Origin of the sequence: Streptomyces sp. URMC 124 (assembly GCF_051386455.1) — a bacterium.
Classification (GTDB): Bacteria; Actinomycetota; Actinomycetes; order Streptomycetales; family Streptomycetaceae; genus Streptomyces.
On sequence record NZ_JBPQTS010000041.1, the window covers coordinates 1 to 46734 of the forward strand.

At 72.4% G+C, this 46734-nt stretch carries 37 protein-coding genes and 1 pseudogene; 25 read left to right on the plus strand and 13 right to left on the minus strand.

Going from position 1 to position 46734, the window contains the following annotated elements; genetic code table 11:
- Nucleotides 1-1110, plus strand: a pseudogene (locus ACSNOG_RS11505) (hypothetical protein); the annotation flags it as partial.
- A gap of 109 nt (nucleotides 1111-1219) precedes the next feature.
- Nucleotides 1220-2497: a geranylgeranyl reductase family protein gene (locus ACSNOG_RS11510; protein WP_436752497.1), complete on the plus strand. Its 1278-nt coding sequence runs from the start codon at nucleotides 1220-1222 to the stop codon at nucleotides 2495-2497.
- Between the two features lie 66 nt (nucleotides 2498-2563).
- Here ACSNOG_RS11510 and ACSNOG_RS11515 read toward each other — a convergent pair whose 3' ends face one another.
- Together ACSNOG_RS11515 and ACSNOG_RS11520 are read right to left on the minus strand one after the other, a co-directional pair.
- Complete coding sequence (locus ACSNOG_RS11515; protein WP_436752498.1) at nucleotides 2564-3586, minus strand: winged helix-turn-helix domain-containing protein; 1023 nt, start codon at nucleotides 3584-3586, stop codon at nucleotides 2564-2566.
- Between the two features lie 376 nt (nucleotides 3587-3962).
- Nucleotides 3963-4814 carry a C40 family peptidase gene (locus ACSNOG_RS11520; RefSeq protein WP_436752499.1) on the minus strand — a complete coding sequence of 284 codons (852 nt, stop codon included), beginning with the start codon at nucleotides 4812-4814 and terminating at the stop codon, nucleotides 3963-3965.
- Between the two features lie 740 nt (nucleotides 4815-5554).
- Between ACSNOG_RS11520 and ACSNOG_RS11525 the strand changes: the two genes are divergently transcribed.
- Genes ACSNOG_RS11525 through nuoN form a run of 14 tightly spaced genes read left to right on the plus strand, consistent with a single transcriptional unit; the run spans nucleotide 5555 to nucleotide 21573 of the window.
- Complete coding sequence (locus tag ACSNOG_RS11525) at nucleotides 5555-5914, plus strand: NADH-quinone oxidoreductase subunit A (RefSeq protein ID WP_058047631.1); 360 nt, start codon at nucleotides 5555-5557, stop codon at nucleotides 5912-5914.
- Between the two features lie 10 nt (nucleotides 5915-5924).
- Nucleotides 5925-6479 carry a NuoB/complex I 20 kDa subunit family protein gene (locus ACSNOG_RS11530; RefSeq protein ID WP_058047632.1) on the plus strand — a complete coding sequence of 185 codons (555 nt, stop codon included), beginning with the start codon at nucleotides 5925-5927 and terminating at the stop codon, nucleotides 6477-6479.
- Nucleotides 6476-7192, plus strand: a complete 717-nt coding sequence (locus ACSNOG_RS11535; RefSeq protein WP_436752500.1) for an NADH-quinone oxidoreductase subunit C — start codon at nucleotides 6476-6478, stop codon at nucleotides 7190-7192. The genes ACSNOG_RS11530 and ACSNOG_RS11535 overlap by 4 nt, the downstream gene beginning before the upstream one ends.
- A complete protein-coding gene (locus ACSNOG_RS11540; RefSeq protein ID WP_436752501.1) occupies nucleotides 7192-8514 on the plus strand; it encodes an NADH-quinone oxidoreductase subunit D in 1323 nt (440 codons plus the stop codon). Before ACSNOG_RS11535 ends, ACSNOG_RS11540 begins: the two co-directional genes overlap by 1 nt.
- Before the next feature lie 20 nt (nucleotides 8515-8534).
- Nucleotides 8535-9353, plus strand: coding sequence for an NADH-quinone oxidoreductase subunit NuoE (nuoE, locus tag ACSNOG_RS11545; protein WP_436752528.1), 819 nt, complete (start codon nucleotides 8535-8537; stop codon nucleotides 9351-9353).
- On the plus strand, nucleotides 9350-10711 hold the full coding sequence (gene nuoF / locus ACSNOG_RS11550; protein ID WP_436752502.1) for an NADH-quinone oxidoreductase subunit NuoF: 1362 nt from the start codon (nucleotides 9350-9352) through the stop codon (nucleotides 10709-10711). Before nuoE ends, nuoF begins: the two co-directional genes overlap by 4 nt.
- Complete coding sequence (locus ACSNOG_RS11555) at nucleotides 10708-13215, plus strand: NADH-quinone oxidoreductase subunit G (RefSeq protein WP_436752503.1); 2508 nt, start codon at nucleotides 10708-10710, stop codon at nucleotides 13213-13215. Before nuoF ends, ACSNOG_RS11555 begins: the two co-directional genes overlap by 4 nt.
- A gap of 8 nt (nucleotides 13216-13223) precedes the next feature.
- Nucleotides 13224-14600, plus strand: a complete 1377-nt coding sequence (gene nuoH / locus ACSNOG_RS11560; RefSeq protein ID WP_436752529.1) for an NADH-quinone oxidoreductase subunit NuoH — start codon at nucleotides 13224-13226, stop codon at nucleotides 14598-14600.
- A 5-nt stretch (nucleotides 14601-14605) separates the two neighbouring features.
- Complete coding sequence (nuoI, locus tag ACSNOG_RS11565) at nucleotides 14606-15217, plus strand: NADH-quinone oxidoreductase subunit NuoI (RefSeq protein WP_436752504.1); 612 nt, start codon at nucleotides 14606-14608, stop codon at nucleotides 15215-15217.
- The gene (locus ACSNOG_RS11570; RefSeq protein ID WP_436752505.1) at nucleotides 15214-16074 is read left to right on the plus strand and encodes an NADH-quinone oxidoreductase subunit J; all 861 of its coding nucleotides are present in this window, start codon (nucleotides 15214-15216) and stop codon (nucleotides 16072-16074) included. Before nuoI ends, ACSNOG_RS11570 begins: the two co-directional genes overlap by 4 nt.
- Entirely contained in the window at nucleotides 16071-16370 is a 300-nt protein-coding gene (gene nuoK, locus ACSNOG_RS11575; RefSeq protein ID WP_058047640.1) for an NADH-quinone oxidoreductase subunit NuoK, read from the plus strand. Before ACSNOG_RS11570 ends, nuoK begins: the two co-directional genes overlap by 4 nt.
- A gap of 12 nt (nucleotides 16371-16382) precedes the next feature.
- Nucleotides 16383-18320 (plus strand): NADH-quinone oxidoreductase subunit L, encoded by a 1938-nt coding sequence (gene nuoL, locus ACSNOG_RS11580; protein ID WP_436752506.1) that lies wholly within the window; start codon nucleotides 16383-16385, stop codon nucleotides 18318-18320.
- Nucleotides 18321-18322: 2 nt separating this feature from the next.
- Nucleotides 18323-19924, plus strand: coding sequence for an NADH-quinone oxidoreductase subunit M (locus ACSNOG_RS11585; protein WP_436752507.1), 1602 nt, complete (start codon nucleotides 18323-18325; stop codon nucleotides 19922-19924).
- Nucleotides 19921-21573 carry an NADH-quinone oxidoreductase subunit NuoN gene (gene nuoN, locus ACSNOG_RS11590; protein WP_436752508.1) on the plus strand — a complete coding sequence of 551 codons (1653 nt, stop codon included), beginning with the start codon at nucleotides 19921-19923 and terminating at the stop codon, nucleotides 21571-21573. The genes ACSNOG_RS11585 and nuoN overlap by 4 nt, the downstream gene beginning before the upstream one ends.
- Nucleotides 21574-21642: 69 nt before the next feature.
- Here nuoN and ACSNOG_RS11595 read toward each other — a convergent pair whose 3' ends face one another.
- From ACSNOG_RS11595 to fahA, 3 genes are all read right to left on the minus strand, one after another.
- A complete protein-coding gene (locus ACSNOG_RS11595; protein ID WP_436752509.1) occupies nucleotides 21643-22155 on the minus strand; it encodes a hypothetical protein in 513 nt (170 codons plus the stop codon).
- Between the two features lie 93 nt (nucleotides 22156-22248).
- Nucleotides 22249-22947: a GOLPH3/VPS74 family protein gene (locus tag ACSNOG_RS11600; protein WP_436752510.1), complete on the minus strand. Its 699-nt coding sequence runs from the start codon at nucleotides 22945-22947 to the stop codon at nucleotides 22249-22251.
- Entirely contained in the window at nucleotides 22944-24140 is a 1197-nt protein-coding gene (gene fahA, locus ACSNOG_RS11605) for a fumarylacetoacetase (protein WP_436752511.1), read from the minus strand. Before fahA ends, ACSNOG_RS11600 begins: the two co-directional genes overlap by 4 nt.
- A 296-nt stretch (nucleotides 24141-24436) precedes the next feature.
- Here fahA and ACSNOG_RS11610 point away from each other — a divergent pair, with 296 nt between their 5' ends.
- The 6 genes from ACSNOG_RS11610 (at nucleotide 24437) to ACSNOG_RS11635 (ending at nucleotide 32875) form a co-directional block, all read left to right on the plus strand.
- Nucleotides 24437-25741, plus strand: coding sequence for an ATP-grasp domain-containing protein (locus tag ACSNOG_RS11610; RefSeq protein ID WP_436752512.1), 1305 nt, complete (start codon nucleotides 24437-24439; stop codon nucleotides 25739-25741).
- Nucleotides 25742-25863: 122 nt separating this feature from the next.
- Complete coding sequence (locus ACSNOG_RS11615; protein WP_436752513.1) at nucleotides 25864-27066, plus strand: FAD-dependent oxidoreductase; 1203 nt, start codon at nucleotides 25864-25866, stop codon at nucleotides 27064-27066.
- Nucleotides 27067-28308: 1242 nt separating this feature from the next.
- Entirely contained in the window at nucleotides 28309-29319 is a 1011-nt protein-coding gene (locus ACSNOG_RS11620; RefSeq protein ID WP_436752514.1) for a polyprenyl synthetase family protein, read from the plus strand.
- A 289-nt stretch (nucleotides 29320-29608) separates the two neighbouring features.
- Entirely contained in the window at nucleotides 29609-30910 is a 1302-nt protein-coding gene (locus tag ACSNOG_RS11625; protein ID WP_436752515.1) for a LolA family protein, read from the plus strand.
- Between the two features lie 113 nt (nucleotides 30911-31023).
- Entirely contained in the window at nucleotides 31024-31983 is a 960-nt protein-coding gene (locus tag ACSNOG_RS11630; RefSeq protein ID WP_436752516.1) for an ATP-binding cassette domain-containing protein, read from the plus strand.
- Nucleotides 31970-32875 carry an ABC transporter permease gene (locus ACSNOG_RS11635; protein WP_436752517.1) on the plus strand — a complete coding sequence of 302 codons (906 nt, stop codon included), beginning with the start codon at nucleotides 31970-31972 and terminating at the stop codon, nucleotides 32873-32875. The genes ACSNOG_RS11630 and ACSNOG_RS11635 overlap by 14 nt, the downstream gene beginning before the upstream one ends.
- Nucleotides 32876-32929: 54 nt before the next feature.
- Here ACSNOG_RS11635 and ACSNOG_RS11640 read toward each other — a convergent pair whose 3' ends face one another.
- The 8 genes from ACSNOG_RS11640 to ACSNOG_RS11675 form a co-directional block, all read right to left on the minus strand.
- Nucleotides 32930-34294: a M28 family metallopeptidase gene (locus ACSNOG_RS11640; RefSeq protein ID WP_436752518.1), complete on the minus strand. Its 1365-nt coding sequence runs from the start codon at nucleotides 34292-34294 to the stop codon at nucleotides 32930-32932.
- Nucleotides 34295-34415: 121 nt separating this feature from the next.
- On the minus strand, nucleotides 34416-35531 hold the full coding sequence (gene rarD, locus ACSNOG_RS11645; RefSeq protein ID WP_436752519.1) for an EamA family transporter RarD: 1116 nt from the start codon (nucleotides 35529-35531) through the stop codon (nucleotides 34416-34418).
- 261 nt (nucleotides 35532-35792) lie between these two features.
- Complete coding sequence (locus ACSNOG_RS11650; protein WP_436752520.1) at nucleotides 35793-37769, minus strand: APC family permease; 1977 nt, start codon at nucleotides 37767-37769, stop codon at nucleotides 35793-35795.
- Between the two features lie 88 nt (nucleotides 37770-37857).
- On the minus strand, nucleotides 37858-38907 hold the full coding sequence (locus tag ACSNOG_RS11655) for a 2-oxoacid:ferredoxin oxidoreductase subunit beta (protein ID WP_436752521.1): 1050 nt from the start codon (nucleotides 38905-38907) through the stop codon (nucleotides 37858-37860).
- On the minus strand, nucleotides 38900-40894 hold the full coding sequence (locus ACSNOG_RS11660; RefSeq protein ID WP_436752522.1) for a 2-oxoacid:acceptor oxidoreductase subunit alpha: 1995 nt from the start codon (nucleotides 40892-40894) through the stop codon (nucleotides 38900-38902). Before ACSNOG_RS11660 ends, ACSNOG_RS11655 begins: the two co-directional genes overlap by 8 nt.
- Before the next feature lie 273 nt (nucleotides 40895-41167).
- The gene (locus ACSNOG_RS11665) at nucleotides 41168-41827 is read right to left on the minus strand and encodes a response regulator transcription factor (RefSeq protein ID WP_281394828.1); all 660 of its coding nucleotides are present in this window, start codon (nucleotides 41825-41827) and stop codon (nucleotides 41168-41170) included.
- A 247-nt stretch (nucleotides 41828-42074) separates the two neighbouring features.
- Nucleotides 42075-43415, minus strand: a complete 1341-nt coding sequence (locus ACSNOG_RS11670; RefSeq protein ID WP_436752523.1) for a sensor histidine kinase — start codon at nucleotides 43413-43415, stop codon at nucleotides 42075-42077.
- A gap of 252 nt (nucleotides 43416-43667) precedes the next feature.
- Nucleotides 43668-44888, minus strand: coding sequence for a sensor histidine kinase (locus ACSNOG_RS11675; protein WP_436752524.1), 1221 nt, complete (start codon nucleotides 44886-44888; stop codon nucleotides 43668-43670).
- Between the two features lie 136 nt (nucleotides 44889-45024).
- Here ACSNOG_RS11675 and ACSNOG_RS11680 point away from each other — a divergent pair, with 136 nt between their 5' ends.
- From ACSNOG_RS11680 to ACSNOG_RS11690, 3 genes are all read left to right on the plus strand, one after another.
- Nucleotides 45025-45450 carry an NADH-quinone oxidoreductase subunit A gene (locus tag ACSNOG_RS11680; protein WP_436752525.1) on the plus strand — a complete coding sequence of 142 codons (426 nt, stop codon included), beginning with the start codon at nucleotides 45025-45027 and terminating at the stop codon, nucleotides 45448-45450.
- Nucleotides 45420-46046 carry an NADH-quinone oxidoreductase subunit B gene (locus ACSNOG_RS11685; RefSeq protein ID WP_436752526.1) on the plus strand — a complete coding sequence of 209 codons (627 nt, stop codon included), beginning with the start codon at nucleotides 45420-45422 and terminating at the stop codon, nucleotides 46044-46046. Before ACSNOG_RS11680 ends, ACSNOG_RS11685 begins: the two co-directional genes overlap by 31 nt.
- A partial coding sequence (locus ACSNOG_RS11690) for an NADH-quinone oxidoreductase subunit C (RefSeq protein WP_436752527.1) occupies nucleotides 46046-46734 on the plus strand: 689 nt, incomplete at its 3' end. The genes ACSNOG_RS11685 and ACSNOG_RS11690, both read left to right, overlap by 1 nt.

The window sequence follows — 46734 nt, forward strand, 5'->3', positions numbered from 1 at the left end:
GTCGCGGCGCTGGCCGCGGCGGGGAGCTTCGTGCCCCCGGCTGCAGCCGTTCCCGCCGCCGCGGCCCCGGATCCCGCACGTGCGGTCCCTGACGCCGCCGCGGGGGCCGCTCCCGTGCTGCCGTCGCCTCCGGCGCCGTGGACCGTGCCCGGTGCCGCCGTTCCGCCCGTACCCGCGCCGGTTCCGGCGCCCGCAGCCGGACCGGCACCGGCACCGGCGTCCGCGCCCGGGTTCGCGTCGAGCGCCGCGCCGCAGGCAGCGGGCGCCCCGCCCTTCCCGCCCGCGCCGGAGGCGGGGCCGGTCACGGTCATCGGGCCCACCCCCGAGTTCTTCGTGCTGCCCAAGGCCCGCCGCAGGCTCAACCCCTCCTGGGTGGCGGCCGCGGTGGCGGTCGTGGTGATCGCCGGGGCCGTGGGCGGCGGGATCCTGCTGACGCAGGGCAAGAGCAGCGGCAAACGGAACGACGCCCGCGTCGAGGACACCCGGTCCGTCGAGCCGGCGCCGCCCACGGCGCCGCCCAGCAACGCCGCCTCCCCCTCGCCGTCCGCTTCGGCCTCGGCCTCCCCGTCCGCCTCCGCGTCGCCGTCCCCGTCCGCCTCCGAGTCGGCCTCGGCCTCGCCGTCGCCCTCCGCGTCCGCCTCGTCGTCGGCGCCCGCGGCGTCCGGCCCCGCGCCCGCGGGCTACGAGAACGTGACCGCCCCGGAGGGCTTCTCCCTCGCGGTGCCGCAGGGCTGGCGCCGGGAGGACCAGGGGAGCGGCCAGATCGACTACGCGGGCCGCACCGGCAGCGAGTACCTGCGCATCGGCATCGTCCACGGCACCAAGCAGTCGGCGTACGACCACTTCCGGGAGCTGGAGAAGGGCGTGGGCCAGCTGAACGGCTACAAGCGGGTCAAGATGACGCGGAACACCTTCCAGGGCCGCCCGGGCGCCCTGTGGGAGTGGACCTGGGTCGAGAAGTCCTCGGGCCGCACCATGCACGGCTACAACCAGGCGTACGTGGACGGTTCGGACACGGAGTACGCCATCATGTTCCGCGGCCGGGACGGCGGCGGTGACGCGGCCCGCAAGCCCTTCGACACCGCGCTCGGCTCCTGGCGGACCGGGTAGCGGGGCGCGCTCCGGCACCCCCTGAACGGCCGGGTGGCCCCCGCCCGGCGCCGGGCGGGCGGCTCATAGACTCGGGTGACCAGTCCTCAGCCGAACGGGAGAGCCGACCGTGACCGATACCGAACACTCCGCGGATGTGATCGTCGTCGGGGCCGGCCCGGCCGGGTCGACCACCGCCTACTACCTCGCCAAGGCCGGACTGGACGTCCTCCTGCTGGAGAAGACGGCGTTCCCGCGCGAGAAGGTGTGCGGCGACGGGCTGACGCCCCGTGCCACCAAGCAGCTCGTGGCGATGGGCATCGACATCTCCGAGGAGGCGGGCTGGCTGCGCAACAAGGGCCTGCGCATCATCGGCGGCGGCGTCCGGCTGCAGCTCGACTGGCCGGATCTCGCCTCCTTCCCGGACTACGGACTGGTCCGCAAGCGCGACGACTTCGACGAGCAGCTGGCCCGTAACGCGGTGAAGGCCGGCGCCCGGATGTACGAGCGCTGCAACGTCGGCGCGCCCGTCATCGACGACCGCACGGGCCGGATCGTGGGCGTCGAGGCGAAGCTCGGCGAGGAGAAGACCCCGGTCACCTTCCGCGCCCCGCTCGTCGTCGCCGCCGACGGCAACTCCTCCCGCCTGTCGCTGGGCATGGGCCTGCACCGCCGTGAGGACCGCCCCATGGGCGTGGCCGTGCGCACGTACTTCACCTCCCCGCGCCACGAGGACGACTACCTGGAGTCCTGGCTGGAGCTGTGGGACCGGCGCGGTCCGAAGGACCGGCTGCTGCCCGGCTACGGCTGGATCTTCGGCATGGGCGACGGCACGAGCAACGTCGGTCTGGGCGTGCTCAACACCTCGGAGTCCTTCAAGGAGCTGGACTGGCGCGAGGTCCTCAAGGCCTGGTGCGCCTCGATGCCCGAGGACTGGGGCTACACCCCGGAGAACATGACGGGCCCGATCCGCGGCGCCGCCCTGCCGATGGCCTTCAACCGCCAGCCGCACTACACGCGCGGCCTGCTGCTGGTCGGTGACGCGGGCGGGCTGGTGAACCCGTTCAACGGCGAGGGCATCGCGTACGCCATGGAGTCCGGGCAGATCGCCGCGGACGTCATCGTCCAGGCCCACGCGCGCGCTTCGTACGCCCAGCGCGAGCTGGCCCTGCAGCGCTACCCGAAGGTCCTCAAGGACACCTACGGCGGCTACTACACGCTCGGCCGGGCCTTCGTGAAGCTCATCGGCAACCCCAAGGTGATGAAGATCGGTGCCCAGCACGGCCTGACGCACCCGCTGCTGATGAAGTTCACGCTGAAGATGCTGGCGAATCTGACGGACCCGCAGGGCGGGGACGCGATGGACCGCATCATCAACGGGCTGAGCCGCATCGCGCCGAAGGCGTGACGCGCGGGCGCCGCACGGGCCTTCCACCCTTCGGGTGGCTTCCGGGCGCCCCGCCCGGCCCGCCGGTCACACCACCCCGTTGAGCAGCGCCTGCCCCAGCGGGGTGAGCGTGTGGTGCACGGAGGGACCCGTGCGGGTGGTGCTCAGCAGGCCCGCCTCCCGCAGCACGGTCGCGTGCTCGCTCGCCGAGGCCGGGGAGATGCCCGTGCGGCGGGCGAGCTGCGCGGTGCTGCCGCCCTCAGCCGCGGCGTCCAGCACGCGGGCGCGGGTGCGCCCGAGCAGTGCGGTCAGCCGGCCGAGCTCGCCCGGGGCGGCGGGCCGGGAGAGGACCGCCTGGTAGGCGGACAGGTCGAGGGCGACGGGGTAGCACAGGTCGATGGGCGCCTCGTCGTCCGCGCTGTGGGCGCGCGCCGTGGGGTGCGGCCAGAAGAACGAGGGCGTGAGCGTCAGGCCGCGCCCGGCCAGGTGCACGTCGTGGAAGTCCCGGTGGAAGCCCTCGTTGTGCATGCAGGGCACGTGCAGCACCGGTGACTCCCAGCGCACGGTGGGGTGCAGGGTGGCGAGCAGGTGCTCGACGCCCTGTTCCGCGGCGGCGCGGATGCGGCGCGTGCGGTCGGCCTGGACGCAGGCGGTGACCTGCGACCAGTAGGGCGCGAGGGCCGTCTCCCAGTACGAGCGGAAGGCCTGGTCGACGGTGCGGGCGGCCGGGCGGTCGGCGGTGTGCAGGTCGCCGAACCACTGCGGCACGGGGCGGTGGTCCAGCGCGCACTCCAGCTCGGCCGTCCAGACCTTCCGCGGCAGGGACCACACGGACTCCAGGCTCTCCGCCAGCGAGCAGGCGCCGTCCTCGGCGTGCAGGAAGGCCTCGGGGAGGTACTCGCCCATGTTGGCCGGGGCCAGCTCCAGCAGGGGCCGCATGACCGGGCTCAGGCCGCGCTGGGTGCGGTGCCGCCAGCCGTCCAGGGCGATCCCGCCCATCCACCGGTTCTGCAGCACGGGCAGGCTCAGTGCCGCCTCCGCCAGCGGATCGGGGCCGGGCGCGAGGCGCACCCTGCCGAGATCTTCGGGGCCGAAGTGGATGCGTAGCACGGTGACCGACGGTAGCGCCCCGGAGCTATCGGCCAGCTGTCCGGATCTGGACAACTTGGCGAGGAGTCCGGATGCGGCGTCCGGATCCGGAGTCCGGATTCGGCGCCCGCCGAAGGGCTTTGTCCCCGGGGCGAGGGTGCTTGCAGACTTCACCTACCGGGGCGGGCGCTTCTCACGCGGCTCGGAGCGCCCGCCCCGGTACGGGGGAGGCACGGACGGCCTGGGGGAGACGGGGGTCGCAGGGTGTCCGTGCGGGCAGGCCGCGCCGCGGGCCGTGCGGGGGACACGGCCGCCGGCGGGCATGCCGAAGGGCCGCCGTCCCGAGCGGTGGGACGGCGGCCCTTCACGAACGTGCGAGCCGCTGGGCGGTCCGGCGTCAGAGGACGCGGACGGCGCCGGTGGGCGGGGAGTAGCTCATGTCGCGCTCGACGATGCCCGTGCTCGGGTTCTGCGCGCCGATGAACTTGCCGCCGCCGATGTAGACGGCCACGTGGTACGCGCTGCCCGCGGAACCCCAGTAGAGGATGTCGCCGACCTGCAGGTTCGAGGTCGACACCTGGGTGCCGGCCGTCGACTGGTCCTGCGAGACGCGCGGCAGGTCGATGCCGATCTGGCTGTAGGCGGCCATGACCAGGCCGGAGCAGTCGTAGGAGGACGGGCCGGTGGAGCCCATCACGTACGCCTTGCCGACCTGGGCCCGGAGGAAGGAGACCAGGCTGGCGGTGCTGCCGGTGGCGGTGCCGCTGCTCTTGGAGGAGGACGAGGCGGCCGTGGCGGCGTCCTCGGAGGTCTGGGCGGCGGACTTGCCGCTCAGGCTCTGACGCTCGGTGGCGCGGGAGGCGCGGGCCTCCTCCTCCTTCTCGCGCTTCTCCTTGGCCGCGGCGGCCTTCCGCTCGGCCTCGGCCTTGCGCTCGGCCTCGTCGGCGGCCTTCTTGGCGGCGGCCTCGACCTTGCTGGTCGCCTCGTCCTGCTGCGCGCGGTCCTGGAAGTCGAAGGACGTCTGCTGGGTGGCCGCCGCGCTCTGCGCGATGGACGTGGCCAGGGCCGCGTTGACCGCGGGCATCTCGACGGTCGCCTCGACGGGCTTCTCGGCGGCGGTGGCGGAACCGGCGCCGGCCACGGCCAGGGTGCTGAGGACGCCACCGGCAACACCAGTGCGGACGACCCACGACTGGGTGGCCGTACGACGGGGCTTCCGGTGGCTGGTTATGTGCGCGTTGGGGGACATGGGACAACGGACTATCAGTCCGCGCAGGGTGAGTTCAATAAAGGTGACGTGCGTCACAATTGACGTGCACGCGCCCAGAATTCGGGCATTTGATCACGGGAACATCACGGCGCTCGGCGCCCCGCCGACCCCTATCGGCCGCCTCAGCATGGGGTTTTGGCCATCACTCATGATCGGCGATGGTCATATCACCATCACGGCTCACGTGTCGAGGCTACCCGGCAAAACCGGCTCCAGTCCCGCCCGGCGCGTGGCGCAGCTCACGTCCCGGTCGCCCCGTACGGGCTCTCGTGAACGGGGGTGCCAGTCGTTGCCCGGCGCGGCCGCCGGGGCGACGGGAAATCAGGGGACGGCGCGCCTATATCAGTTGAAGACCGCAACTGCCAATTTGCTTGCATGTGGCATCGCTTGATAGTGCAACACCTCTCCGACCAGGACCTGAGGGTCCGATTGTCACCTCTGGTGATCACTCGGCCGCTTCGTGTATGAAGATCGCCGCTCATCCGACTTGATGATCGTTCGTCAGGTGGTGGAGATCACAAACGCGGGTGCGCACCCCGTGTCGCAGATCACAGACCGGCGGGCATAGGATGCAATCGACCCGGGCTTGTGAACTGCCTCACATATCGGTGATCTTCGCGGTGATCTCCGGTGGTCCTCGGTGGTCCCCATCGTGGGCGGTGCGCCCGACCGGGTCCGGTAAGCCGGCAGTCAGCGTCGACTGGAAGGAGCGAGGAGCGGTGAACGCCTACGCGCCCATCCTCGTACTGGGAGCCCTCGGGGCAGGCTTCGCGATCTTCTCCGTGGTCATGGCCTCGCTCATCGGGCCCAAGAGGTACAACCGCGCCAAGCTCGAGGCCTACGAGTGCGGTATCGAGCCCACCCCGCAGCCCGCGGGCGGCGGGCGCTTCCCGATCAAGTACTACCTGACGGCGATGCTCTTCATCGTCTTCGACATCGAGATCGTCTTCCTCTACCCCTGGGCCGTCACCTTCGACGCCCTGGGTCTGTTCGGGCTCGTGGAGATGCTGCTCTTCGTGCTCACCGTCTTCGTCGCCTACGCCTACGTCTGGCGCCGCGGCGGCCTGGAATGGGACTAGGGGGCACCACATGGGACTCGAGGAGAAGCTGCCCAGCGGCTTCGCGCTGACCACGGTCGAGCAGGCCGCGGGCTGGGTCCGCAAGTCGTCCGTCTTCCCGGCGACCTTCGGCCTGGCCTGCTGCGCCATCGAGATGATGACCACCGGCGCCGGCCGCTACGACCTGGCCCGCTTCGGCATGGAGGTCTTCCGCGGCTCGCCCCGCCAGGCCGATCTGATGATCGTCGCCGGCCGGGTGAGCCAGAAGATGGCCCCCGTCCTGCGCCAGGTCTACGACCAGATGCCCAACCCCAAGTGGGTGATCTCCATGGGCGTCTGCGCCTCCAGCGGCGGCATGTTCAACAACTACGCGATCGTCCAGGGCGTCGACCACATCGTGCCGGTCGACATCTACCTCCCCGGCTGCCCGCCGCGGCCCGAGATGCTCATGGACGCGATCTTGAAGCTGCACCGGAAGATCCAGGGCGAGAAGCTCGGGGTGCACCGCGAGGAGGCCGCCCGCGAGGCGGAGGAGGCGGCCCTCAAAGCCCTGCCGTTGATCGAGATGAAGGGGCTGCTGCGGTGAGCGAGCAGGAACGGGTCCCCCCCGAGCAGGTCCCCGCCCAGCGGGACGAGGCCGGCGAGACCATCCGCGTCCAGCGCGGCATGTTCGGCGCCCGCAACGGCGGCGACACCACCGGCTACGGCGGCCTGGTGCGCACCGTGCGGCTGCCGGGCGAGGCCACCCGCCCCTACGGCGGGTACTTCGACGAGGTGGCGGACGAGTTCGAGGGCGCCCTGGAGGAGCAGGGCCTCCTCCCGGAGACCGTCATCGAGAAGACCGTCGTCGACCGCGGCGAGCTCACGTTCCACATCGCCCGCGAGCACCTGCCCCGCGCCGCCCGCACCCTGCGCGACGACCCCGCGCTCCGCTTCGAGCTGTGCACGGGCGTGAGCGGAGTGCACTTCCCGGCGGACAAGGGCCGCGAGCTGCACGCCGTCTACCACCTGCGCTCGATCACCCACAACCGGCTGATCCGGCTGGAGGTCGGCGCCCCCGACGCCGACCCGCACATCCCCTCGATCGTCGGCGTCTACCCCACCAACGACTGGCACGAGCGCGAGACGTACGACTTCTTCGGCATCGTCTTCGACGGCCACCCGGCGCTCACGCGGATCATGATGCCGGACGACTGGCAGGGCTTCCCGCAGCGCAAGGACTACCCCCTCGGCGGCGTGCCCGTCGAGTACAAGGGCGCCCGCATCCCGGCTCCGGACGAGCGGAGGTCGTACAGCTGATGAGCGCATCACAAGCAAGCCCGCGCGAGACGACGGAAGGCACCGTCTACACGGTCACCGGCGGCGACTGGGACGAACTCGCGGCCACCGCCAAGCAGGCCGACGACGAGCGCATCATCGTCAACATGGGCCCGCAGCACCCCTCCACCCACGGAGTGCTCCGCCTGATCCTGGAGATCGACGGCGAGACCGTCACCGAGGCCCGCTGCGGCATCGGCTATCTGCACACCGGCATCGAGAAGAACCTCGAATACCGGACCTGGACGCAGGGCACCACCTTCGTCACGCGCATGGATTACCTCACGCCCTTCTTCAACGAGACGGCGTACTGCCTGGGCGTGGAGAAGCTGCTGGGCATCGAGGAGCAGATCCCCGACCGCGCCTCGGTCATCCGCGTGCTCCTGATGGAGCTGAACCGAATCTCCTCGCACCTGGTGTGCATCGCCACCGGCGGCATGGAGCTCGGCGCCACCACGATCATGATCTACGGCTTCCGGGACCGCGAGCTCGTCCTCGACGTCTACGAGCTGATCACCGGCCTGCGCATGAACCACGCCTACGTCCGCCCCGGCGGCCTCGCGCAGGACCTGCCGCCCGGCGCCGTGGACCAGGTGCGCGAGTTCGTGAAGAAGATGCGCAAGAACCTGCCGGAGTACGACAAGCTCGCCACCGGCAACCCCATCTTCAAGGGCCGCCTGCAGGGCGTCGGCCACCTCGACCTCGCCGGCTGCATGGCCCTCGGAGCGACCGGCCCCATCCTGCGCGCCACCGGCCTGCCGCACGACCTGCGCAAGTCCCAGCCCTACTGCGGCTACGACACCTACGACTTCGAGGTGCCGACCGCCGACACCTGCGACTCCTACGGGCGCTTCCTGATCCGCCTGGAGGAGATGCACCAGTCCCTGCGGATCATCGAGCAGTGCCTGGACCGGCTGGCCCCCGGCCCGGTCATGGTCGCGGACAAGAAGATCGCCTGGCCCGCCCAGCTGGCCCTGGGCCCCGACGGCCTCGGCAACTCCCTCGACCACATCAAGAAGATCATGGGCACCTCCATGGAGGCCCTGATCCACCACTTCAAACTGGTGACGGAGGGCTTCCGGGTCCCGCCCGGCCAGGTCTACGCCGCGGTCGAGTCGCCCAAGGGCGAGCTGGGCGTCCACGTCGTCAGCGACGGCGGCACCCGCCCGTACCGCGTCCACTTCCGCGACCCGTCCTTCACCAACCTGCAGTCCATGGCGGCGATGTGCGAGGGCGGCCAGGTGGCCGACGTGATCGTCGCGGTGGCGTCCATCGATCCCGTGATGGGAGGCGTCGACCGGTGAGCCATGACGTACAGCTCGGGATGCCTCAGCTTCCCGCGCCCGACTATCCCGCCGACGTGCGCGCGCGGCTCGCGGCCGACGCCGCGGAGGTGATCGCCCGCTATCCCGACAGCCGCAGCGCCCTGCTGCCGCTGCTGCACCTCGTGCAGGCCGAGGAGGGGCACGTCACCCGCACCGGGCTGCGGTTCTGCGCCGAGGTGCTCGGCCTGACCGCCGCCGAGGTCACGGCCGTCGCCACCTTCTACACGATGTACCGGCGCGAGCCCGGCGGCGAGTACCAGGTGGGGGTGTGCACCAACACCCTGTGCGCCGTCATGGGCGGCGACGCCATCTTCGAGGGGCTGCGCCGCCACCTCGGCCTCGGCAACGGCGACACCACCCCCGACGGCAAGATCACCCTCGAGCACGTCGAGTGCAACGCCGCCTGCGACTTCGCGCCCGTCGTGATGGTCAACTGGGAGTTCTTCGACAACCAGACGGTCGAGAGCGCCAAGGCCCTCGTGGACGACCTGCGCGCCGGCCGCGGCGCCGAACCGACCCGCGGCGCACCGCTGTGCACCTTCCGGGAGACCTCCCGCATCCTCGCCGGCTTCCCCGACCCCCGGCCGGACGCGGTCGAGGCGAGCGGCGGCGCGGGCCCGGCCTCCCTGGCCGGGCTGCGGCTGGCCAAGGGCGAGGGCGCCGGCCCGGCCCGGGTGGGCCCGCCCCGCGGCGCCCCGCCCTCCACCGGGCACCAGCACCCCGGCGAGCACCTCAGCAGCCACGACGCGCCGCAGAAGACGTCCGCCTCGGACCCCGAACACCCCGCCGGGCCCGTCACCGAGGAGGGGGAGGGATGACCATGGCACCAGCGATGGGGGAGACGAGCCCGGAGAAGCTGCTCGCTCCCGTGCTGAGCGCCTTCTGGGACGAGCCGCGCTCGTGGACCCTGGAGACCTACCTGCGCCACGAGGGCTACCAGGGCGCGCGCAAGGCGCTCGCGATGGCCCCCGACGACGTCATCGGCTACGTCAAGGACTCGGGCCTGCGCGGCCGCGGCGGCGCAGGCTTCCCGACCGGGATGAAGTGGCAGTTCATCCCGCAGGGCGACGGCAAGCCGCACTACCTCGTGGTCAACGCGGACGAATCCGAGCCCGGGGCCTGCAAGGACATCCCGCTGCTGTTCGCCGCGCCGCACACCCTCATCGAGGGCATCGTGATCGCCTGCCACGCGATCCGCTCCGACCGGGCCTTCGTCTACCTGCGCGGCGAGGTCGTCCCCGTGCTGCGCCGGCTGCACGAGGCCGTGCGCGAGGCCTACGCCGCGGGCTACCTCGGCAAGAACGTCCTCGGCTCCGGGATGGACCTGGAGCTGACCGTGCACGCGGGCGCGGGCGCCTACATCTGCGGCGAGGAGACCGCCCTCCTCGACTCCCTGGAAGGACGCCGCGGCCAGCCCCGGCTCCGGCCCCCCTTCCCCGCCGTCGCGGGCCTGTACGCCTGCCCCACCGTGGTGAACAACGTGGAGTCCATCGCGTCGGTTCCCGCGATCCTGAACAAGGGCAAGGAGTGGTTCCGGTCGATGGGCACCGACAAGTGCCCCGGATTCACGCTCTACTCGCTCTCGGGCCACGTCGCCAACCCCGGCCAGTACGAGGGCCCCATGGGCATCACGCTGCGCCAGCTGCTCGACATGAGCGGCGGCATGCGCCCCGGTCACCGGCTGAAGTTCTGGACGCCGGGCGGCTCCTCCAGCCCCATGTTCACCGCCGAACAGATCGACGTGCCGCTGGACTTCGACAGCGTGGCCGCCGCCGGCTCGCTGCTGGGCACCAAGTCCCTGCAGTGCTTCGACGAGACGACGTGCGTGGTGCGCGCGGTCACCCGCTGGACGGAGTTCTACGCGCACGAATCCTGCGGCAAGTGCACGCCCTGCCGCGAGGGCACGTACTGGCTGGTCCAGCTGCTGCGCGACATCGAGGCAGGCAAGGGCCGCATGGCCGACCTCGACAAGCTCGCCGACATCTCGGACAACATCAACGGCAAGTCCTTCTGCGCCCTCGGCGACGGCGCCGCCGCGCCCATCCTCTCCTCGCTGCAGCACTTCCGCGCGGAGTACGAGCAGCACGTCACGGGCCGGGGCTGCCCCTTCGACCCGTCGAAGTCGACCCTGTGGGCCGACGGCCCGCAGAACTCCCACCTGGAGGTGAACGCGTGACGGTCACGACGTCTGCCCCCTCCGGAGGAGGGGGCGCGAAGCCGCCGCCGGAGGACCTCGTCTCCCTCACGATCGACGGCGCCGCGATCTCCGTCCCCAAGGGGACGCTGGTCATCCGCGCCGCGGAACTGCTGGGCATCGAGATCCCCCGCTTCTGCGACCACCCGCTGCTCGACCCGGCGGGCGCCTGCCGGCAGTGCATCGTGGAGGTCGAGGGCCAGCGCAAGCCGATGGCCTCCTGCACCATCACGTGCACGGACGGCATGGTCGTGCGGACGCAGCTGACCTCGCCCGTCGCCGAGAAGGCGCAGCGCGGCGTGATGGAGCTGCTGCTGATCAACCACCCGCTGGACTGCCCCGTCTGCGACAAGGGCGGCGAGTGCCCCCTGCAGAACCAGGCGATGACGGCGGGGCAGGCCGACACCCGCTTCGAGGGCCGCAAGCGGACCTTCGAGAAGCCGGTGCCCATCTCCCCGCAGGTGCTGCTGGACCGCGAGCGGTGCGTGCTGTGCGCGCGCTGCACGCGCTTCTCCCAGCAGATCGCGGGCGACCCGATGATCGAGCTGCTGGAGCGCGGGGCGCTGCAGCAGGTCGGCACGGGCGAGGGCGCGCCCTTCGAGTCGTACTTCTCCGGCAACACCATCCAGATCTGCCCGGTGGGCGCACTGACGTCGGCAGCGTACCGCTTCCGCTCGCGCCCCTTCGACCTGGTGTCGTCGCCGTCGGTGTGCGAGCACTGCGCGGGCGGCTGCGCGCTGCGCACGGACCACCGGCGCGGCAAGGTGATGCGCCGCCTCGCCGCGGACGACCCCGAGGTCAACGAGGAGTGGGTGTGCGACAAGGGCCGCTTCGCGTTCCGCTACGCGCAGCGGCCGGAGCGCTTCACCCACCCGCTGGTGCGCAGCGCCGAGGGCGTCCTGGAACCGGCGAGCTGGCTGGAGGCCCTGGAGGCCGCGGGGCGCGGGCTGGCGGCCGCGCGCGGCAGGGCGGGCGTCCTGACCGGCGGCCGGCTGACGGTCGAGGACGCCTACGCGTACGCGAAGTTCGCGCGGGTGGCGCTCGACACGCACGACGTCGACTTCCGGGCCCGGGTGCACAGCGGTGAGGAGGCCGACTTCCTCGCCGCGCGGGTGGCGGGCCGCGGCCGGGATCTCGACGGCGGAGGGCTGACGTACGCCGCGCTGGAGAAGGCCCCGGCGGTCCTGCTGGCGGGCTTCGAGGCGGAGGAGGAGGCGCCCGGCGTCTTCCTGCGGCTGCGCAAGGCCTGGCGGGGGCACCGGCAGCGCGTCTTCGCGCTTGCCACGCACGCCAGCCGCGGCCTGGAGAAGGCCGGAGGCACGCTGCTGCCCGCCGCGCCCGGCACCGAGACCGAGTGGCTGCGGGCGCTGGCCGAGGGCGCGGGCCCGGACGGGCCGGGGCAGGCCGCGGCGGAGGCCCTGCGCGCCGACGGGGCCGTGATCGTCGTCGGCGAGCGGCTCGCGGGCGTGCCCGGCGCGCTGACGGCCGCCGTCGCCGCGGCCACGGCCACCGGCGCGCAGCTGGTGTGGATCCCGCGCAGGGCGGGCGAGCGGGGCGCGCTGGAGGCGGGGGCCCTGCCGGGGCTGCTGCCCGGCGGCCGGCCGGCCACCGACCCGCGGGCGCGCGAGGAGACGGCGGCCGCCTGGGGCGTGGACGACCTGCCGCGCAGCCCCGGCCGGGACAGTGGCCAGATCGTGGAGGCTGCGGCCAGGGGAGAGCTGGGCGCCCTGCTGGTGGGCGGCGTCGAGGTCGCGGACCTGCCCGATCCGCCGCGCGCGCGGGAAGCGCTCGATGCCATCGGCTTCCTGGTCAGCCTGGAGCAGCGGCCCAGCGAGGTCTCCGACCGGGCGGACGTCGTCCTGCCGGTGGCGGCCGTGGCGGAGAAGGCGGGCACGTTCCTCAACTGGGAGGGCCGGGCCCGCCCGTTCGAAGTCGCCATCAAGCCCGACCAGCTGCCGCGCCGCCACGTGCCGGCGGACGCCCGCGTGCTGCACATGCTGGCGGACGCCATGGGCATCGGGCTCGGCCTGCCGGACGTCGACGCCGTCCGCGCGGAGCTGCGCCGCCTCGGCCCCTGGGACGGCGCGCACGCCGCGGACCCGGTGGAGACGGCCCGGCCGCTGCCGCAGCCGGGCGCCGGCGAGGCGGTGCTGGCGGGCCACCGGATGCTGCTGGACCAGGGCCGTCTGCAGGACGGTGACGACGCCCTGGCGGGCACGCGGCACGCGGCGCTCGCCCGGCTGTCGGCGGCGACCGCCGCGGAGGCGGGCGTGCGCGACGGCGAGCTGCTGGCGGTGACGGGCCCGGCCGGGACGGTGCGGCTGCCGCTGCGCGTGACGGCCATGCCGGACCGCGTGGTGTGGCTGCCGCTGAACTCGGCGGGCGGCGGCGTCGCCGGGGACACCGGCGCGCGCCCCGGCGAGCTCGTACGGATCGGGGCGGATTCCGGTGAGGGCACCGGGACCGGGACACCGGAGGCGCGGTAGTGAACGCTGTGGAAGCTGTGCAGGCCGTGCAGGCCCACCGACTGACCGCCCTGGCCGCCGAGGACCTGTCGGTGTTCGGCCGGGACCCGTGGTGGCTGGTCGTCGTCAAGGCGGTCTTCTGCTTCGCCTTCGTCATGCTGACCGTGCTGTTCTCGATCGTCTGGGAGCGCAAGGTCGTCGCGTGGATGCAGCTGCGGATCGGCCCCAACCGGCACGGCCCCTGGGGGATGCTGCAGTCCCTCGCGGACGGCATCAAGCTGATGCTGAAAGAGGACGTGATCGTCAAGCGGGCGGACAAGGCGGTCTACCTGCTCGCCCCGGTCGTGGCGGCCGTCCCCGCGTTCATGGCGATCGCCGTGATCCCCTTCGGCCCGGCCGGCAACGAGATCTCGATCTTCGGGCACCGCACCACGATGCAGCTCACTGACCTGCCGATCGGCGTGCTGTACATCCTCGCCACGGCCTCGGTGGGCATCTACGGCATCGTGCTCGCGGGCTGGTCCTCCGGCTCGACGTACCCGCTGCTCGGCGGCCTGCGCTCGTGCGCGCAGATGATCTCGTACGAGATCGCGATGGGCGTCTCCTTCGCGGCCGTCTTCCTCTACTCGGGATCGATGTCGACCTCGGCGATCGTCGAGGCCCAGCACGACCGCTGGTACGTGCTGCTGCTGCCGGTGTCCTTCATCGTCTACATCGTGGCGATGGTGGGGGAGACCAACCGGGCCCCCTTCGACCTGCCGGAGTCCGAGGGCGACCTGGTCGGCGGCTTCAACACCGAGTACTCCTCCATCAAGTTCGCGATGTTCATGCTGGCCGAGTACGTCAACATGGTCACCGTCTCGGCGGTGGCGGTGACGCTGTTCCTGGGCGGCTGGCGGGCCCCCTACCCGGTCTCGGCCTTCTGGGAGGGCGCGAACCACGGGTGGTGGCCGCTGCTGTGGTTCGTCATCAAGCTGCAGCTGCTGCTGTTCTTCTTCATCTGGCTGCGCGGCACGCTGCCGCGGCTGCGCTACGACCAGTTCATGAAGCTCGGGTGGAAGGTCCTCATCCCGGTCTCGATGGTCTGGCTGATGCTCGTCGCCTCGGTGCGGGCCCTGCGGAACGAGAACTACGACTTCCAGCAGATCGTGCTGTACGTCGGCGGCGCTGTGGTCGCGGTCCTGCTGCTCTCCTTCGTCGCGGACATCTTCCGCAAGGGCGAGCGCGGCCAAGGGGACGGAGAGGCCGCGCCGGAGCGGGAGTTCGACCCGACGGGCGGCGGGTTCCCCGTGCCGCCGCTGCCCGGGCAGACCCTCCCGCCGGTGCCGCGCCGCAGGCCGCGCCGCGACGGAGAGCTCATTGTCAGTGGCGGGCCCGATACTGTGCGTGACGGAAAGGAGGGCTGACGGCTGTGGCTACCGAACCCGCGCGGGGCGATGATCCCCGCGATACCCCCCGCAATCCCGTGGCCGGCTTCGGCGTGACCTTCAAGGCCATGTTCAAGAAGCGGCTGACCGAGCAGTACCCGGAGTACAAGAAGCCCACGGCCCCCCGCTTCCACGGCCGCCACCAGCTCAACCGGCACCCGGACGGCCTGGAGAAGTGCATCGGCTGCGAGCTGTGCGCCTGGGCCTGCCCCGCGGACGCCATCTACGTGGAGGGCGCGGACAACAAGCCCGAGGAGCGGTATTCGCCGGGCGAGCGCTACGGCCGCGTCTACCAGATCAACTACCTCCGCTGCATCCTGTGCGGCCTGTGCGTCGAGGCGTGCCCCACGCGCGCCCTCACCATGACCAATGAGTACGAACTGGCCGACAGCAGCCGCGAGTCGCTCATCTACACCAAGGAGGAGCTGCTCGCGGGCCTGGAGGAGGGCATGGTCGACAGCCCCCACGCGATCTTCCCCGGTATGACCGAACAGGACTACTACCGCGGCCTGGTGACCGAAGCCGCCTCCGGCACCGTCCGGCAAGTCGCCCGCAGCAAAGGCGAGAAGCCCGACGAGGAAGGGGCGGACGCGTGAACGCCCTTCCCCTCGCCGCCTCTTCCCTGGCTGCCTCGGCCGCCTCCACCACCTCGACCGGCGAGGCGGTCCAGTTCTGGATCCTGGCGGTCGTCGCCGTCCTCGGGGCGCTGGGCGCCGTCCTGATGAAGAAGGCCGTGCACAGCGCCCTCTCCCTGGCCGGCACCATGATCGTCCTGGCGGTGTTCTACCTCGCCAACGGCGCCTACTTCCTGGGCGTCGTCCAGATCGTCGTCTACACCGGCGCGATCATGATGCTGTTCCTCTTCGTCGTCATGCTCGTGGGCGTCACCGCCGCCGACTCCCTCAAGGAGACCATCAAGGGCCAGCGGTGGCTCGCCGCCCTGTGCGTGCTCGGCTTCGGCATCCTCCTCGTGGCGGGCATCGCCAACGCCTCCCTGAAGGAGTGGAGCGGCATCGGCCGCGCCAACGCCGGGGGCAACGTGGAGGGCCTGGCCGCCCTCCTGTTCACCAAGTACGTCTTCGCGTTCGAGATCACCGGCGCCCTGCTGATCACCGCGGCGGTCGGCGCGATGGTCCTCACCCACCGCGAGCGCACCGAGCGCGCCGCCACCCAGCGCGAGCTGGCCGAGCGGCGGGTCCGCGAGGGCAAGCAGGTCACCCCGCTGCCCGCCCCGGGCGTCTACGCCCGGCACAACGCCGTCGACATCCCGGGCCTCCTCCCCGACGGCACCGCCTCCGACCTCACCGTCAGCCCCACCCTGCGGGCCCGCGGCCAGGTCCGGGACGTCTCGGGCGAGGCCCTGGAGGACCTGGCGGCCCTGGAGCAGCGCTCGGGCGACTGGCAGGAGCGCGGCCGCAGCGAGGACGCCGGCGCGAAGGGGGCGAGCAAGTGAATCCGGTCAACTACCTCTACCTGGCGGCCCTCCTGTTCACCATCGGGGCGGCCGGCGTGCTCATCCGGCGGAACGCGATCGTCATCTTCATGTGCGTCGAGCTGATGCTGAACGCCTGCAACCTGGCGTTCGTCACCTTCTCCCGGCTGCACGGCAATCTCGACGGCCAGATCATCGCCTTCTTCACGATGGTCGTGGCCGCGGCCGAGGTCGTGGTGGGCCTCGCCATCATCGTGACGATCTTCCGCTCCCGGCACTCGGCCTCGGTGGACGACGCCGGCCTGCTGAAGCTGTAAGGGGACGCTGACGTGGAGAACCTCATCGGATTGCTCGTCGCGGCACCGCTGCTGGGCGCGGCCGTGCTGCTGTGCGGCGGGCGCAGGCTCGACCGCGGCGGGCCCTGGATCGGCACGCTGTTCGCGGCGGTGTCCCTGGCGATCGGCGCGGTGCTCTTCGCCGGGCTGCTCGGCCGCGACGCCGACGACCGCACGCTGGACGCCACGGCCTTCAGCTGGGTGCCCGTCGGGGGCTTCCGCGCGGACGTCGGCTTCCACCTCGACCAGCTGTCGATGACCTTCGTCCTGCTGATCACGGGCGTGGGCACGCTCATCCACCTCTACTCGGTGGGCTACATGGCCGAGGACGAGCGGCGGCGGCGCTTCTTCGGCTACCTCAACCTCTTCCTCGCCGCGATGCTCCTGCTCGTCGTCGCCGACAACTACCTCCTGCTGTACGTGGGCTGGGAGGGCGTCGGCCTCGCCTCGTACCTGCTGATCGGCTTCTGGCAGCACAAGCCGAGCGCGGCCACCGCCGCCAAGAAGGCGTTCATCGTCAACCGCGTCGGCGACATGGGCCTGTCGATCGCGATCATGCTGATGTTCACCACGTTCGGCACCTTCGCGTTCGGCCCCGTCCTGGAGCGGGCCACGGAGGCGGGCGAGGGCAAGCTGACGGCCGTCGGGCTGATGCTGCTGCTGGCCGCCTGCGGCAAGTCCGCCCAGGTGCCGCTGCAGTCCTGGCTCGGGGACGCGATGGAGGGCCCGACTCCGGTCTCGGCCCTCATCCACGCGGCCACGATGGTGACCGCCGGCGTCTATCTGATCACCCGCTCCGGAGCGATCTTCAATGCGGCGCCGGACGCCCAGACGGCGGTCGTCACGGTCGGCGCGGTCACGCTCCTCTTCGGTGCGATCGTCGGTTGCGCGAAGGACGACATCAAGAAGGCCCTGGCGGGCTCCACCATGTCCCAGATCGGGTACATGATCCTGGCCGCCGGCCTGGGGCCCGTCGGCTACGTCTTCGCGATCATGCATCTGGTGACGCACGGCTTCTTCAAGGCCGGGCTCTTCCTCGGCGCCGGCTCCGTCATGCACGGCATGAACGACGAGGTCGACATGCGCCGCTACGGCGGCCTGCGGAAGTACATGCCGGTCACCTTCGTCACCTTCGGCCTGGGCTACCTCGCCATCATCGGCTTCCCCGGCCTGTCCGGCTTCTTCTCCAAGGACAAGATCATCGAGGCCGCCTTCGCCAAGGGCGGCACCGAGGGCTGGATCCTGGGCGGCGCGGCCCTGCTGGGCGCCGCCATCACCGCGTACTACATGACCCGCGTGATGCTCATGACGTTCTTCGGGGAGGAGCGCTGGCGCCCGGCCCCCTCGCCGGACGAGCCCAGTGCCGAGCCGGCGGCCGCCACGCGCGCCGGGGAGATGCCGCACCCCCACGAGTCGCCGCGCACGATGACCGTCCCGATGGTCGTCCTGGCCTTCGGATCGGTCTTCGCCGGCGGCCTGTTCAGCATCAACGACACCTTCCTGAAGTGGCTGGAGCCGGTCACCGGGCACGCCGAGGGGCACTCGCCCCTCAGCGCCCTGACCGTCACCGCCGCCACCATGGTCGTGCTCGTGATCGGCGTGGCGATCGCCTGGGCGCAGTACGGGCGCCGGCCCGTCCCCGTCACGGCCCCCCGCGGCAGCCTGCTCACCCGGGCCGCCCGGCGCGACCTCCTGCAGGACGACTTCAACCACGTCGTGCTGGTCCGTGGAGGCGAGCACCTCACCCGCAGCCTGGTCTACGTCGACCACACCCTGGTCGACGGCGTCGTCAACGGCACCGCCGCCTCCGTGGGCGGCCTGTCGGGCCGGATGCGCAAGCTGCAGAACGGCTACGCCCGTTCGTACGCGGTCTCGATGTTCGGCGGTGCGGCGGTGCTCATCGCCGCCACCCTGCTGATGAGGGCGGTTTAGCCATGTCCTTTCCCCTGCTGACGCTCACGGCCGCGGTGCCCGCGGTCGGCGCGGTCGCCACCGCGGCCGTGCCGGCCGGGCGCCGCACCGCCGCCAAGTGGCTCGCGCTCGCGTTCTCGCTCGCCACGCTCGTCCTGGCGGCCGTGCAGCTCGTGCGCTTCGACCCCGATGCGAAGGGCCCCTTCCAGCTCACCGAGTCGCACGCCTGGATCAAGGACTTCGGCGTCCGTTACGAGCTGGGCGTGGACGGCATCGCGGTCGTCCTGATCGCCCTGGCCGCGCTGCTGATCCCGTTCATCATGCTGGCCGGCTGGCACGACGCCGACCCCCAGGAGAGCGGATCGTCCCGCTGGCGGCCCACCCAGGGCTTCTTCGCGCTGATCCTGATGGTCGAGGCGATGGTGGTGATCTCCTTCGAGGCCACCGACGTCTTCCTCTTCTACATCTTCTTCGAAGCCATGCTCATCCCGATGTACTTCCTCATCGGCGGCTTCGGGGACCGCACGGGCGAGCGCAGCGAGGGGGACGCCGCCGCCCAGCGCTCGTACGCCGCGGTGAAGTTCCTCCTCTACAACCTCGCCGGCGGGCTGATCATGCTGGCCGCCGTCATCGGGCTGTACGCGGTCACGGCCGACCAGCTCGGCACCGGCACCTTCTCCCTCCAGGAGATCGTCCAGGCGCGCGCCGCCGGCAAGCTGGACTTCGCGACCACCACCGAACGCGCCCTGTTCCTGGGCTTCTTCTTCGCCTTCGCGGTGAAGGCCCCGCTGTGGCCGCTGCACACCTGGCTGCCCAACGCCATGGGCGAGGCCACCGCCCCCGTCGCCGTGCTGATCACCGCCGTGGTCGACAAGGTCGGCACCTTCGCGATGCTCCGCTTCTGCCTCCAGCTCTTCCCGGAGGCCTCGAAGTGGGCCACTCCCGTCATCGTCGTCCTGTCGCTGATCAGCATCCTCTACGGGGCGCTGCTCGCGGTCGGGCAGCGCGACATCAAGCGGCTGGTCGCCTACGCCTCGATCTCCCACTTCGGCTTCATCGTGCTCGGCATCTTCGCGATGACCAGCCAGGGCCAGAGCGGCGCGACGCTCTACATGGTCAACCACGGCATCTCCACGGCCGCGCTGATGCTCGTCGCGGGCTTCCTGATCTCGCGCCGCGGCTCGCGGCTCATCGCGGACTACGGCGGCGTGCAGAAGGTCGCCCCGGTCCTCGCCGGCACCTTCCTCGTCGGCGGTCTCGCGACGCTCTCGCTGCCGGGCCTCGCGCCGTTCGTCTCCGAATTCCTCGTCCTGGTCGGCACGTTCAGCCGCTACCCGGCCGCCGGTGTGGTGGCCACCCTCGGCATCGTGCTCGCCGCCCTCTACGTCCTCGTGCTCTACCAGCGCACCATGACCGGGCCGGTGAAGGAGGAGGTGCGGGGGATGCCCGACCTCAAGGCGCGCGAGCTGGCCGTCGTCACCCCGCTGATCGCCCTGCTGCTCTTCCTCGGCGTCTATCCCAAGCCGGTGACGGAGATCCTCGACCCGGCCGTCCGGCACACGATGTCGCAGGTGCACGAGGCCGACCCCCAGCCCGACGTGAACGATGTGGAGGCCGCGAAGTGAGCCACGCAGCATCCGTCCACAGCCTGTGGACGATGTCGGCCGCCGCGCCGCAGAAGATCCCGGCCCCGCACATCGAGTACGCCCAGCTGTCGCCGACGCTGATCGTGCTCGGTGCCGCGGTGCTCGGTGTCCTCGTGGAGGCGTTCCTCCCGCGGCGCGCCCGCTACCACGCGCAACTGCTGCTGTCCTGCGTCGCCCTGGCCGCGGCCTTCGCCGCCGTCGTCGCCCTGGCCGCCGGGGGCTACGCCACCGGCAAGGCGCACGCCGCCGCGATGGGCGCCGTCGCCGTCGACGGCCCGGCGCTGTTCCTGCAGGGGACCATTCTCCTCGTCTCCCTCGTGGCCGTGTTCACCTTCGCCGAGCGGCGCCTGGACCCGGCGGCGCACGGCAAGCCCGTCGACTCCTTCGCCGCCCAGGGCGCGGCCGTGCCCGGCGGCAAGGCCGAGCAGGCCGCGGTGAAGGCGGGCTTCACCACCACCGAGGTCTTCCCCCTCGTGCTCTTCGCGGTGGGCGGCATGCTCGTCTTCCCCGCCGCGGACGACCTGCTGACGCTCTTCGTCGCCCTGGAGGTCTTCTCCCTCCCGCTGTACATCCTGTGCGCACTGGCCCGCCGCAAGCGGCTGCTGTCGCAGGAGTCGGCCGTGAAGTACTTCCTGCTCGGCGCGTTCTCCTCGGCCTTCCTGCTGTTCGGCGTGGCCCTGCTCTACGGCTACGCCGGCACGGTCACCTACTCCGGCATCGCCGAGGTCGTGGGCGGCTCCGTCCGCACGCTCGACCCGGCCCTCGCCGCCACCACCGGCAACGACGCCCTGCTGCTGATCGGCGGCGCGCTCGTGCTGATGGGCCTGCTGTTCAAGGTCGGCGCGGTGCCCTTCCACATGTGGACGCCGGACGTCTACCAGGGCGCGCCCACGCCGGTCACGGGCTTCATGGCCGCCGCCACCAAGGTCGCGGGCTTCGGCGCGCTGCTGCGGCTGCTGTACGTGGTCCTGCCGGGGCTGCGCTGGGACTGGCGGCCGGTGATGTGGGGCGTCGCGATCATCACGATGCTGGTCGGCGCGATCGTGGCCGTCACACAGACCGATGTGAAGCGGCTGCTGGCCTACTCCTCCATCGCGCACGCCGGATTCATCCTCGCGGGCGTCATCGCGACGACCCCCGACGGCGTGTCGTCCGTGCTGTTCTACCTGGGCGCGTACTCCTTCGTCACCCTCGGCGCGTTCGCGGTCGTCACGCTCGTGCGCGACGCGGGCGGGGAGGCCACGCACCTGTCCAAGTGGGCGGGGCTCGGCCGCCGTTCGCCGCTGACGGCCGCCACCTTCGCGGTCTTCCTGCTGGCCTTCGCCGGCATTCCGCTGACGAGCGGCTTCTCGGGCAAGTTCGCCGTGTTCAAGGCGGCGGCGCAGGGCGGGGCGGGCGCCCTGGTGATCGTCGGTGTGGTGTCCTCGGCGATCGCCGCGTTCTTCTACGTCCGGGTGATCGTGCTGATGTTCTTCAGCGAGCCGAAGGCCGACGGTCCGACCGTGGCGGTGCCGAGCCCTCTGACGTCGTCGGCCATCGCGATCGGGGTCGCGGTCACGCTGGTCCTCGGCGTGGCGCCGCAGTACTTCCTCGATCTGGCGGGGCAGGCCGGGGTGTTCGTGCGGTAGCCGCCGCAGAAGCATCGGAGCGGCCCCGGAAGCCCCGGCAGGGCTTCCGGGGCCGCTCCGTGTGCGGAGTCAGCTCGCGGGCTTCGCGGGCAGGCCGCCCGGGAGGCCGGCCGGCTTGCCGTCGCCGCCCACGGCCTTGGTCATCTTGTCCTGCTTGCCGGAGGCCCAGGCCACGGTGAAGGACTTGCCGTCGAAGTCCTTGATGGTGCCCGTGCTGTAGTCCGTGCTGCCGTCCTGGCAGTGCTTGATGGTGATCGTCGCCGGCTGGGCGTTGTCGACGAGCGTGCCGGAGCAGGCGGTCTTCCCGCTGAGCATCACCGTGTTCTGGGCGAACGACAGGATGACGAGGCTCTTGTCGGTGAGCTTGCCGCTGTTGGACCAGCCGCCCGCCAGCCCGGCGGCCGTCGCGCGCTGGGCGTCGGCGGCGGGCGCCGACGGCTGCTCCGCCGGGGCCTGGGAGGCCGGCGTGGCGCCGCCGGCCGGCTTGTCGCCCTTCTTGCCGCCGTCGCTCTCGCTGCTGCAACCGGTCATCAGCACAGCGGCGCAGAGCGCCGCCCCCGTGATCTGTACTGCCTTGCGCACGTCTCTCCTCCGGAGTGATTGTGGACACGACAAACTAGCAGTCCTGATCCAGCCTTCCGGAAGTCCGCGCTCCGTGCCGGGGGTTCGACGGGATCACCCGCCGCCGTCGCCTCCGCCCCCGCCGTCACCCCCGCCGTCGCCGCCTCCGCCCCCGCCGTCCGCGCCGTCGCGCATCACGTTCTTGTGCACGGCCCGCGCCGCCCAGTCCGTGCGCACGAGCCGGCGCATGGCCTGCCGCTCGGACCGGCGGCCCCAGCCGGGACAGAGCGCCCCGGATATGCCGACGGCGGACGCCAGCGCGGCGAGCGCGCGGGCGCGCGGGTCGGCGAATCCCCCGCGCCGGGCCAGCTCGAAGCGCTCCCGCGCCGGCGTCGTCAGGTCCACCGGGCCCACGGAGTCGCGGCTGTACCGGATGAAGCCGAGGAAGCGACCGGTCTCCAGGCGCAGGGCGCCCTTCTCCGCGAGCCGGGCCAGCCAGGGCCCTTCGAGGTGCCGCGAGGCGCTGCGCACCCAGCGGTCCGTCCGCGGCCCGCGGCCGTCCTTGCCGGGCTCCTGCAGGCTCGCCAGCGCCGTGGCCAGCAGCGGGTCGTCCGGCGGCAGCGGGTTCGTCACCCGCACCCGGCCGTGCTCCTCCACGACCCGCCCGGCCAGCCGCAGTTCGGCCAGCACCGCCCCGGCCACGCCGTACGCCGAGGAGTGACCGGCGCGCATCAGCTTGCGCCCGCTGACCGGGTCGAAGCAGAGCAGCAGCAGCTGCTCGGGGAGCAGCAGGCGCGGGGCGTCGGCGGTCATGGCGTCGCGGTGCCGGGGGCCGGGGAGCCCTCGCGCGCGGGGAGGATGCGGCCGGTGACCTCGCCGAGGCCGATCCGGGCGCCGCCCGGGCCGGGCGCCCAGGCCGTGAGGGTGACCTCGTCGCCGTCCTCCAGCCACGGGCCCTTGCCCGCGGTGAGCTCCAGGAGGCAGCCGAGCTGGTCGGGCTCGGGGCCGCTGACCGTGCCGGAGGCGAAGAGGTCGCCGGTGCGCAGCGTCGCGCCGTTGACCGTCATGTGCGCGAGTTGCTGGGCGGCGGTCCAGTACATGGCGGAGAACGGCGGCCGGGAGACCGTCTCGCCGTTGATCGTCACCTCGATGCGCAGGTCGATGCCGCCGGGCTCGGCGGTCGCGTCGTCGAGGTAGGGCAGGAGCGGGTGGGTGCGCTCCGGCGGCGCCGTGCGGGCCTCGTCGAAGGCGTCGAGCGGGGTGATCCAGGCCGATACCGAGGTGGCGAAGGACTTGCCGAGGAACGGGCCGAGGGGCACGTACTCCCAGGCCTGCAGGTCCCGCGCCGACCAGTCGTTGACGAGGCAGACGCCGAAGACGTGCTCGCGGAAGTCCGCGAGGCCGACGGGCCCGCCCGCCGGGGTACCGACGACGAAGCCGACCTCGGCCTCGATGTCCAGGCGCCGGGAGGGACCGAAGGAGGGCAGCGCGTCGGCGGGCGCCTTGCGCTGGCCCTGGGGGCGCACGACGTCGGTGCCGCTCACCACGACCGTGCCGGCGCGGCCGTGGTAACCGATCGGCAGGTGCTTCCAGTTCGGCGTGAGCGCCTCGCCGTCGGGGCGGAAGATGCGGCCGACGTTGGTCGCGTGGTGCTCGCTGGAGTAGAAGTCGACGTAGTCGGCGACCTGGAAGGGCAGGTGCAGCGTCACGTCGTCGAGCGCGTGGAAGGGCCCGTCGGCCAGCCAGGTGCGGACCTCGGCGCGCACGGACTGCCAGACGGCCCGGCCGGCGGCCAGGAGGGGGTTGAGCGTGGGCTGCTCCAGCAGGGCGGCGTGCGCGGAGCCGTGGGCCGCGGCAGCGGCCGCCGCGTCGAGGACGTGCGCCCCGTAGCGGACGCCGATGCGGGGCCGGTCCGGGGCGTCGGCGGTGGTGAAGACGCCGTACGGGAGGGTGTCCGCGCCGAAGGGGTCGCCTTCGGGCAGCTCGCGGGGGCTGTGCTGGGGCATGGGACGCTGCCTCGCTCTCTCCTGGACGCTCCGGGATGCCGGTGGGCCCGCCGGGCCCGCGGCCCCACATTACGTGCTGGTGGCCGGCAGGCAAGGGGTGTCGGAGAGGGGGCGCGCGACGGGCGCCCGGGCGCCTTCCGAACGGCTGCCCGCAGCGCGCCCGAACCGCTGTCCGAGCCCTGGCTAAAGAGCGCGCAATATCCGGCAATTCCTTGCTGGAAGCGGCGATTCCGAAGTAGCGTCCTTAATCGGGCCAGGCACAGTGGGGGGCCGCTGCGGCTGAGGGGCCGAGGGGGATGCTGGTGGCGAGCAGGAGCACGCCCATCGCGGCGGACCGGTCCGTTCCAGGACTGATCGTGAAGATCGGTGACTATCCCCTGCACCACGGCGGGGTGGGCGCGATCCGCAGCCTCGGCAGACTCGGCATCCCCATGTACGCCATCACGGAGGACCGCTGGACGCCCGCCGCCGTCTCGCGCTATCTGCGCGGCGGCTTCGTCTGGCGCACCACGGGCACCGAGCGGCCCGAGGAGCTGATCGAGGGCCTGCTGCGCATCGGCCGCGAGATCGGCCGCCCCACGGTCCTGCTGCCCACCGACGAAGAGGCCGCGGTGCTCATCGCGGAGCACGCCGGGGAGCTCTCCGGCAGCTTCCTCTTCCCGCCCGTGGAGCCGGAGCTGCCGCGCAGGCTGGCGAGCAAGCAGGGGCTGCACGAGCTGTGCGTGGAGCACGGGGTGCCGTCCCCGGAGGCCCTGTTCCCGGCGTCGTTCGAGGAGATCGAGGAGTTCGCGGAGCGTGCCCGCTTCCCCCTCGTCGCCAAGAACAGGGAGGCGTTCGAGCGCCGCCGCAAGCCCGCCGTGCACGGCACCACCCGCATCCACGGCCCCGGCGAACTGCTGCAACTGGCGCGCGGCTGGGGCCCGTCCCCGGGCGTGATCCTCCAGGAGTACCTCCCCCGCGAGCAGGCCGAGGACTGGATCGTCCACGCCTACTTCGACGCCGAAAGCACCCCGCTCGCGCTGTTCACGGGCGTGAAGGTGCGCTCCTGGCCGCCGCACGCGGGCATGACCGCCAACGCCTACGTCGTGGACAACCCCGAACTGGCCGACATGGCAGCCCAGTTCATCAAACAGATCGGCTTCAGCGGGATCATCGACCTGGACTGGCGGTTCGACCGCCGCGACGGCCGGTACAAGCTGCTGGACTTCAACCCCCGTATGGGCGCGCAGTTCCGGCTCTTCGAGAGCGAGGCCGGCATCGACGTCGTCCGCGCCCAGCACCTGGACCTGACCGGGCGCAGGGTCCCGGAGGGCGAGCAGCCCGCCGGCCGCCGGTTCGTCGTGGAGAACATCGACCTGCCCGCCCTCGCCGCCTATCGCCGCAGCGGCTACAGCACCCCGCACGCGCCGCAGCGCGCCAGCAGCACGGAGCTGGCCTGGGTCGCGCGCGACGACATGAAGCCGTTCTTCACCATGCTCGCCCGGTTCGTACGGCCGGGCGTGCGGCACCTGTGGCAGATGTGGCGCTCCAGGCGCGCTGCCGTGTCCTCTGCGGCCGCGGCCGGGGCTGCGCCTGCGCCTGCCGAGGCTCCTGCCGAATAACCGTCGCCGAGTATCCGTCGCCGAGCAAGCCGCCGTCGCCGACGACCGTCGTCCCGGCACGAACAGCACGCGTCATGCGAGTACACGTAATGAGCAGCGAGTAACGCCCTGGGAGGGGACTCGTGACACTTCCCGTAGCAGTCATCGGGGCCGGCCCGTACGGTCTGTCGACCGCCGCCCACCTGCGGGCCCGTGGGATAACGACCCGCGTCTTCGGCTCGCCGATGGTGAGCTGGCGCGAGAACATGCCCGCCGGGATGATCCTGAAATCCACCCCTTCGGCCTCCAGCATCGACGCGCCGCAGCCCGGGCACACCCTGCTCGACTTCTGCCGGGAGACCGGCGAGGGGCGCTTCGAGTCGGACTGGGACACCATCCCGGTCGAGACGTTCTCGCGCTACGGGCTGTGGTTCCAGGAGCGCCTGGTGCCGGAGCTGGAGCAGGTGCGCGTGGTGTCCGTGGACCGCCGGGCCGCGGACTTCGAGCTGAAGCTGGACTCCGGGGAGCAGTTCGCCGCCCGCGCGGTGGTGGTCGCCACGGGCCTGAGCGGGCTGGCGCAGCTGCCGCCCGAGCTGGCCGCGGCCGTCCCCGACGGCCCGTCCGTCTCGGGGCCGGTCTCCCACAGCTCCCAGCACCGGGACCTGTCGCGGTTCGCCGGGCGCGAGGTGGTCGTCGTCGGGGCCGGGCAGTCGGCGCTGGAGACGGCGGTGCTGCTCGCGGACGCCGGGGCGGCGTCGGTGCGGGTGGTCGCCCGCCGCAAGGGTGCCGTCCGCTTCGGTGCGGCGCCGGACGGGCAGCCGCGGCTGAAGCCCGACACCCCCTTCGGCCGGGCCTGGTCGCTCTACGCGTTCTCCTACCACGCCGATGGTTTCCGCCATCTTCCCGCGCCCGCCCGCCGGTTCCTGGTGCAGCGCGTGCTCGGCCCGCTCGGCGCGTGGTGGCTGCGCGAGCGCTTCATCGGCCGGGTCCACGTCACGGAGGGCAAGCGGATCGCCTCCGCCCGCGTCGAGGAAGGCCGCCCCGTCCTCGCCCTCGCCGGCCCGGACGGCTCCGGCGAGGCGGAGCTCGCCGCCGACCACGTCATCGCGGCGACGGGCTACCGGGTCGACCTCGCGGCCCTGGACTTCCTCGGCCACGGCCTGCGCACCAGGCTCGCCGTCGGCGCGGGCGGGCCCCGGCTCGGCCCGGGCTACCGCGCCTCCGTGCCGGGGCTGTTCTTCACGGGCCTGCCGGCCGCGGCCAGCTACGGCCCGGTCATGCGGTTCGTCTGCGGTACGGAGTACGCCTCGCCGCGGCTGGCGGGCGCTGTCGCGGCACTGCCGTAACCCCGCCCCCGGCTCGCCCCGCCCACTGCCGTAACCCGTAGGGGTGGCGTGGTGGGCGGGCACCGGCGGCCCGCGGCGAGCAACGCCCGGGGCGGCGGCTGCCCTGCGCGCCCTTGGCCTTCCTTTCCACCGCGGCGGCGAGCAGCCACGGTGGCGGTGTCCGGCGGCGCCTGCCCGCCTCCGGTGTGCCTGCGGCAGGGCGTTGGACGGGGCACCTGCTCGGGCGCCCCGGCACCCACTTCCGCCGGGGCGGTGAGCAACCACGGCGGTGGTATCCGGCGGTGCCCGCCCGCGGTCGGTGTGCATGCCGCAAGGGGCTCGGGTGGGGCACCCGATCGTGCACCTCGCCACCCACTTCCGCCGGGGCGGCGGTGCCCGGCGTGCCTGCGGCGAGGGGCTGGCGGGGGTGCCTGATCGGGCGCCCCGGCACTTACTTCCGCCGCGGCGGTGGGCAACCGCGATGGTGGTGTCCGGCGGTGCCCGGCCGCGGCCGGTGTGCCTGCGGGAGGGCGTGGACGGGCACCTGCTCGGGCGCCCCGCCACCCACTTCCGCCGCGGCGGTGAGCAACCAAGGCGGCGGTGTCCGGCGGTGCCCGCCGTGCCGCGTGCCTGCGGGAAGGGGCTGGGGCGCGCCGCTGCATCGGGCGCCCCTGCACCGGCTTCCGCCGGGGCGGCGGTGCCCGGCGTGCTTGCGGCGAGGGGTTGGAGGGGGGCGCCTGATCGGGTGCCTCGCCACTTACTTCGGCCGCGGCGGTGAGCAACCAAGGCGGCGGTGTCCGGCGGTGCCCGGCCGCGCTCGGCGTGCCTGCGGCAAAGGCGCTGGGGTGTGGCACCGGATCGGGTGCCCGGCACCCACTTCGGCCGCGGTGCGTGACCGTCCGGCCCGGTGCCGGGCCGGGGGCAGTGCCCCCGTCGCCGCGCGGAAGGACGGGCCCGGGCCGCCGTGTGGTCGGGCTTGGCCGAAACCCACGGCCCGTGCCCCGCCCGGCAGGGCCGTTGCCGGGGTGACCAAGGGCCCCGCGGGGCAGGTGTCAGGTCGCACCCGCGTCGTACACCAGCGCGCGCATCGGGTCGCGGAGGACGCCGGACACCGGCCGGAGCGAGGGTCCGTGGAGGGCCCGGGACACCGCTACCCGGACGGGCGGCCACGGTGATCCACAGCCGACCGGATACGCTGACTTTCGGTGGAGACAGCGACACATCGACAAACCCCGTGTTCGCAGGCAGACAGGAGTACCCCTCGTGACCGTCGTCGGGCCTTTCGGGCTGAGCGTGCGGGACCAGGCTCTTGAAGCCGATGTCCAGGCGGGACTGGCCGCTGTCGAGGAGGGCCTCCTGGAGGCCACCAAGAGCGACGTGCCCTTCATCACCGAGGCCGCGCAGCATCTGGTGCGCGCCGGGGGCAAGCGTTTCCGGCCACTGCTGGTGATGCTCGCCGCCCAGTTCGGCGACCCGTACGCCCCGGGCGTCGTGCCCTCCGCCGTGGTCGTCGAGCTCACCCACCTGGCGACCCTCTACCACGACGACGTCATGGACGAGGCCGAGAAGCGCCGCGGCGTGGACAGCGCCAACGTCCGCTGGGGCAACTCCCTGGCCGTCCTCACCGGTGACTTCCTCTTCGCCCGCGCCTCCCAGATCCTCGCGGACCTCGGCCCCGAGGCCGTCCGCATCCAGGCCGAGGCGTTCGAGCGGCTGGTCACCGGCCAGATCCTGGAGACCGCGGGCCCGCGTGACGGCCGCGATCCCGTCGAGCACTACCTGGACGTCCTCGCCGGCAAGACCGGTTCCCTGGTGGCCGTCTCCGGGCGGTACGGCGCGATGATGTCCGGCGCCGACGAGCGCACGATCGACGTGCTCACCCACTACGGCGAGCGCCTCGGCATGGCCTTCCAGCTCGCCGACGACGTCCTCGACATCGCGAGCGACTCCCACGAGTCCGGCAAGACCCCGGGCACCGACCTGCGCGAGGGCATCGCCACCCTGCCCGTCCTGCACCTGCGTGCCCAGGCCGCCGCCACCGGCTCGCCGGCCGACCTCGAACTGTGCGAGATGCTCGACGGCGACCTGGCCGACGACGCCCTGCACGCCGAGGTGCTGCGCCGCCTGCGCGCCCACCCCGCCCTGGAGCAGGCCCGCCGCGACACCGTGCGCTACGCCGAGGAGGCGCGGTCCACGCTGGCCCCGCTGCCCGAGTGCTTCGCCAAGGCGGCCCTGGAGAACCTGTGCGACGCGGTGGTGCACCGGGCCGGCTGACGGCCCGCCCGCGCGTCCGTTCCGACGAAGGTCAGGGGCGCCCTCCCCCTCTCGGCTGGCCGACCCGTAGGGGATGTCCTACCCGAGGGGTACGCGGACTTGATCCCGTCGTCTGATGCCCCGGCAGGCCGCCTCTGGTGGAATCGAAGTGTCTCGAGGCGAGGGAAGAGACCGGGGAAAAAGCCCCGGATTCCCCGCTCCACCACCGAGCGGCCGGGTTCACAATGAGCCCAGGGGGTGGCGAGTGCACGACACGTCGAGACCGCCGCCGACGACGGAGGTAGAGGACATGGCACGCATCGAACCGACCCACGGCACCGACGGGGCGGCCGGCGCCGGGGAAAGCGCCGGGCGGGCACCGGGCCGCCGCAAGGCCGTCCGCTACGCCGTCCCGGTCGCGGTCGCCGGCATCGCCGCGGCGTCGATCGGGATCGGCACGGCCCTCGCGAGCAGCGGCGACCCGGACCTGCCCGAGATCGCTGCGCAGGACCTCATAGCCAAGGTGGCGCAGTCGGACGCGCAGCAGCTGTCCGGCACCGTCAAGGTCACGACCGACCTGGGCCTGCCCTCGCTGCCCGAGGGCTTCTCGCTCGGCGACGGCCAGGGTCAGGGCCAGGGCGGCAAGGCGGGTCACGGCAAGGCCGGCCGGGGCGCGGGGGCGGACGCCGCCTCCCCGCAGGCCAAGCTCACCGAGCTCGCCTCCGGCACGCACACCCTGCGCGTCGCCGCGGACGGTCCCGACAAGCAGCGGCTGTCGATCGTGGAGCGCGCCGCGGAGTACAGCCTGATCCGCAACGGCGACCAGCTCTGGGCGTACGACAGCAAGAGCAACACCGTCCACCGCTCGGCGGCCCCCCAGGCCGCGAAGGACGCGAAGGACGCGCACGGCGCCAAGGGCGGCAAGGAGACCCCCGAGGAGCTGCGCGGGGCCTCGCCGCAGGATCTGGCCAAGAAGACGCTCGCCGCCGTGGACGACTCCACCTCGGTGACGGTGGACGGCACGGCCAAGGTCGCCGGCCGGGACGCCTACCAGCTGGTCCTCAAGCCCAAGCAGGCCGAGTCGACGGTCGGCGCGGTCCGTATCGCGGTGGACGCGAAGAACGGCGTGCCGCTGAAGTTCACGCTCGCTCCGAAGGGCGGCGGCAAGGCCGTCGTCGAGGCGGCCTTCACCAAGGTCGACTTCTCCAGGCCGTCCGCGGACACCTTCGCCTTCACCCCGCCGAAGGGCGCCGAGGTCACCGAGGACAAGGGTGCCAAGGGCGGCAAGGGCGGCGCGGACGACCGGAAGAAGGGCCTGGACGCGTCGGGCCTGTCCGGCATGAACGTGCTCGGCAAGAGCTGGACGTCGATCGCCGAGTTCAAGACGCCCGGCGGCGTGGGCACGGCCGCGGGCGCCAAGGGCGCGAAGGGCGGCAAGGACGCGGGCCCGGCCGGTGCCCTGCTGGACGGCCTCGGCAGCAAGGTCTCGGGCTCCTTCGGCTCGGGCCACGTCTTCAGCACCCGCCTGGTCAACGCCCTGGTCACGGACGACGGCAAGGTCTACGTCGGCGCCGTCACCAAGGACGCGCTGATGAAGGCCGCCTCGAAGTAGTCGCCTCGAAGTAGTCGCCTCGAAGGAGCGCCTCGAAGGAGCGCCTCGAAGGAGCGCCCCGAAGGAGCCGCGCCGCGGCAGCACGTACAGCGGATCTCGAGCAGGGAGGCCCCATGGAGGAGCTGTCCGCCGCCGGGGAACCGGCGATAGCCACCCACGCGCTCACCAAGCGCTACCGGGGCGGGCAGCTCGCCGTCGACCGGCTCGACCTCGTCGTGCCGCGCGGCAGCGTCTTCGGCTTCCTGGGCCCCAACGGCTCCGGCAAGACCACCACCATCCGGATGCTGATGGGGCTGATCGAGCCGACCTCCGGCGTCGCCCGCGTCCTCGGCGAGGAGATGCCGCGGGCGGGGCGGCGCGTGCTGCCCCGGGTGGGCGCGCTGATCGAGGGGCCCGCGCTCTACGGCTTCCTCAGCGGCCGTGACAACCTCGTGCGGTTCGACGCCGCCGACCCCACGGCCGACCCGCGCACCCGCAGGGCCCGGGTGGACGCGGCCCTGGACCGGGTCGGGCTGGTCGCCGCGGCGGGGAAGAAGGCCCGCGCGTACTCCCTGGGCATGAAGCAGCGCCTGGGCCTGGCAGCGGCCCTCCTGCAGCCGCGCGAGCTGCTCGTCCTGGACGAGCCGACCAACGGCCTCGACCCGCAGGGCATGCGCGAGATCCGCGCCCTGGTGCGCGGTCTCGCCTCCGAGGGCACCACGGTCTTCCTCTCCTCGCACCTGCTCGACGAGATCGAGCAGGTGTGCAGCCACGTCGCGGTGATGGCCCAGGGCCGTCTCCTGACCCAGGGCACGGTCGCCGAGCTGGCCTCCTCCGCGCGCGGCAGGCTGGCCGTCACCACCCCCGACACGGCGGAGGCCGTCCGCGTGCTCAAGGAGCACGGCGTGAACGACCTCACCGTCGACGACGACCGGGTCACCGGCGAACTGCCGGCCGTGGCCCGGGAGCTCGCGGACCTCAATGCGGCGCTCGTGCGCGCGGGCGTCCGCGTGCGCGCCTTCGGCACCGAACGCGCCTCCCTGGAGGACGCCTTCGTCGCACTCACCGGAGAGGGATTCGATGTCGCGGGCTGAGACGGCCGGGGCCGTTCCGGGCACCGGCGCCGGCGCCGTGGCGGGGCGCGCCCCCCGCCCGCTGTGGGCCCTGTCGCTCTTCCGCAGCGAGGTGGGGACGGTGTTCCGGCGGTGGCGCACTCTCGCGCTGCTGGGCGTGCTCGCGGCCGTGCCCGTGCTGGTCGGCATCGCCGTGAAGATCGAGACGCAGGACGGCGGCACGGCCGGCCACGGCGGGGCGGGCCCGGCGTTCATCAGCCAGGTCACCAACAACGGCCTCTTCCTGGTCTTCACCTCGCTGGCCGCGACCCTGCCCTTCTTCCTGCCGATGGCGATCGGCGTGATCGCGGGGGACTCCGTCGCGGGCGAGTCGAGCGCGGGCACCCTGCGCTATCTGCTGGTCGCGCCCGCGGGCCGCACCCGGCTGCTGCTCGTGAAGTACGCGGCGACGCTGACGTTCTGCTGCGTGGCGACGCTGACGGTCGCGGTCTCCGCGCTCGCCGTCGGGGCGCTGCTCTTCCCGCTGGGGGACGTGACGCTCATCAGCGGGGTGACGGTGTCCTTCGGCGAGGGTCTGCTGCGGGCGCTGGCGGTCGCGGGGGCGGTGGCGCTGTCGCTGGTGGGCATCGCGGCGCTCGGGCTGTTCGTCTCCACGCTCACCGGCAGCGGGATCGCGGCGATGGCCACCACCGTGGGCCTGCTGATCACGGCCCAGATCCTGGACCAGTTCCCGCAGCTGCACGCGATCCAGCCGTACCTCTTCCCGCACTACTGGCTGAGCTTCGCGGACCTGCTGCGCGCCCCGGTCTCCTGGGACCAGCTGCTGGACAACGCCGGACTGCAGGCGCTGTACGCGGCCGTGTTCGGCTCGGCGGCGTGGGCGCGGTTCACGACGAAGGACATCACGGCCTGACCGGGCCCGGGGGCGAGCTGCCCGCCGGGCCGGTCAGGCCCGGACCGTTCGTGCCTAGAAGGTGAGCTTCCAGCCGTCGATCCGGCCCGTGTCCTGCGCGGCGATGTCCTGGACGCGCAGCTTCCACGTCCCGTTCGCCGTCTCCCCGGATCCGTCCACGGTGTACGTGGCGATCACGTCGTCCGCGGAGTCGTTGCCGCTGGAGTCCTTCAGGCGGTAGGCCCGCCCGCTCGGCCCCACGAGGTCGACGACCAGGTCGCCGCGCCAGGTGTGCTTGATGTCGACGGAGGCCTTGAGGGCGGAGGGCGCGTTGCCCGTGAGGCCGGAGACCGTCAGGGGCGACTCGACGGCCGCTCCCGCGTCGGGGATCGCGAGCTGCGACTTGCTCTCGAAGACCTTCCCCCCGGGCGGGTTGGTGGTGCCGCCGCTCAGCGTCCACACCGCGCTCGCGATGGCGTCGGTGTTGGTGTCGAGCGCCTTGTCGTTGATGTTCGCCGAGGTGTCGCACGACGAGTGGTAGCAGCGGTCGAAGGGCTGGCCGGCGGTGCCGCCCCACTTCTGGGCCTGGGCGGCGGTCTTGCGGTAGTCGGCGCCGCTGAACAGGCCGCCGACGGGGACGCCGACGTTCTGGAAGGGCGCGTGGTCGGAGCGCCCGTCGCCCTCGGTGTCGATCTCGGTGGCGATGTTCTTCGCGGCGAACCAGTTCTCGAAGAGGGCCTTGAGGTTCTGGTCGTAGCCGTAGACGAAGTACCCGGGGTTGGGCGAGCCGATCATGTCGAAGTTGAGGTACGCGTCGATCTTCCCGCGCTCCGTGGCCGGGAGCTGGTTGACGTAGTAGCTCGACCCGCGCATGCCGAGCTCCTCCGCGCCCCACCAGCCGAACCGCAGGTGCTTGGCGGGCTTGTAGCCCTCGCGGGCGACGGCGAGCGCGACTTCGAGGACGCCGGCCGAGCCGGAGCCGTTGTCGTTGATGCCGGGCCCGGCGGACACGGAGTCCAGGTGGGCCCCGGCGAAGACGACGTGGTTCGTGTCGCCGCCGGGCCAGTCGGCGACGAGGTTGTAGCCGGTGGCGCCGCCGGTGGTGAACTGCTGCACGGTGGTGGTGAAGCCGGCGGCGTCCAGCTTGGACTTCAGGTAGTCGAGCGACGCCTTGTAGCCGGGGCGGCCGTGGGCGCGGTTGCCGCCGTTGGCCGTGGCTATGGACTGCAGTTGGGCGAGATGCGCCTTGACATTGGCGACGGGTATGTCGGGTCCGGCGGCGGCGACCGGGCGGGCCGTGGCGGCGGTGGGAACCGCCAGGGCCGGGCCGGAGGCGACCCCGAGCAGGGTGGCCGCGAGGGTCGCACCGGTGGCCAGCAGGGCGCCGGTACGCGATCTTCGGGGGCGGGCGGGCAGGGTGGGACCGCTGAGTTCAAGCATGGGGGGCTCCCAACTCATTTTGACGTGGGCATGATGTTGAGGGCGCCCCGAAATCGCGTCAAGGGCGGATTTCGGACAGGGGACACCGGTTTCCGGATATCGGGCGGGCCCCTACCGGGAGTTACTGACCCTGAGCTGTGACTTCTGTTGCTCCTGGGGCAGTTGTGTTTTCTGTGTGACGAATTGCGGCGGCGCCGCACGTGCGCGCCCTGCCGGCCCCCGCCGCGCCCGCCTCGACCGCCGCCCCCGTCTCGACCGCCTGGCCCGACGCGCCCGCCTTGCTCGCCTCGGCCGCGGCGGCCCGGGCCGCCCGCAGCTCCGCCCGCGCCCGGCGCGCCGTCCGCAGCGCGTCCCACGTCAGCACGGCCAGCGCCAGCCACACCAGCCCGAAGCCCGCCCAGCGCTCGGCCGGCATCCCCTCGTGGAACACCAGCAGCCCCAGGGCGAACTGGAACGTGGGTGCCAGGTACTGCACCATCCCCACCACCGACAGCGGCAGCCGCACCGCGGCCGCGCCGAACAGGATGAGCGGTACCGCCGTGATCGCCCCCGAGCACATCAGCAGCGCGGTGTGCCCCGTGCCCACGCTCGTGAACGTGCTGGCGCCCGTCACCCCCAGGAACACCAGGAATCCCAGGGCCGGGAGGAACAGCACGGCCGTCTCCGCCGCCAGCGACTCCAGCCCGTCCAGCCCCACCTTCTTCTTGATCAGGCTGTACGTACCGAACGTCGCCGCGATCGCCAGGGCGATCCACGGCGGCTTGCCGTAGGCCACCGCCAGCACGAGGACGGCGGCCGCGCCGACGCCGACCGCAGCCCACTGCGCGGCCCGCAGCCGCTCCCGCAGGACGACGACGCCGAAGGCGATGCTGACGAGGGGGTTGATGAAGTACCCCAGCGACGTCTCCACCACGTGCCCGGAATTGACGCCCCAGATGTAGATCCCCCAGTTCACGGAGATCGTCGCCGCACCCAGGGCGATCATGCCCACCCGCCGGGGCTGCCGCAGCAGCGGGCGTATCCACCCCCAGCGCCGGGTCACGACGAGCACGGCCACGACGGCGACCAGGGACCACACCATGCGGTGCGCGAGGATCTCGACGGGACCGGCCGCGTCCAGGAGCGGCCAGTAGAGGGGGAACAGCCCCCAGATGCCGTACGCGGCGAAGCTGCAGATCAGGCCGGTCCGGGTCTCGCTACGGGAGTCACTGCGTGATGGCGGCGCGGGTGCGTGCATGGTCCCCTCCAGGGCGTGGTGCGTCCCTGTGAAGGTAACCGAGGCCCGTCCCGGCACCGCCGGTCACGAAGCGGCGGGCCGAGCGCCGTCGCGGCGGAGGGGGCTCCCCTGACCCGCCCCTTCCCGAAACCCCTGCGGGGGGCTGGGGGCCTGCCCCCAGGAAACGGTGAAAGGGCGGGGCCGGGACTTTTCTCCCGCCGCGACGGCGAGTTACCACCCGTCGACCGGTCCGGCGGTGCCGGGCCTACGGCGCCGGCGAGGTCAAGGCGCCGCCGCCGGACCGCGCAGGCGCGCCATCGCCGCCGTCACGTCGAACGGCACCACCGTCACCGCCACGTTCGGCAGGTGCTGCAACGTCTTCGCCAGCTCGTCCCCGGAGTCCGTGTGCAGCAGCGCGGCGAGCGGCCGGGCGTACGTCCGCCGGGGGACGAGGAGCGTCAGCGCCGTCGTCCCGTCAGCCGTGTCGCGCGCGGCGAGCGAGGCGACCGCGTGCCGCAGCCGCCGGTCCGGGCAGTCCACGAGTTCCAGCGGCACGTCCGTGCCGGGCAACTCCTCCCAGCGCGCGGCCAGCCGCCGCGCCCGCGCCTCGTCGATGACGAAGTGCACGGCCCGCACCTCGTCCGGCCGCAGCTCGTGCGCGTACCGCAGCGCCTTGACCGCGGCGAGGTCGAGCACGTCGACGAGGACGTACACGAGGTGCCGCCGCCAGTGCGGCTCGGCGGCCCCGCTGAGGGGCGGCATCGTCTCCAGGGCCGCGGACTCCTCCCGGTACTCGCGGTTGATCCGGATGAGCGCCCACACCCCCAGCGGGAAGACCACGACGACCAGCCACGCGCCCTCCGTGAACTTCGTGATCGCGAAGACCACGACGACCAGCGCCGACACCACGGCCGCCGCGAAGTTCACCCCCGTCCGCCAGCCGCCCTCGCGCCGCCGCCAGTAGTGGGCGGTCATCCCGGCGGCGGCCATCGTGAAGCCCGTGAAGACGCCGATCGCGTACAGGGCGACCAGCTTGTCGACGTTGGCGCCCGTGACCAGCAGCAGCGCGAGCGCGACGACGGTCAGGGAGATGATCCCGCTGGAGAACGCCAGCCGGTGGCCGCGCCGCATCAGCTTCCGGGGCAGGAAGCGGTCCTCGGCGACGAAGCTGGCGAGGAAGGGAAAGCCGGTGAAGGGCGTGTTGGCGCCGGTGTAGAGGATGAGCGCCGTGGCCAGCTGCACGAACACCAGCCCGGCCGTGCCCGCCCAGCCGTCGCCGAAGACGAGGTGGGCCTCCTGGGCGACGACGGTCGGGTTGCCGTCCACGTAGGGCACGGCGTGCGTGTAGTGGGCGAGCGTGGAGACGCCCAGCACCATGACGCCGAGGACGCAGCTCATGACGGTCAGCGTCCGCCGCGCGTTGACGCCCTGGGGCGGACGGAACGCGGAGACGCCGTTGGAGATCGCCTCCAGCCCCGTCAGCGAGGAACCGCCGTTGGCGAAGGCGCGCAGCACCATGAAGAGGGACGCGCCGTAGAGCCAGCCGCCCCCCTCCTGGCCGAGCGGCACGACGCCCGGGGCGTGCAGGTCGGCCTGCGGGAGCCCGCCGTCCAGCGCCCGCACGAGGCCGACGGCCAGCATGAGCGCGACGGCGGCCATGAACAGGTACGCGGGCGTCGCGAACGCCCGCCCCGCCTCGCGGATCCCCCGCAGGTTCCCGTACATCAGCAGCACCACGACGGCCGCCGTGATGGGCAGCTTGAGGTGGTCGATGCCCGTGTAGCCCTCTCCCGTGAGGTGGGCCAGGGAGATCAGCGCGTCCGTGCCGGCCGCGGTCTGCACGGCGACGGTGACGATGTAGTCGACGAGGAGGGCGACGGCCGCGATCTGGGCGACGCGCGGCCCGAAGTTCTCCCGCGCGACGACGTACGACCCGCCCGCGCGCGTGTACACGGACACCACGTCGCGGTACGACAGCGTCAAGAGCAGCAGGACGAGCAGGATCGCACCCGTGACCGGCATCAGCAGGGTGAACGCGGCGGCCCCGGCGACGGGCACGAGGATGCGCAGCATCTCCTCGCTGCCGTACGCGGTGGAGGAGATGCAGTCGGAGGCCAGCACCCCGAGCGCCATGGGGTTGCCGAGCTTCTCCTGGGAGAGCCGCTCGGTGACCAGGGGCGGACCGAGCAGCCGGCACTTCACGCGGTAGGCGAGCCGGTCGCGGACGGGCGGAGAGAGCGTGGCATCGGGATCGGCCATGCCCCCATGAGAGCGGGGGAGCGGGCGAGGGGGCGTCAGACGCCCCCGGACGGGCCGGAAATCAGCCCGTCCGAGCGCCTCGGCTCACCTATCCGACGACCGTCCAGGTGTCGTTCCCGGCGAGGAGCGCCGCCAGGTCGCCCTTGCCCTTCTGTTCGATCGCCGCTTCGAGCTGGTCGGCCATCTGGGTGTCGTACACCGGCCGCTCGACGCTGCGGAAGACACCGATCGGCGTCTGGTGCAGGGTGTCGGGGTCGGCGAGGCGGGAGAGGGCGAAGGCGGTCGTCGGGGACGCGGAGTGGGCGTCGTGGACGAGGACGGCGGCCTCGTTGTCCGGGGTGACCCGGACGACCTGGAGGTCGCCGGTGGCCGCGTTGCGGATGACGCCCTTGTCGTTCTCCGCGCCGAAGCGGATGGGCCGGCCGTGTTCGAGGCGGATGACCGCTTCCTTGGCCTGGTCACGGTCCTTCAGCGGTTCGAAGGCGCCGTCGTTGAAGATGTTGCAGTTCTGGTAGATCTCCACCAGGGCGGTGCCGGGGTGCTCGGCGGCCTGCTGCAGGACCTCGGTGAGGTGCTTGCGGTCGGAGTCCACCGTCCGGGCCACGAACGAGGCTTCCGCGCCAAGCGCCAGGGAGACGGGGTTGAAGGGCGCGTCCAGCGATCCCATGGGGGTCGACTTGGTGATCTTGCCCGTCTCGGAGGTGGGGGAGTACTGGCCTTTGGTAAGCCCGTAGATGCGGTTGTTGAAGAGGAGGATTTTGAGGTTGACGTTGCGGCGGAGGGCGTGGATGAGGTGGTTGCCGCCGATGGAGAGGGCGTCGCCGTCGCCGGTGACGACCCAGACGGACAGGTCGCGGCGGCTGGTGGCGAGGCCGGTGGCGATGGCGGGTGCGCGTCCGTGGATGGAGTGCATCCCGTAGGTGTTCATGTAGTAGGGGAAGCGGGAGGAGCAGCCGATGCCGGAGACGAAGACGATGTTCTCTTTGGCGAGGCCGAGTTGGGGCATGAAGCCCTGGACGGCGGCGAGGATCGCGTAGTCACCGCAGCCGGGACACCAGCGCACTTCCTGATCGGACTTGAAGTCCTTCATGGACTGCTGGGCTTCGGCCTTGGGCACCAGCTTCAGTGCCTCAGTCATCGATGGCCTCCTTGAGCACGGTGGCGAGCTGCTCGGCCTTGAACGGCATGCCGCTGACCTGGGTGTACGAGCGGACGTCGACCAGATAGCGGGCCCGCAGCAGCGAAGCGAGCTGGCCCAGGTTCATCTCCGGCACGACGACGGTCTCGTACGTGGCGAGCACGTCCCCGAGGTTGGCGGGGAAGGGGTTGAGGTGGCGCAGGTGCGCCTGGGCGACGTGGCCGCCTTCGGCGCGGACGCGGCGCACGGCCGCCGTGATCGGCCCGTAGGTCGAGCCCCAGCCCAGGACGAGCGTGCGGGCCTGCCCCGAAGGGTCGTCGACGGTGAGGTCCGGCACCGCGATGCCGTCGGTTTTGGCTTGGCGGGTGCGGACCATGAAGTCGTGGTTGGCGGGGTCGTAGGAGATGTTGCCGGTGCCGTCCTGTTTCTCGATGCCGCCGATGCGGTGTTCCAGGCCCGGGGTGCCGGGGACGGCCCAGGGGCGGGCGAGGGTCTGCGGGTCGCGCTTGTAGGGCCAGAACACCTCGGTGCCATCAGCGAGGGTGTGGTTGGGACCGGTGGCGAACTGCACCCGCAGATCGGGAAGTTCGTCCGGTTCCGGGATCCGCCAGGGCTCGGAGCCGTTGGCGAGGTAGCCGTCGGAGAGCAGGAAGACCGGAGTGCGGTAGGCCAGCGCGATCCGCGCCGCATCCAAGGTGGCGTCGAAGCAGTCCGCGGGGGTTTTCGGCGCGACGATGGGAACAGGTGCTTCACCGTTACGGCCGTACATGGCCTGCAGCAGGTCCGCCTGCTCCGTCTTCGTCGGCAGGCCGGTGGAGGGGCCGCCGCGCTGGATGTCCACGATCAGCAGCGGCAGCTCCAGCGAGACCGCCAGACCGATCGTCTCCGACTTCAGCGCCACACCCGGACCCGAGGTCGTCGTCACCGCCAGCGCACCACCGAACGCCGCACCCAGCGCCGCCCCGATACCGGCGATCTCATCCTCCGCCTGGAAGGTGCGCACGCCGAAGTTCTTGTGACGTGAGAGCTCGTGGAGGATGTCGGATGCGGGGGTGATGGGGTAGGAGCCGAGGTAGAGCGGCAGGTCGGCCTGCCGGGCCGCGGCGATCAGCCCGTAGGACAGGGCCAGGTTCCCCGAGATGTTGCGGTAGGTACCGGCGGGGAAGGCGGAGGTGGCGGGCGCGACCTCGTAAGAGACCGCGAAGTCCTCCGTCGTCTCCCCGAAGTTCCACCCCGCCCGGAACGCCGTGACGTTCGCCTCGGCGATCTCCGGCTTCTTCGCGAACTTCTTCCGCAAAAACGCCTCGGTGCTCTGCGTCGGCCGGTGATACATCCACGACAGCAGACCCAGCGCGAACATGTTCTTGCTGCGCTCGGCTTCCTTGCGTGAGAGCCCGAAGTCCTTCAGCGCTTCGATCGTGAGCGTCGTCAGCGGGACGGGGTGGACGTGGTAGGCGTCGAGGGTGCCGTCGTCCAGCGGGCTGGTGTCATAGCCGACCTTGGCCATGGGGCGTTTGGTGAACTCGTCGGTGTTGACGATGATCTCCGCGCCGTGCGGGACGTCCGCGAGGTTGGCCTTGAGCGCTGCCGGGTTCATCGCCACGAGCACGTCCGGTGCGTCGCCGGGGGTGAGGATGTCGTGGTCGGCGAAGTGCAGCTGGAAGGAGGAGACGCCCGGGAGGGTACCGGCGGGGGCGCGGATTTCGGCGGGGAAGTTCGGCAGGGTGGACAGGTCGTTGCCGAAGCTCGCGGTCTCGGACGTGAAGCGGTCGCCGGTCAGCTGCATGCCGTCCCCGGAGTCACCCGCGAAACGGATGATCACCCTGTCCAGCCGGCGCACCTCCTTCGAGGAGGCGGCCCCTTCGGCGGGGTCGCGTGGCGCGGCGAGGGGCGACGGCGCCTGTCCCGCGCTCGGCGGGGCGGCGGCTCCGCCCGGCTGCTCGGCTGGTTCGGCCTGTTCGGCCGGGCTGCTGACCTGGCTGGTCACTGCTTCGGACCTCCCTCTGGCGGCGGCGCGCACACGGTGGTGCCCGACCGGCGTTCCCACGGCCATCGTACGTGGGTAAGGGCTGCCTACCTGGGATGGATCACAAGAAGAAGCGGGGCATACCGCTTCCGCTTGTCCGGGTATGAGGCGGTTTCGGCGTCCCTTCGGCGCCGTCCGCCCCGTACCCGCCCTCTAGGCCTTTGGTGCTAGGTCCTCGCGTGGCCGCCCCCTCTCACCAGGGCGACTGCCCATAGCTGACGTCGTGTCAGATGATCAGGAGCGGAGGTACGTCAGCACGGCCAGCACGCGCCGGTGATCCCCGTCACTAGGGGAAAGCCCAAGTTTCAGGAAGATGTTGCTGACGTGCTTCTCGACGGCTCCGTCGCTCACCACCAACTGCTTGGCGATGGCCGAGTTCGTACGCCCTTCGGCCATCAGGCCGAGGACCTCCCGCTCGCGCGGAGTGAGCCCCGCGAGCACGTCCTGCTTCCGGCTGCGGCCCAGCAGCTGGGCGACGACCTCGGGGTCCAGCGCGGTGCCGCCGCGCGCGACGCGCACCACCGCGTCCACGAACTCGCGGACCTCGGCGACCCGGTCCTTGAGCAGGTAGCCCACGCCCGTGCTGCTGCCCGCCAGCAGCTCCGTCGCGTACTGCTCCTCCACGTACTGCGACAGGACCAGCACACCCAGGCCCGGGTGCTCCTTGCGCAGCTGCACCGCGGCGCGCACGCCCTCGTCCGTATGGGTGGGCGGCATCCGGACGTCCGCCACGACCACGTCCGGCAGGGCGCCCTCGTCCGCGAGCTCCCGGATGGCCTTGATCAGCGCCTCGCCGTCGCCGACGCCCGCCACGACGTCGTGGCCCCGGTCGGTCAGCAGCCGGGTCAGGCCCTCCCGCAGGAGCACCGAATCCTCGGCGATGACGACTCGCACCCTGTCCTCCACGACCTGTGGCCCCCCGTCCGGCAGCAATTGAAGGACTCCAGCATGTCACGCAGGGAGTCCGCATCGCTGCCGGTCGCGGGGACGGCGCGGCCGGGTCACGGCCGGGGCGCGGCCGGGTCGCGGCCTTGCGGGCGGCGGCCCGGAGGCGCGCCGAAGCGCGCCTCGCCGTCCGGGCGAAGCGCGCCTCGTCATCCGCGGGTTGCCCGCCCCCGTCAACCGGCGGTTGCCCGCCCCGTCATCCGGCGGACGGCCGCCACGGCAGCTCCGCGGTGACGGTCGTCGGCCCGCCCTGCGGCGAGTCGACCACCAGCAGGCCGTCGACCGAGCCGAGCCGCTCCGCGAGCCCCGCCAGCCCGCTGCCCGTGGCCGTGGAGGCGCCGCCCCGGCCGTCGTCCCCCACCTGGAGCATCAGACGGCCCGCCGACTCCCACACGTCGACGCGGGCAGTCCGCGCCCCGCTGTGCTTGCTGATGTTCTGCAGGAGCTCGGAGACCGTGAAGTACGCGATGCCCTCGATGGCCGGCGCGGGCCGGGCCGGCAGATCGACCTCCGCCTGCACCGGCACCGTGCAGCGGGCCGCCAGCGCGGACAGCGCCGGGCCGAGGCCGCGGTCGGTGAGGATCGCCGGGTGGATGCCGCGGGCCAGGTCGCGCAGCTCCTGCAGGGCGAGCTTCACCTCGCCGTGGGCGTCGTCCACCATCCGGGCGGCCGCCTCCGGGTCCTCCTCCAGCTTCTCCTTGGCCAGGCCCAGGTCCATGGCGAGGGCGACGAGGCGGGCCTGGGCGCCGTCGTGCAGGTCGCGCTCGATGCGGCGCAGGTCGGCGGCGGCGGTGTCGACGACCACGCCGCGGTCCTCCTCCAGCTCCCACACCCGCTCCGCGAGCCGCGAGGGGCCGAGCAGGCTGCTCACCATCAGCCGGTCGACGGAGGCGAGGCCGCGGATCACCCACGGGGTGGCCAGCACCAGGAGCAGGCCGGCGACGCACGTCACGCCGATCTCGAAGGGGTTGTCCACGAAGAGGCCCGCGCCGTGCTCGGAGTCGCCGCCGAACTGCATGCCGGGCTGGCCCCACCACTTCGGGTACATCCACCAGTAGGCCGGATACAGGAACAGCGCCCAGCCGACCGACCACAGCACGACGGAGACGGTGAACGCCCCGATCGCCCACGGCAGGTGCAGCACCGAGTAGAGCACGTGCCGCCACGACACGCCGCTCTTGAGGAGCGCCCCGACCCACGCCATCAGGCCGCGCCGGCCGTTCCGCGGCCGCACCGGCTCGGGCTCGCTGACCTGCAGCTTCAGCAGGCCCCGGGCGCGGGCCCGCTCCACGGCGCCCAGCGCCCGTACGCCGACGAGACCGGCGGCCAGCACGGGCACGCCCACGAAGGTGATCAGCAGGCCCATGCCCGCCGCCGTCATCGTCACGGCGAAGGAGAACGTGAGGACCGCCATCGGCAGGCTCAGCAGGAGGTAGAGGAACTCGCGCCAGGTGCGGCCCTCCAGGGGCGCGCGCAGTACGGCGGGCACGCGGTGGGCCCGGCGCGCTGCCTCCGCCCGTCCGTAGTCGATGGCCATGTCGTCGTCCGATCTCCTGGTGGTTGCTCTGTACCCCGTGCCTCAAGGCTCGCGGAGGACGGAGCTCCGGACCATGGAGCGAGTAGGTGTTCCGGGGGTGGGGCTGTCCCCACCCCCGGGCTACGGAAACCGGCCCCGGCCTGCGGGAACGGGCCTGCGGGAACAGGCCTGTGGGAACGGGGCCCGGCCTGCGGGAAGAGCCCTGCGGGAACAGGGCCCGGCCTGCGGGAACCGTCCGGCACGGGCGGGCGCTCAGCCCTCCGCGCGTCCGCGCCACGGAAGCTCCGCCGTGACGACGGTCGGGCCGCCGGGCGGCGAGTCCACCTCGAACAGGCCGTCGACCGAGCCGAGCCGCTCCGCGAGCCCCGCCAGCCCGCTGCCCGTGGCCGTGGAGGCGCCGCCGCGGCCGTCGTCGCGCACCTGGATCAGCAGCCGCCGGTCCTTGCGCCACAGCTCGACCTCGGCGGTCCGCGCCCGGCTGTGCTTGCTGATGTTCTGCAGGAGCTCGGAGACCGTGAAGTACGCGATGCCCTCGATGGCCGGCGCGGGCCGCTCGGCCAGGTCGACCGAGACGGACACGGGCACGGTGCAGCGCGCCGCCACCGACGACAGGGCCGCGTCCAGGCCGCGGTCGGTGAGGACGGCCGGGTGGATGCCGCGGGCCAGGTCGCGCAGCTCCTGCAGGGCGAGCTTCACCTCGCCGTGCGCCTCGTCGACCATCCGCGCCGCCGCCTCGGGGTCCTCCAGCACCTTCTCCTTCGCCAGGCCCAGCCCCATGGCGAGGGCGACGAGGCGGGCCTGGGCGCCGTCGTGCAGGTCGCGCTCGATGCGGCGCAGGTCGGCGGCGGCGGTGTCGACGACCACGCCGCGGTCCTGCTCCAGCTCGGCGATCCGCCGCTCCAGCTCGCTGGAGGGGCTGAGCAGGCCGCGCACCATCGCCCGGTCCAGGTTCGTCAGGCCGCGCGCGATGTGGCCGAGGAGCGGCCAGCCCACGAAGAGCAGGAGCAGCGTGAGGACGAAGGTGAGCAGGCCCCAGGGCAGCCGGATGAACCCGTAGAGGGTGGTGCGCCAGGCGACCGGGTCCTTCAGCGTCGTCCACAGCCAGGTGAAGAAGCCCCCGCCCCGCTGCTGGCGGGAGAGCGCGCTCGGCTCCTCGATCCGCAGCCCCAGCAGCGCCCGCGCCCGCCGGCGCTCCAGCCGGCCGAGCTGCCGGGCGCCCATCAGACCCACCGCCAGCAGGGGCAGGCCGATCACGGTCAGCGACGTCAGGACGCCGGCGTAGAGCCACAGGGACACGTAGACGAAGCCGGCGAGCGCCTCGAACAGGTTGAGCAGGAGGTGCGCGACCTCCTTCCACGTCCGGGCGTCGAAGGCGAAGCGGGCGGGGGGAAGCGTGTCACCGCCGGATTTGTCTGATGAGTCCGATGTGCGTGATGTACTCGACGTGCTTCTCGCGGCACTGCTGGCGGTCATGCGCCCAAGCCTGCACGGCTCCCACGGGCCTCCGCCATGGGGACCGTGGGTGGGGCAGGGTGGGGATAACCCCACCAGGGCCTAGACTCCCGTGCGTACAGAACGTCGAACACGCGGGACAGGGAGCGAGGCGGACGTGCCGGAGGCGACCGTGCGCAGTAGTGCCGATGCCCATGCCCTTGTCCCCCTTGCTGCGGACTACTTCCACAGCTATTCCGTGGTGGGGCTGCTCGCAGTCGTCGGGGTGCTCTTCGTCGCCGTGGCCTTCGGGGCCGGGCGGCTGCTGCGGCCCGTCGTGCCGACGCCCGAGAAGCTGCTGACGTACGAGTGCGGCGTCGACCCCGTCGGCGAGGGCTGGGCCCACACCCAGATCCGCTACTACGTCTACGCCTTCCTGTACGTGATCTTCGCGGTGGACTCGATCTTCCTGTTCCCGTGGGCGACGGTGTTCGCCGCGCCGGGCTTCGGCGGAGCCACGCTCGTGGAGATGTTCATCTTCCTCGGCTTCCTCGCCGTGGGTCTGTTGTACGCATGGAAGAAGGGCGTCCTCGAGTGGACGTGACACCGGTGGACCTTCCCGAGCCCCGTCGTCTCGGCCCGCTGGCCAGGCTGGCTCCCGAGCCGATGAAGGTCGTCCTGAACTGGGGACGCCGCTACAGCCTGTGGGTCTTCAACTTCGGGCTCGCCTGCTGCGCGATCGAGTTCATCGCCGCGTCCATGGCGCGGCACGACTTCATCCGGCTCGGTGTGATCCCCTTCGCGCCCGGCCCGCGCCAGGCCGACCTGATGATCGTCTCCGGCACCGTGACCGACAAGATGGCGCCCGCCGTCAAGCGGCTCTACGAGCAGATGCCCGAGCCGAAGTACGTGATCTCCTTCGGTGCCTGTTCGAACTGCGGCGGCCCGTACTGGGACTCGTACTCGGTCACCAAGGGCGTCGACCAGATCATCCCCGTCGACGTCTACGTGCCCGGCTGCCCGCCGCGGCCGGAAGCGCTGCTCCAGGGGATCCTGAAGCTGCAGGAGAAGATCGCGCGGGAGTCGCTCGGCGAGCGGTACGGCTCCGCCGGGGGTGCGGGGGCGTCCGCCGCCGCCCTGCGCAGCGGGCTGGTGACGCCGCCGCCGGCGCCGGCGGCCACGCCGGAGGAGACGAACTGATGACCGAGCCGACGCCGGATCCGGCCGCCGAATCCGCCGCCGAATCCGCTACGGAACCCGCCACCGAGCCCGCCGCCGAGCCCGTTCCCGAGGCCGTCGTCGGCTGGCTGCCGGCCGGCGCGGCCGCGCTCTTCGGCGAGGGCGCCACGGCGGAGGAGACGTACGACCTGCTCACGGTCGACGTCCCGGCCGAGCGGTGGATCGCCGCGCTCGAAACGGCCCGGGACCGGCTGGACTGCACCTTCTTCGACTGGCTGAGCGCCGTGGACGAGCCCGGTACGGGCTTCCGCGTGTGCGCCCACCTGGCCGCGCTGCCGGGTGCCCTGCCGGGCGGGGGCGGGGGCATGCGCCGCCTGCTCCTGCGCACCACCGTGCCGCACGAGGCGCCTGCGCTGGCCACTGCCGTCGGCGTCTACGCGGGCGCGGCGTGGCACGAGCGCGAAACCCACGAGATGTTCGGCATCGACTTCCCCGGGCACCCGCACCTCGCCCCGCTCCTCCTCCCGGAGGCCTTCGAGGGCCACCCCCTGCGCAAGGACTTCGTCCTGGCGGCGCGCGTGGCCAAGGCCTGGCCCGGTGCCAAGGAGCCGGGGGAGGGGGCGGAAGGCGGCCCCAAGCGGCGCCAGATGCTTCCCCCGGGCGTCCCCGACCCCAACGAGTGGGGCCCCCTCAAGGGCCAGCTCCCCCC

Excerpts from the sequence above, each read along its gene's own strand:
- rarD (WP_436752519.1), bottom strand. The coding sequence starts at position 35,531 with ATGCACGCACCCGCGCCGCCATCACGCAGTGACTCCCGTAGCGAGACC.
- fahA (WP_436752511.1), bottom strand. The coding sequence starts at position 24,140 with ATGCCCCAGCACAGCCCCCGCGAGCTGCCCGAAGGCGACCCCTTCGGC.
- ACSNOG_RS11675 (WP_436752524.1), bottom strand. The coding sequence starts at position 44,888 with ATGACCGCCAGCAGTGCCGCGAGAAGCACGTCGAGTACATCACGCACA.
- nuoE (WP_436752528.1), top strand. The coding sequence starts at position 8,535 with ATGCCTCAGCTTCCCGCGCCCGACTATCCCGCCGACGTGCGCGCGCGG.
- ACSNOG_RS11635 (WP_436752517.1), top strand. The coding sequence starts at position 31,970 with ATGTCGCGGGCTGAGACGGCCGGGGCCGTTCCGGGCACCGGCGCCGGC.
- ACSNOG_RS11670 (WP_436752523.1), bottom strand. The coding sequence starts at position 43,415 with ATGGCCATCGACTACGGACGGGCGGAGGCAGCGCGCCGGGCCCACCGC.
- ACSNOG_RS11520 (WP_436752499.1), bottom strand. The coding sequence starts at position 4,814 with ATGTCCCCCAACGCGCACATAACCAGCCACCGGAAGCCCCGTCGTACG.
- ACSNOG_RS11610 (WP_436752512.1), top strand. The coding sequence starts at position 24,437 with ATGCTGGTGGCGAGCAGGAGCACGCCCATCGCGGCGGACCGGTCCGTT.
- ACSNOG_RS11600 (WP_436752510.1), bottom strand. The coding sequence starts at position 22,947 with ATGACCGCCGACGCCCCGCGCCTGCTGCTCCCCGAGCAGCTGCTGCTG.
- ACSNOG_RS11685 (WP_436752526.1), top strand. The coding sequence starts at position 45,420 with ATGGAAGAAGGGCGTCCTCGAGTGGACGTGACACCGGTGGACCTTCCC.
- nuoF (WP_436752502.1), top strand. The coding sequence starts at position 9,350 with ATGACCATGGCACCAGCGATGGGGGAGACGAGCCCGGAGAAGCTGCTC.
- ACSNOG_RS11650 (WP_436752520.1), bottom strand. The coding sequence starts at position 37,769 with ATGGCCGATCCCGATGCCACGCTCTCTCCGCCCGTCCGCGACCGGCTC.
- ACSNOG_RS11530 (WP_058047632.1), top strand. The coding sequence starts at position 5,925 with ATGGGACTCGAGGAGAAGCTGCCCAGCGGCTTCGCGCTGACCACGGTC.
- ACSNOG_RS11625 (WP_436752515.1), top strand. The coding sequence starts at position 29,609 with ATGGCACGCATCGAACCGACCCACGGCACCGACGGGGCGGCCGGCGCC.
- ACSNOG_RS11655 (WP_436752521.1), bottom strand. The coding sequence starts at position 38,907 with ATGACTGAGGCACTGAAGCTGGTGCCCAAGGCCGAAGCCCAGCAGTCC.
- ACSNOG_RS11630 (WP_436752516.1), top strand. The coding sequence starts at position 31,024 with ATGGAGGAGCTGTCCGCCGCCGGGGAACCGGCGATAGCCACCCACGCG.
- ACSNOG_RS11640 (WP_436752518.1), bottom strand. The coding sequence starts at position 34,294 with ATGCTTGAACTCAGCGGTCCCACCCTGCCCGCCCGCCCCCGAAGATCG.
- ACSNOG_RS11540 (WP_436752501.1), top strand. The coding sequence starts at position 7,192 with ATGAGCGCATCACAAGCAAGCCCGCGCGAGACGACGGAAGGCACCGTC.
- ACSNOG_RS11585 (WP_436752507.1), top strand. The coding sequence starts at position 18,323 with ATGTCCTTTCCCCTGCTGACGCTCACGGCCGCGGTGCCCGCGGTCGGC.